The organism is Actinocatenispora rupis, from assembly GCF_016861975.1.
Taxonomy (GTDB): domain Bacteria; phylum Actinomycetota; class Actinomycetes; order Mycobacteriales; family Micromonosporaceae; genus Actinocatenispora; species Actinocatenispora rupis.
Genome location: NZ_BOMB01000010.1, coordinates 170094 through 225758, shown reverse-complemented (window position 1 = coordinate 225758; position 55665 = coordinate 170094). Strand labels below are relative to the sequence as shown.

The window sequence follows — 55665 nt, the reverse complement described above, 5'->3', positions numbered from 1 at the left end:
CAGGTCGGGTTGCCGCCGACGTACAGGAGGGGGTTGAAGAGGCTGTTCCAGCAGCTGAGGAAGTTGAACAGGCAGGCGGCGGCGATCGCCGGTTTCGCCATCCGGCCGACGATCGACACCATCACCCGGAACTCGCCGCACCCGTCGACGCGCGCCGCGTCCGCGTAGTCGTCCGGGATGGTCAGCAGGAACTGGCGCAGCAGGAACACCGAGAACGCGTTGCCGAAGAAGAACGGCGCCACCAGCGGCACGAGCGTCGCGACCAGGTGCAGCTTCGCCCACATCACGTACAGCGGGACGGCGAGGACCTGTTGCGGCACCATCATCATCGCCAGCACGACGATCAGCGCCGCGGTGCTGCCACGCCACCGGATCCGGGCCATCGCGTACGCGGCGGGGTAGCTGGACAGCAGCATCCCGACCGTCGCGAGCCCGGCGTACAGGAGGGTGTTGAGCAGGTACCGGAGGATCGGCGCCTGCGCGAACACGTCGGCGAAGTTGCGCCACCGTACGGGATGCGGCACGAGCGCGCCGGTCAGCGCCTGCTGGTCGGACATCAGCGCGGTCGCGACCACGAACACCAGCGGGATCAGGAACATGGCGCCGAGGGCGATCAGGACCGCGTGTTCGGCGACGGCGGCGAGCACCCGGCGGCGCATCCGCGGCCGGGTACGGGGTCGCGGCGGGGCGGTCAGCGTCACGGTGGTCACCGGCCCGTACCTCCGGTCTGGTGGACGAAACTGCGGCTGCGCAACAGGATCGCGGACGAGATGCCGAGCGCGACGACGAGCATCACGACGGCGAGAGCCGAGGCGTACCCCATGTTGAAGTAGCGGAATCCCTGCTGGTACAGCCAGAGCGGGAAGAACAGCGTGGAACCCTCGGGGTAGCCGAGCACCCCGTCGTCGAGCTTCGCGCCGCCGTTGCCGAGACTCGACACCACGTACGCCTGGTCGAAGTACTGGAGGCCGTCGATGACGGTGGTGACGACGGCGAACAGTACGACCGGGCTGATCACCGGCAGTGTCACGTGCCGCAGCTTCGACAGCGGGCCGGCACCGTCGAGGTCGGCCGCCTCGTACAGGTCGCGCGGGACCTGGAGGAGGGCGGCGAGGAAGATGACGATGAGGTTGCCGGAACCCCAGACCGCCAGCACCGTCAGCGACGGCTTGGCCCACCCGGGCGAGGTGTACCACGGCGGGCCGGTGACACCGAGGGCGGCGAGCACCTGGTTCACCGGGCCGGTGCCGGGATTGAACACGTACAGGAAGCCCATCGCGGCGGCGACCAGCGGCGTGAGGCTCGGCAGGTAGAACACCGTGCGCAGCAGGCCGACGCCGCGCCGGGCCCGGCTCAGCAGCAGCCCGATCCCGAACGAGAACAGCACCTGGCACGGCACCAGGATCAGCAGTACCCACAAGGTGTTCCGGACCGCCTGGCCGAGTTGCTGGTCCCCGCGCAGCATGTACGCGTAGTTCGCGAGGCCGATCCAGCGCGGCGCGGACAGCAGGTCGTAGTGCGTGAACGACAGGTAGCCGATGGAGACGAGCGGGTAGCCGAAGAACACGACCACCCCGATCGCCCACGGCGCCAGCAGCAGCGCGAGCAACCGGCGCCGTCGCCGGTCGGCCGCGCGGCGCGGGGCGGGTCGTGGCCGCGCCCCGGCCCGCGCCGGGTACGGTGCCACCGCGGTGTCCTGCACTGCGCACTCCCTTCCTCGCAAGGGTTTCGGACCTCCACCGTCTACTGTGGACTGACGGTCACGGCGGGTTGGCGTTGCGGGTCAGGTCGTCGATCTGCCGGGCCAGCCCGCGCAGCCCGGCGGCCAGGTCCGGCACCCGCCCGGCCTGCCAGCGTTCCGCGAACTGGTCCAGCGCGTCCTTGTCCGCCCGGCCGAGCGTCGTCGGCGTACCGCTGCCACTGTGCGGGTTGTTCATGATGTCGACGAACGTGCCGAAGTGCGGCCGCTTCGTGAACGCGGGATCGCTTGCCGCACTGGGCAACGACGGTACGTTGCCGAGCGCGCCGTAGAACTTCACCTGCGCGGCCCGCGTCTGCGTCAGGTACTTCACCAGCTCCCACGCCGCGCCCGGTTCCCTGGCGCCCTGCGGGATCCCGAACACACCGGTGTCCACGAAGCCCGCACCGTACGTGCCGGCGCGGTCGTCGGCGACCGGCAGCCCGGCGGTGTCGTAGGAGAGCTTGGGCGCCTGGTCGGCGATGAACGCGGTGCGCCACTCGCCGTCGAACTGCATCGCGACCTTGCCCGCCTGGAACGCGTTGGCCGCCGACATCTCCGCGCCGAGACCGGCCTGGAACCGTTGCAGCTTCTGGTATCCGATCGCGGCGACCAGCTGGCGTTGCGCCTCGAACATCCGCCGCCAGCCCGGGTTCGCCGCGAGCGCCGAACGGCCGTGCGCGTCGTACAGGCCGGCGCCGAAGCTGGGGCTCCAGTGGATCGCGGTGTTCTGCTGGAACGAGAACAGCGGGTCGAACCCGAGCGTACGGATCGAGCCGTCCGGGTTGTACGTGGTGAGCTTCTTCGCGTCCGCCACGAACTCCGACCAGGTACGCGGCGGCCGGTCCAGCCCCGCCTGCGCGAACCGGTCGGTGTTGTAGTACAGGCCGAAGGTGTCGACGCCGCCGGGCATCACGCACTGCGTACCGTGGAAGTCCAGCAACCGGCGGATGACCGGCGCGTACCGGGTGGTCACGTGGTCACGGCGGAGGTAGCCGGTGAGGTCCCGGAAGGCGCCGGTCGAGCAGTACGTGCCCATCGTGGTGGTGCTGCCGATCGCGGCGACGTCGGGCGGGTAGCCGCCGCGGATCGACGTCATGATGGTCGAATCGTCCACACCGTCCACAATGGACACGTGTACGTTCGGGTGCAGCCGCGTGAAGTCACGTACCACGGTGTGGAAGGCGGCTGCTTCCCTTCCGTTCCACCCGTTCCAGACGGTCAGGTCGGTCGACCGGTGCGCGTCGAACGGCACCGGCCGGTCGTCGCCGGGGCGGCTCGCGCACCCGGTGGCGGTAACGGCCAGCAGCGCGGCGAGCGCACCGGCCAGGATCCTGCGACGCATGGCGGCTCCCTGCTCAGGCGTGCCGGTCGTGGGTCAGCGAGGTGTACCGCGGCGACCCGGTGCGGAACCGGTCCGCCGAGAACAGCGCGATCCGTTCGCCCGCGGCGCGGTCGCCGTGCACGGCCGCCGCGAGCAGCCGGCCGGTCAGCCCGGACAGCAGGATCCCGTAGTACGAGTGGCCGGTGGCCCACCAGAGGCCGTCCGCTCCGCTCGGCCCGAGTACGGGGGCGTCGTCCGGCGCGACGGGGCGCTGGCCGACGCACCACGCGTCGACGGCCAGCCCGGCGACGGCCGGTACGGACGCGATCGCCCGCGACAGCACCTCGTGCATGCCCGCCGCGGTGTTCGCGTCCGAGGCCGGGTCGGCGCCGTCCTCGACCGTACCGGCGACCATGAGCCGGCCGTCGCCGCGCGGCACCAGGTTGATCCCGGCGCGCAGCACCGTGCGTACGGTGGGCGCGGTCGGGTCGTCGCGCAGCAGCACGGACTGCCCCTTGACGGCGCGCAGCGGAAACGTGACCTCCGCAGGGATCCCGCCGATCCGGGTACTCGCCGCGCCGGCCGCCAGTACGACCAGGTCCGCGCCGATCCGGGTACCGTCGGCGAGCCGTACGCCGACGATCCGGTCGCCGTCCCGGCACAGCCCGGCCACCGCGGCGCCGGAGCGTACGGTGCCGTGCGCGGCCGTGATCCCGGCGACCAGCGCGCGGCCGGTCGCGTCCGGGTCCACGCACCCGTCGCCCGGCACGTACAGGCCGCCGATCGCGTTGCGCAGCAACGGTTCCAGCCGGGTCGCCGCCGCGCCGTCCACGATCTCGGAGGCGATGCCCAGCTCGGCGTGCAGCGCGCGCACCGTCTCGACCCGGGCCAGCCCGGCCACGTCGTCGATGGCCACCAGCGACCCCGGCGTCCGGTACGCCGGGTCCACGCCGGTGTCGGCGCGCAGCTCGTCGGCGAACGCCGTCCAGTACCGCTGCGCGTCGGAACGCAGCGCGAGGAACGCGTCCCCGGCCGGCTCGACGTACCCGACGGGGGCGATCATCGCCGCGGCGGCGCGGGACGTGAAGCGCAGCGGCTCCCCCGCCTCCAGCACCGTCACCCGGGTTCCGCGGCGGGCCAGGTGCCACGCCGTCGACAGGCCGACGATGCCGCCGCCGACCACCACCACCTCGGTCATTCCGTCACCGCCCGCTCCGGACTGTCCACTGTGGATACCGGCGCGCCCCGGCCGAGTACGGTCTCGCGCGCCTGGCGCAGCGCCGCCTGCAGCGCGCCGTGCCGTACCGCCTCGGCACCGCCGGTACCGGAGGCGACCGTGGGGCGCTGCTTGAGGATCGTGCCGAGCCGGTCCGACACCAGGGCCGCCAGCTCGTCGCCGCCCGCGTAGCCGATACCGCCGGCCAGCACCACGAGTTCCGGGTCGAGGGCGGCGACGGACATCGCGAGGACGGCGGTGATCCGGTCCGCCAGTTCGCCGCGGAACGCGCCGGCCGCCGCACCGAACGCCGCGCGTACCACGGCGGCGGCGTCGTCGCCGGGGACGCCGGACTCCGCGCCGAGCGCGCGCACCGCGGACGCCGACACCAGCTCGCGTACCAGCCGGCCGCCGGGCATCGGCACCCGGTCGATCTCGCCCGCGCCGCCGCGCGACCCGCGGACCAGGTGCCCGTCGAGGATCAGCCCGGCCGCCACACCGCGGTCCATCCACAGCAGCAGTACGCTGCGGCGACCGGCGGCGCGGCCCCGGGTCAGCTCGTCCACCGCCACCAGGTTCACGTCGTTCTCGACCGTGGCCGGCACCCGCAGCCGGGACCGCACCCGGGCGCGTACGTCGAAGCCGGTGAACCCGGGCAGGTGCGGCGCGTACTCCAGCCGGCCGGTGTCCGGGTCGACCGAACCGGGCACCCCGACCACCGCGTGCCGTACGTCGCGCCAGCGCACCCCGCCGGCCCGCAGCGCCGCCCCCACCACCGTACGAAGGGTGGCGGTCGGGTCGTCGTCGGTGCCGCCGGGCCAGTCCGTCCGGTACGTGCCGACCACGGTGCCGGTGAGGTCGGCGACCGCGGCGTCCATCGCCGTCGCGGTCACGTCGACGCCGACCGCGTACCCGGTGGTCGCGACGAGGTGCCACAGCTGCGCCTGCGGTCCCGGCCCGCTGCTCGTACTGCGCCCGGCGCGCCGCACCAGGCCGTCGCGTTCGAGCCGGGCGAGCACGTCGGCGGCGGCCGGCTTCGACAGCCCGATCGCGCGTTCCAGCTCGACCCGGGACATCGGCCCGGCGTCGAGCAACGCGTATAGCGCGGCGCGCTCGTTCATGGCCCGCAGTACGCGGGGGCTGCCGTCCCTCATCGCGCTCCGATCCGTCTGGGAAGTTCCCAGATGGACGGTGAGCCTGCACCACCGGCGTCCGTTTCGTCAAGGCCCGACCGCATCCCGGGCCGGCGGCGCCGCGCTCGGCTAGCCTTCCGGTATGCCCATTCCCGAGGCCAGGACTGCCGCGGGCCGCGCCGGACTGGCCGCCCTGCTCGCCCGGCCGGCGACCGCCGCGCTCGCGTTCGACTTCGACGGCGTACTCTCGCCGATCGTCGCCGACCCCACCGCCGCCCAACCCCACCCCGACGTACTCCCGGCGCTCGCCGCGCTCGGCCGCCGCGTCGGCGCCGTCGCGATCATCACCGGGCGGCCCGTGTCGTTCCTGCTGTCCCGGGACGGCATCGACACGCTCACCGCGCTGCCCACCCTCACCGTCTTCGGCCAGTACGGGCGGGAGCGGTGGACCGCAGCCGGCGGGTACCTGCCCGCGCCGCCCGACCCGCGCATCGACGAGGCCCGCGAGGCCGTCGCCGCACTGCTCGCCCGGCCCGGCGCCGACCCCGGACTCTGGTTGGAGGACAAGGAAAGCGCCGTCGCGGTGCACACCCGGCGCGCCGCCGACCCGGACGCCGAACTCGCCGCGCTCACCGGCCCGCTCACCGACCTCGCGGCCCGGCTCGGCCTCCGCCTCGAACCCGGCAAACTCGTCCTCGAACTCCGCCCCGAGGGCACCGACAAGGGCGCCGTCCTCACCGCGTACGTCCGGGACAGCGGCGCCGGATCCGTCGCGTACACCGGGGACGACCTCGGCGACCTCAGCGCGTTCGCCGCCGTGGAGGCGCTCCGCGACGAGGGAGTACCGGGGATCACGGTGTGCAGCGGCTCCCCCGAGCAGCGCGCCGTCGCCGACCGAGCCGACCTCGTCGTGGACGGCCCCGCCGGCGTCGCCGACCTGCTGCGTACCCTCACCGCCGCCCTCTGACCGCGCCGCGCACCTCCCTTCCGCCGCACCGCTCGCGGCTCTGGTGCCGCGCGTCGCGACGCTGGCAACGAGGTCGTGACGCGGCGCGGATCCGTTGTGGAGACGGGTCTTCGGCCCCTCGCCGCACGATGCGGCGCCCACCACCGGGCGACGCGACGCGGCCGCCACCCGGCGCGGATCCATTGTGGAGAAGGGCATTCGGCCCCTCGCCGCAGGATCCGGCGCCCCACCACCGGGCCACGGCTACGCGGCCGCCATCCGGCGCGGATCCGTTGTGGGGACGGGCATTCGGCCCCTCGCTCACGATCCGGCGCCGTACCGCCGGGCGACGGTTACGCGGCCGCCATCTGGCGCGGATCCGTTGTGGGGACGGGCATTCGACCCCTCGGCGCCGGATCCGGCGGTCCACCGCCGCGGCGTGAACCCGGTCGGTACGGGGAGGGTCAGAGGGTGAACCAGTAGCGACGGGTGGGGCCGACCCCGGTGTCGCGGACCTCCTCGAAGACGCCGCCCTGGCGTTCGAGGGTGCGGGCGGAGGCGACGTTGTCGGCGGCGCACACCGCGAGCACCCGGGCCATGCCGAGTTCCCTTGCCACGTCGAGGATCCGGCCCAGCGCCCAGGTCGCCACCCCGCGACCACGCGCCGACGGCCGTACGCCGTAGCCGATGTGCCCGGCCCACCGCACGAAGTCGCTGGGCTCCCGGCGCAGCGCGATCCCGCCGAGCACCCGGCCGCCCTCCACCATCCACCGGTACGTGCAGTGCACGCGGCCGGGCGCCACCGGTACGGTCACGTCCTCCTGGGTGGTCAGCCGCGCCACCCACGCCGCGAACCCGGCCGGCGAGTCCACCTCGTCGGTGTCGACCAGCCCGAACCCGTCCTCGTGCAGGCCCGGCCCCCACTCGCGGTGCGCGTCCAGCCAGGCGGCGTGCAGTCGGACGGTGGGCGCGACGAGTTCCGGCATGCCGCAACGATATCCGGCTTTCTCACGGCGCGTCGACGGGTACGGCGTCGGTCGAAACGGCGCGCCGGTCGCCCCGCAGCATCGCGTACCCGAGGGCGACGGCGGCCAGTGTGGTCAGCGCGCCGGCGAGCGGCAGCCACCGCGGTCCCGGACCCGCGACGAGCCAGCCACCGAGTACTCCCGCGAACGCCGCGGCGAGCTGGTACCCGGAGGCGTTGACCGCGACGCCCAGCGTCGGCGCCGCGCGCGCCGCGGACAGGATGCGCGCCTGCGTACCGGGCACCACGGCGAACGCGAGCGCGCCCAGCAGTACCGTGAGGGCCGCGGCGACGGTGCGGTTGCCGCCGGCCAGGCCGAACGCGGCGAGCACCACCGCGAGCGCGGCGAACAGGCCGACCAGCGACGGCATCAGCGACCGGTCCGCCAGCCAGCCGCCGACCGAGTTTCCCACCACAGCGCCGATCCCGTACCCGACGAGCAGGACCGGTACGGCCGCCGGCGGGAAGCCGGCGAGGCCGGTGAGCAGCACCGCGACGTACGTGAAGACGCCGGCGACGCCGAGGTTGCCGAGCGCGGTGAGCGCCACGGCGAGCTGGAGCCCACGGTGGGCGAAGACGCGCAGCTCGCCGCGTACGGTGCCGGTCGCGGCGGCGGGCCGGGCCGGCACGTACCGGGCGACGAGCAGCAGGCCGGCGGCGGTGAACGCGGCGACCGCACCGAACGTGACGCGCCAGCCGAGATGCTGGCCCACGACCGTACCCAACGGGGTGCCGGCGACGATGCCGAGGTTCATGCCCAGCGCCACCTTCGCCACCGTGGACGCCTGCCGGCCGGCCGGCGCCATCCCCACCGCCGTCGCGACCGCGACCGCGAAGAACGTCGCCACCACCGAGCCGGCGACGAACCGCGACACCACGAGCGGCACGTACCCGGGGGCCAGCGCGGAGCCGACGTTGCCGGCAACGGCCACGGCGATCAGGCCGAGTGCCAACGGTTTCCGGCCGATCCGCGCGGTCGCCAGCGTCACGACCGGACCGCCCACGATCATGCCCACCGCGTACGCGGTGATGAGGCGTCCGGCGGCCGGCACGGAGACGCCCACGTCGCCGGCGATGTCGGGCAGGATCCCGGCGATCACGAACTCGCCGGTCGTCAGGCCGAAGACCACGACCATGAGCGACAGTACGGCTGGGCGCACCCCGACACCTCCATGTAGTTCTAACTAGAACAATATCAACTAGAACTATCACAGCGGCGAACGGCGCCACCGGACCGGGGTGCCGACGTGACCGGCCGTACGACATAGACTGGCGGCGTGGCAGATCCGGAGCCGGACGGTCAGCTCGACCGGGACGTGTGCACCCTGATCCACCGGTTCACCCAGCGGCTCGACGGGCACGTCCGCCGGGTCGCCGAGGAGCTGGAGATGACGCCGTCGCAGGTGATCGCGGTCCGCGAGCTGTCCGAGCCGATCACCGCGCGCGAGCTGGCGAACCGGATGTCCTGCGAGCCGTCGAACGTCACGTTCGTCCTCGATCGCCTGGAACGACAGGGCCTCGTCGAGCGCCGACCGCACCCCGACGACCGGCGGGCCAAGCAGATCGTGCTCACCCCGGCGGGCCGGCGCCGGCGCACCCGGGTACTCGACCGGCTCGCCGAGCAGTCCCCGCTCGACCCGCTCACCGCGGCGCAGCAGCGGACCCTGCGCCGGCTGCTGCACACGCTCGTCACCGACGGCTGACGTCAGCCGAGGGCGGCGACGAGTCGCGCGCAGCGCACCGGATCCTCGGTCAGCCCGACGCCCAGCCCCCACAACCAGTAGTCGACGGTACGGAACAGGACGCCGGCGCGGGCGCGGTCGCGGTCCAGCCCGGCGGCGTCGACCGCGGCGGCCAGGCACCGGCGGATCGTCGCGTCGTCCGGCATGTCGTCGAGCCGCGTCCACAGCACGCGACCCAGGTCGTACCCGATGTCGCCGCGCAGCAGTACGGGATCGACGGTGAGCCAGCGTTCCCGGTGCCCGGGCAGTACCTGCGCGCTGTGCAGGTCGCCGTCCACCGCCAGATCCCCCTCGGTACGCCACAGGCCAGGTGCGGCGTCGAGTGCCGCGTCGAGGATGCGCCGGTCGAACGGGGCGCCGAGCCCGCGCCACTGCGCGTCCAGCTCGCCCGCCCGGCGGCGCACCAGGTCAGCGGTGGACGGCACGTCCGCGGGCGCCGGTACGGCCAGCCGCCGCATCATGCCGCCGAGTACGGTGACGGCCTCGTGGACGTCGACGTCGGCGAGGGTGCGGTCGAGGGCGAGGCGTTCGAGCAGGACGGCACCGGCGGGCACGTCCGCGTCGACGAGGTGGACGGTGCCGCGCCCGGCCCAGAACCGCAGCGCGCGGACCAGCTCGGCGGTCTCCGGGCCGGGCGGCGTCAACCGCAGCACGTACTCCCCGGCGCCGCGGTCCACGGGCACCACGACGGCGTTCGAGCCGTGCCGTACGGTGCCGGCGACGCGCAGGTCCCACGCGTCGCACCGGTACCGGATGGCGTCGGGCAGGCCGCGCAGCCACTCGGTGCCGCCCGTCCACCAGCGCGGCATGTCCACATAGGACTGTGGGATCTGCACCGGGTGGCCGGCCGCCGGATCGTCCATCCGGCCCACGCTAGGCGGCCCGGACGCCCGCGGCGAGCGGGTTGCGCGCACCTCGGCCGCCGCGACGGTACCGCGCCGTGGCAGGGTACGGGGGTGCCCCCGCTCCGGAAGTCCCTGCCACGCCTGGCGATCCTGCTCTGCGTCCTCGCGGCGGGAGCGGTCGTCGCGCTGACCGTCGGCGTACCGTCGCCGGGGCTCGTACGCCGGGTCGCGGACGCGCATCCGGGGTGGAGCCTCGCGGTCGCGGTGCCCGCGGTCGCCGCCGCCACCCTGCTGCTCGTGCCGCGCAGCGCCGTCGCCGTCGGTACGGGTCTGCTGTTCGGTCCCTGGCTCGGCGGCGGCATCGCGTACGCGGGGGCGCTCGCCGGCGCGCTGCTCGCGTTCGGGCTCGGCCGGGTGCTGGGGCGCCCGCTCGTCGCCGGGCTGCGCCGCGGCCGGCTCGACGCCCTCGACCGGTGGCTCGCCCGCCGCGGCGTCCTCGCCGTCGCCTGGGTACGGCTCGTGCCGGTGCTGCCGTTCGGTGGGCTCAACTACGCGTTCGGCACCCTCGCGGTACGGCCGGTCGGGTTCCTGGCCGGCACCGCGCTGGGCATCCTGCCCTCCACCCTCGTGTACGCGTGGACCGGCTCCGCCGCCACCGACGTACGCTCGCCCGCCTTCCTCGTCCCCGCCGCCGTCTCCGTACTGCTCGGCGCCGGTGCCGCGCTCGTCGCCCGCCGGCACCGGCCGCTCGCCGCCTGATCCGCCGTCAGGCGGGTGGCGCGAGTTCCGCGACGAGGTCGTCGAGCCGGTCGGCGAGGTCCGGCGCCGTCTCCCGCACCTCCGCGTACGCCCGGCCGGCGGCCGCGGTGTCCCCGTCGACCAGCGCGACCGCGCACCGGGACGCGGCGTGCCCGGCGCCGGCCGCGGCGAAGGCGTACCGGCCGGCGTCGGGCTCGTCGACGACCAGCGCGGCGCCGAGCAGGAACCAGGCGCGGGGCATGAGTTCGGGGTGGCCGGTGGCGCCGAGCCGGTCGATCGCCGCCGCCGCGCCCTCCGTACCGGAGTGCAGCCAGAAGCTGAGGGCGAGCCGGGCCGCACCCTCCGCCGCGTACCGCGGGTGCCCCGTCTCCAGCGCCTTCTCGTACGCGCGCAACGCCGCCGGTACGTCCTCGCGCTGGCGGAAGTGCTCCGCGGCGGCGAGTTCGGCCGCGGCGGCCAGGTCGGGGTCGGCGGCGACCTGCCGGGCCCGCGCGGTGACCGCCGCCGCGCCACCCTGCCGGGCCACCTCGTCCAGCATCCTGCGGGCCTTCGCGCGGTCGTCGTCGGTGCCGACCTCCGCCGCCGTACGCCAGGCGCGCTGCGCGCCCTCGAAGTCCTGCCGCCGGCTCAGCAGTACGCCGAGGTTGATCGCGGCCCGCCCGCTGAACTCGGGCTGCCGCAACGCGACCGCCTCCTCGTACGCCCGGCGCGCGGTGTCGGCGTCGCCCGCGTCCTCGACGAGGGTGCCGAGGGTGAACAGGGCTGCCGCGGCGGCGCCCGGCTCGCCGCCCGCCGCGACCCGCCGCAGTTCGGCGAGGCCGGCGGCCGGGTCGCCCAGGTCCCGGGCGAGCAGGACGCCGAGGTTGACGCCGGCCATCGCCGCGACCGGCCCCGCCCCCGCGGCGGCGCTCCGCAGCATCGCGACGGCACGCTCCGCCTGACCCCGGTGTACGAGCAGGTCGGCGAGGTCGAGCGCGGCCATCGCCACCGCCGGCGGATGGCCGCTGGCGTACGCGCGCTCCAGCGGGGCGAGCGCGTCGTCCGGCCGCCCGAGCGCCTTCTCCACCGCCCCGAGCCGCGCGTACGCCTCGGCCGCGACGGGCGGCACCGGGCACGACGCCGCCTCGCCGAACGCCGTACGGGCGCCGTCGGGGTCGCCGGCTGTGTACCGGAGGAGGCCCTGGACGAGGGCGGCGCGGGCGCACACCTCCGCGGGCGCGGCGGGCTCGGCACGCACCGGGACGCCGGAACGGTCGGCGACGATGTCGAGGTTGCCGGCGGCGGGCCCGGACACCTGCGGATGCCGCGCGTCCGCCGCGTACCGGAACGCGGCCTGCGCGCCGTCCACGTCGTGGTCCGCCAGCAACACCCCGATCCGGTACGACGCGTGCGGCGCCAGGTCCGCGTCGCCGGCCGCGACCAGCCGCGCGAACCAGTGCAGCGCCGCGGCGTCCTCCCCCGCCCCGGCGTGCACCTCGGCGAGCGTCGCCATGGACGAGCCGGCCATCCGCGCGTCCGGTACCTCCGCGGCCAGCGCGAGCACGTCCCGCGCACGCGCGAGATCGCCCTGCTCCACCAGGATCTGCCCGAGCACGTACGCGGCGAGCGGCGCGTGCTCGCGGTGCCCGGACCGCACCGCGTACCAGAGGGCGGTGGCGGCCTCGTCGGACGCGCCGCGCTCGGCCAGCAGCCCGCCGATGCGGCACGCGGCGAGCGGCGCGAACTCGGCGTCCCCACCGTCCACCACCTGCTGGAACAGCGACAGCGCCGCGGCCGGGTCACCGTCCGCCAGCAGCCGGCACGCCTCCTCGTACGCCGGCTCGGGGTCGGTCGGCGGACCGTACAGCGCGAGAGTCCGCCGGGCCAGCGCGGCGGTCTCGGCGTCGCCGGCCGACGCCGCGAACCCGAACGCCCGTACCGCGCCGGCGGTGTCGTCCAGCCCGGCCAGCAGCGCGCCGAGCCCCAGCGCCGCGACCGGTGCGTGCACCGGATGCCGCGAGGCCACCGCGTACTCGTACGCCGAGCGGGCGCCGGCCGTGTCGCCGCGGTCGGCGAGCAGCGTGCCGAGCAGCCCGGCCGCCTCCGGCGCCACGACGGGATCGCCGCCGGCCACCGCCTCGGCGAGTACCTGGCAGGCACCGTCGACGTTTCCGGACCGGGCCAGCTCGCGGCCGGTTTCGAGCAGTTGCTGCGGCGTACCGTTCGGCATGGCGCGCGGTTTTCCGTTCGTCTCGGTGGTCGCTGGAATCGAATGTCTACCACGCCGCGGTCCGGCCGGAAACGGTGCGCCGTCGCGTTGGTAATCTCGCTCGGCACACGAGGTCGGAGAGGCGTGCGTCAATGGATTACGATTTCATGTTCGGTTCGCTGCTGATTGCCGAAGGCGACGCCGACGCGGCCCGACAACGATTCGAGCGGGCCACCGGCGCGGAATCGCAATTCGCCGCCCAGCTCCTCCGGAATGAATTCACCGCCGCCCGGGAACTGTTCCGCGCGGTACGCGACGGTGCGGCGTTCGCGGCCGCGTCCCGGCTCGCCGTGGACATCGCCCGGTGCCGGCAGCGCGCCGGCGACACCGACGCCGCCGCCGCGGTCCTCGCCCTCGCCGCCGACCTCGGCCACCCCGACTCCCGCGGTACGGCCGGGCTGCTGCTCGGCACGCTGCGCCGGGACACCGGCGACCTCGACGGCGCGCTCGCGGCGTGGGAGGCGGTACCCGCCGACGCCGGCGCACCGGCCGAACAGGCCGCGTTCCGGGCCGGTTGCCTGCGGCACGACCGCGGCGGCCCCAACCTCGACCTCGCCGAGCGTTGGTACCGCCGGGTCGCCGACGGTGCCGGCCCGCTCGCGTCGCACGCCCGGTACCAGCTGCGCCGGGTGCTCGCCGACCTCGGCCGGTACGAGGAGGCCGACGAGGTGCCGCTGGACGGTGACGTGGCGGCCGCCGCCTGGGCCGCGGCGGACGCGATCGCTGCCAGCGGTGCGGCCGGCTGCCTGGAGTTCGCGTACGCCGACGCGGCCCGCGGCAACGATCCCGCGGTCGCCGGCCCCGCCGCCCTGAGCCTCGGTACGGTGCTGGCCGGGCACGGCGCCGCGGTCGCCGCGTACCGGCGGGCGGTGGCGGTCGGCGACGCCCGGATCCGGTGCGCCGCCTGGAACAACATCGGCGAGCGGCACGCCGACCGCGGTGACCTGGCCGCCGCGCGCGAGGCGTACCAGCGGGCGATCGACGACGGGCCGGCCGACTGCGCCGCGCGCGCCGCGTACAACCTGGGGATCCGGTTACAGGACGCGGGACTGGCCGAGCAGGCGCAGCTGGCGTACGCGCTGGCGGAGACGTTCGGCGATCCGGAGGTGACGGCGCACGCGCGACGGCGGGCGGGCACGGAATCGCCGACGGAGCGCGGGTTCCGGCTCGCGACCGAGGGCGACCGGGCGGGCGCGGAGGCGAGCCTGACCGAGGCGTACGGGTCGGCGGCGGTCGCCGGGTTCGCGCTCGCCGCGCACGCGCGCCAGCTCGGCGCCGCGCACGTCCTGCTGGCCGGGCTGGACGACGACGGGTACCGGGGTGCGGCGCTGGTCGGCGGGGAGCTGGCGGTGGCGGCCAGCCGGGACGGCGCCCACCGGGTCGCCCGCGACCTGCTGGAACTGGTCGCCGACGTCGGCGGCGACCGCACCCCGCCCGCCGTCCGGATCGAGCTCGCCGGCGTACTGTGCGAGCTGGGCGAGAACGACGAGGCGCGCCGACAGTACGAGCGGGCCGCGGCGGGGGCGGATCCGGTGACCGTCGCGGTCGCCTCGCACAACCTGGGGCTGGCGCTGCGCGACGCGGGTGACCCGGACGGCGCGGCCGACGCGTTCCGCCGGGCGGTCGAGGCGGGCGAGGGCGAGGCGTCGGCGCGGGCCGGCCTCGCGCTCGCCGACCTGCTGGCCGACCGTGGCGACACCGACGGCGCGGACGCCGTGCTGACCCGGGTGGCGGCGACCGGTCCGGCGGAACTGCGCGACGACGCGGCGTTCGCGCTGATCCAGTTGCACGCCCGGTGCGGCGACCTCGACCGCGTCGCGGAACTCGCCGAGCGGGCCGCCGCGGGCCGGCAACGCGCGGCGGTCGCCGGCTTCGACACCCTCGGCCAGCAGGCCGCCGGCCAGGGCGACCTGGCCGCGGCGGCCGGCTGGTTCGAGCGGGCCGCGGCCGCCGGCGACCCGGAATGGTCGCCCATCTCGCTCGCCCACCTCGGCCTGGTCCGCGAGCAGCAGGGCGACCACGCCACCGCTCGCCGGCTGTACGAGCAGGCCGTGGCGTCGGGGGTGGACGAGACGGAGACGCGGGCGGCGAGCCGGCTCGGCCAGCTCCTGTACCAGCGCGGCGAGCTGGCCGACGCGGCGTACGCCTGGGCCCGGGTCGCGGACTCCGCCGTACCGGACGCGGACGGGGCGCGCGACAACGTCCTCGTCGCCGTCGAACGGCTCGCCGGGGCCGGTGACCACGCCGGTGCGGCGAGCGCGCTGCACCGCCTCGCCGGTACGCGGCACCGCACGACCGCCGTCTCGTACGCGCAGCGGCTCGCCGAGGAGACCGCCGCGGACCGCGCCGCGACCGTGCCGTACCTGCGGTGCGTGGTGGAGTACGGCGACGTGGTGGACGCGGCATGGGCGGGGCTGGACCTCGGCGACGCGCTCGCCGCGACCGGCGACACCACCGCCGCCACCGCGGCGTACGCGAGGGTCGGGGTGTCGCGGGTGCGCAAGCCGGCGGGCGTCGCCGACTACCGGCGGTGGGAGCTGGTGTCGGCGGTGGACCGGGACGCCGGGCGGGCGCTGCTCGCGGAGATGGCCTGGCACGCCGGGGCACCTGTTCGGCGTCCGCGCCGCCGTCCTGATCGGCGTCATGCAGCGTGACGAGGAGGGCGACCACGCGGCGGCGCTCGCCACCCTCGCGTCGGCCGCGGAGAGCGGCCTCCCGATGGCCCTGTACGTCTACGCGCAGACCCGGCACGCCGCCGACCCGGCCGACGAGGAGGCGTACGGGCTGCTGGAGACGGTGGCCGAGGCGCGCGGCGAGTTCGCCGTCGAGGCCGCCGGGGTGCTCGCCGACCGTGCCAAGGAACGCCGCGACCTGCCGGCCGCGCTGCGCTGGTTCGGCCAGCTCGCCGAGACGAAGCCGGACGCCGCGCCGCTCGCCGTCGCGCACCTCGGCGAGCTGTGCTACTGGCTCGGCCACCACGACCAGGCCGTCGACTTCTACACCCGCACCCTCGACGGCACCGACGATCCGGTACTCGTGGCCGAGGCGGCGTACCGGGTCGGCGAGATCCTCGCCGGCCGCGGGGACGCCGCCGGGGCCGTACCGCTGTTGCGGCGGGCGGCGGCCACCGGCGACGCGACGTACGCCCCGCAGGCCGCGCGTCTCCTCGGCACCCTCCCCGCCTGACCGCCGACCCCCGATCGCTTGCGTACCAGGCGTTTCAGGCGATGGTGTCGAGTTCGGCGACGGCGTCCGGCGGGAGGGTGAGGGCGGCGCCGGCGACGTTCTCGCGCAGGTGCGCGACCGAGGACGTACCGGGGATGAGCAGGATGTTGGGCGAACGCTGGAGCAGCCAGGCCAGCGCGACCGCCATCGGTGTCGCGCCGAGCCGCCCCGCCACCGCGTTCAGCGTCGCCGACTGGATCGGGTCGAAGCCACCGAGCGGGAAGTACGGAACGTACGCGATGCCTTGCGCGGCAAGGGAATCGACCAGCTCGTCGTCGACCCGGTGCGCCACGTTGTAGAAGTTCTGCACGCACACGACCGGTGCGATCCGCTGCGCCTCCGCGACCTGCTCCGCGGTCACCGTACTCAGGCCCAGGTGCCGGATGAGGCCCTGCTCGCGCAGCTCGGCGAGTACCTGGAAGGGTTCGGCGACGGAGCCGGGTTCCGGCCGATCGAGGCCGCCGACGCGCAGGTTGACCACGTCGAGCGCGTCGAGGCCGAGCCGGGCCAGGTTGTCGTGCACGGCCTGCCGCAGCTGATCGGGTGCGAGCGCGGGCGGCCAGCCGCCGTCCGCGTCGCGCAGCGCGCCGACCTTGGTGACGAGGTGCAGCCCCGCCGGGTACGGGTGCAGCGCCTCCCGGATGATCTCGTTCGTGACGTACGGCCCGTAGTAGTCGCTGGTGTCGATGTGCGTGATGCCCAGTCGTACGGCCTCGCGCAGTACCTCGACGGCGGCGGCCCGGTCGGCCGGCGGGCCGAACGCGTGCGGGCCGGCGAGCTGCATCGCGCCGTACCCGATGCGGCTGACGGTCAGGCCGTCGGCCAGCGTGAACGTGCCGCCCGGACTCGTCGTGGTTGTCGTGGTGGGCATGGTCCTCCTCGGTTCTCGTCTCGCTGCCACCACGATGCGCCCGCCGGCGGGCCACGGGCAGGCACCGCCGATCCTGGGACCGCCGGACCCACCCGCGCCCACCTACGCTGGTCGGCATGACCGACCCGGAGGTACCGCGGCGGTTCGCGGCGTGGTCACCGGTGACCGACGGCGAGTCCGGCGACCTGGTGTTCCGCAGCCCCGACCGCACCCGGTACGCGAAGTGTGCCAGTCCCGCCCGCGCCGACCTGCTCGCCGCCGAACGCGACCGGATCACCTGGCTGGCCGGCACCGGCGTACCGGGGGCGACGGTGCTCGACTGGGTGGCCGACGACGCCGGGGCGTACCTGGTGACGAGCGCGGTGCCGGGCGTGCCCGCCGACCGGGTGTCGCCGGCCGGGTTGCGGCGCGCCTGGCCGTCCGTGACCGCCGCGGTACGCCGGCTGCACGCGCTGCCGACCGCCGCCTGCCCGTACGATCGGGGACTCGGGTGGATGCTCGCGCGGGCCCGGGACGTGGTCGCGCGCGGCGCCGTGCACCCGGAGTTCCTGCCGGTGGAGCAGCGGACCACGCCGCCCGCCGAACTACTGGCGCGGTTGGCCGGCCAGGCGGACCGGCGGCGCGCGCAGGAGGCCGCCGACACCGTCGTCTGCCACGGCGACCTGTGCCTGCCGAACATCCTGCTCGACCCGGCGACCGGCGCCGTGATCGGGTTCGTCGACCTGGGCCGGCTGGGTCGCGCCGACCGCCACGCCGACCTCGCGCTGCTGTCCGTGACCGCCCGGTCCACCTGGCCGGACGAGGCGACCGCGACCGCCGCCGAGGCCGACTTCGCCCGCGGGTACGGGATGGTGCCGGACCCCGACCGCCAGCGGTTCTACCTCCACCTCGACCCGCTCACCTGGGACTGACCGCCCCCGGTACGGTGCCGGCATGCGGCTGACGGTGGTGGGGTGCGCCGGTTCGGCGCCGGGCCCCGACTCGGCGTGTTCCAGCTACCTCGTCGAGGCCGGCGGGTACCGGCTGCTGCTGGACCTCGGCCCCGGCGCGTCCGGCCCGCTCCAGCGGTACGTGCTGGCCGGCGACGTCGACGCGGTCGTCCTGTCGCACGCGCACTCCGACCACCATGCGGACCTGACCCAGCTCGGGCGGCTGCGCGCCGAGACGGCCGCGCCGCCGCTGCCGCTCACCGGGCCGTCCGACATGCCCGACGTCCTGCGTACCGACCCGGACTCGTTCACGCCGACGATCGCGACGCCCGGACCCCACCGGTACGGTCCGCTCGACGTCCGGCTGGCCCGGGTCGACCACGGCGAGTGCTGGGCGACCCGGATCGGCGACGCGCTCTGCTACACGGCCGACACCGGCCCGTGCCAGGCGATCGACGAGCTGGCCGACGGCTGCCGGGTGCTGCTCGCCGAGGCGTCCGGCAGCGACGCCGACGGGCCGATCCCCCGCCACCTCACCGCCGGCGACGCGGGCCGGCTCGCCGCCCGCGCCGGCGCCCGGCTGCTGGTCCTCACCCACCTGCGCGCCTGGCAGGACCATCCGGCGCTGCTCGCCGAGGCCGCCGCGCTCGCCGGCTGCCCCGTGGTCCTCGCCCACCCCGGGCTGCGCGTGGCGCTCTGAGCGGCCGCGCGCTACAGCCGGGGCAGGCAGCGGTCGAGGAGCCGGCGGTTGTAGAAGTTCAGCCCGTCCGGCCAGTCGCCCGGGGCGCAGAACCGCAGCTCCACGCCCTCCTCGCCGTCCGCGCGCGGCTCACCGGTCACGCCGTTCGCCAGGAACGTCACGCCCACCACGTACATCTGGTTGCCGTCGGGGTAGCGCAGGAAGAACTCGGGGCCCGAGTACGTGTCGAGCGGGGTGAAGGAGTCGGCGACGAGACCGGTCTCCTCGTACAGCTCGCGCGCGGCGGCCTGCTCCAGCGACTCCCCCGCCTCCAGGCCCCCGCCCGGGATGCCCCACGTGCCGTCGTCGCGGTGCTGCAACAGGATCCGGCCCGCCGCGTCACGTACGATCACCCCGGCCGCGACCGCGAGCAGCGTGTCCGTACCGACGTGCCGGCGCAGCCGCCGCCCCAGCCCCGGTACGGTCCGGTGCAGTGCGTACATCGCTTGCGGCGCACCGGATTCCGTGAACCGGTCCACCTGGACCATGCCGAGTGCCGCGAGCATGCGGCGGGACCGCTCGTCCGCTTCCCCGACGACGGCGACGATCCGGGGCACCGCGGCGGCCGGCGCCAGGCCGAATCCCCACCGCAGTACCGCATCCACCGCCTCCCGCCCGTACCCGTGGCCCCGGTGCCCGGGCGCCAGCGCGCACGTCACCGCGGGCTCACCGGTCCGCGGGTCCGGCGCCAGCCGTACGATGCCGGCCGGGGTGCCGTCGGCGAGCGTCACGGTGACGTGGCCGGGTGCGCCGACCAGCTCGGCCGCACGCGCCCGGGCCCGCCCGGTGTCCCGCGGCCCGCCCAGGTGCCGCAGCACGTCCGGGTCGGTCGCGAGCCGCACCAGCACCGGTACGTCGGCGTCGGTCACCGGCCGCAGCAGCAGCCGTCGCGTCGGGATCGGCTCCGGTACCGGAATGTCCATGCGCGCGATCATCCCACCGTCCATCCTGGACACACGCGGATCGCCGGCCCCACGACGGGACCGGCCACCCGAACGATGTGGACGCCGAGCCGGGCGGTCCTGGTTCGGCTCCGTTGAGCCGAACCAGGACCGGGAGAGCGGCGGTCAGCCGACCCAGGCGTCGACGTACGCGAGCGCGCCGGGCGGGTTCTCGATCTTGACGTCGTGCACCTTCGACCCGACCACGCTGAGCTGCTTGATGTAGTAGGTCGGGATGGACGGGGCGTACTTGGTCATGATCGTCTGGTCGAGCTTGCCCCAGTCGCCGATGCCCTGCTTGACCGGCTCCTTCTTGATCTTGTCGATCTGCGCGTTGACGTCGGCCGCGTTCAGGTACGACGAGTCCTGGTTGCCCGCCGGCGCGATCGTCCGGCCGTCGAACAGCGGCGGGATGACCGTGGAACCGCTCGGCCAGTCGGCACCCCAGTTCGTCGGGTACAGGTCCCAGCCGTTGTTCTTGCGGTCGATGTCGGTGAAGAAGCTGTTCTGGTCGGCCTGCCGCAGCACGATCTGGAAGCCGGCCCGCTGCAACGACGACTGGACGACGGTGGCGAGCTTCTGCCCGTCCTCGGTGTTGGGGTACGCGTACACCAGCTTGGGGTGCTTGCCGTTGAGCAACTTCTTTGCCTTGGCGACGCCGTCCGCCGTGCCCGCACCCGGGTACGCGTCGTACTTGTTGTAGCCGGCCTGGGTCGGCGACATCAGCGTGGTGGCGGGCGCGGCCTGCGCGGTGCCACCCAGCGCCCGGATGTACCCGGAGCGGTCGAAGGCGTCGTTGAGTGCCTTGCGCACGTTGACATCCGTGACCCGCTGGGTGTTGATGTCGATCCGCGCCGCGAACGACAGGTACCCGTTGAGGATCCGGTTCTTCGCCGACGAGTCGGTCAGCACCTTCTGCGTCATCTCGCTGGAGACGCCGGGCTGGTCGACCACCGCGTACTGGTCGGAACCGTTGTCGGACAGCACACGGTTGGTCTGGTCCGTCGGGCTGACACCGATCTTCATGTCGAACGTGTCGAAGAAGTCGTGCCGGATCGGGTCGGTCTTCGCGTCCCAGTACTTGTTGCGGGCGAGGATCAGCTCGTCACCGCGGTGGTACGTCTTGATCTGGTACGGCCCGGACGAGAACGGGTGCGTGTCGATCGCGTTCGGGTTCTTGTCCTGCGCCCTGGGCAGCGGCGAGGTCGTGCCCCAGGACGCCGCGTACGGGAACTCGGGCTGCGCCGACTTGAGGTGGAACGTGATCGTGTTGCCCTGCACCGTCACGCCGGGCGGCACCGCGGCGCCCCCGTTGTACGGCCCCTTGTACGACGCGTTGTAGTTCGTCGAGCCGGCCAGCCACTGCTGGATGTAGTGCGGCCCGTCGGCGAGGTTCGGCGAGAAGGACCGGGCCACCCCGTACGCCACGTCGGCGGCCGTGATCGGCGTCCCGTCCTGGTACTTCAACCCCGACTTCAGCGTGTACCTCCACGTCTTGCCGTCGTGGTTGACGTCGGTGCCGGCGTCCGTCGCGAGGTCGCCCACCAGCATCGACTTGTGCGTCGCGGGATCGACCTTGAACGCGGTGAGCTGCCGCGTGACCAGCTCGTCGAGCGCCTGGCCGTCGGAGATGTAGACCCGCTGCGGGTCGAGGTGCTCGATGTCGCGCTCGTGGTACGAGATGATCGTCCCGCCGCGCTTGGCGCCCGCGATCGTCGCCGCCGGCCCCTTGGAGTCGGCCGGATCGGTGCTGATCTCACCGGACGCGACCTGCGCGCTCGGACCGGACTGGTCGGTCTTTCCCGTGTTCTTGCTGCACGCCGCCGACATCCCGATCAGCGCGACGGCCACCGCACCCACGGCCACTGCCTTGCCTGCTCGCATTTCACCACCTCGTAGACGGTCCCCCGGACGAGCCCGGGCCATCCGCACCCGGCGCTCGGTTCCCCACCGTAGGTTGCGGTACATCAGCACTCGATAACGCGTACGTCACCATTGACCGTCCAAGCGCGGCACGACGGCAATATCTTGCCTTGCCCTAACCCTCGCGACCCCTACCGCTAATCCTCCGGCACCGATCCGTCCACTGTGGACAATGAGATCGGGTGCACCGGGGCGGCGTTTGCCGGACCGGCAACGAAACTTGTCCACCGGCCCGCAACCGCCGCACCCTCGTACCGACGACTGACGGAAGGACACCCGCATGAGCGGCCACCACCACCACGACCACGGCGGCGACCTCGACTGGAACAGCATGGGCGAGACCATCGAACGCCGCGGCGAGATCTACGCCCCGATGTACGAGCAGATCGTCGCCGCCGCGCGCGGTTTCGCGCCCCGGCCCGCCCGGATCGTCGACGCGGGCAGCGGCCCCGGCGTGGTCAGCCTGCGCCTCGCCGCGGCGTACCCGGAGGCGGAGGTGGTGGCGCTGGACAGCGCGCCGGCCCTGCTCGAACGGGCCGCACACCGGGCCGCCGAACGGGACGTACGGCTGCGTACGGTGCTGGGCACGCTGCCGGACGCCTTCGCCGAGCTGGCCGACGTCGACGTGATGTGGCTCGGCCAGTCGCTGCACCACGTGGGCGACCAGCGGGCCGCGCTCGCCGCCGCCGCGCGCACCCTGGCCCCCGGCGGGGTGCTCGTGCTGCTGGAGGGCGGACTGCCGGCCCGGTGGCTGCCGCGCGACATCGGCTTCGGCCGCCCCGGCCTCCAGTCCCGCATCACCGCGGCGAACGAGGAGTGGTTCGCGGCGATGCGCGCCTCCCTGCCCGGTTCGCGGCAGGAGACCGAGGACTGGCCGGCGCTGCTCGCCGCGGCCGGCCTCACCCCGACCGCGCGGACGTTCCTGCTCGACCTGCCGGCGCCCGTGACCCCCGCCGTACGGGAGCATCTGGCGACCACGATGCAGCGGGAACGCGACGGCGGCGCCGACCACCTGGCCGCCGACGACCTCGCCGCGCTCGACCGGCTCCTCGACCCGGACGACCCGGCCGGCCTGCACCGCCGTCCCGACCTGTTCCTGCTCGACGCCCAGACGGTCTACTTCGCCGTCCGCTCCTGACCGGCCGGGTGACTGAGTCCTGCGTACGGTTGCCACGGTCACCCGGCGGTATGCTCGCGGCATGTCCCCGTCCAAGGCGCGCCGGTCCCCGTCCCCGCAGGAGCGGCAACGCGACCCGGAGCGTACCCGTCGGGCGATCGTCGACGCGGCGGTCGCCGAGTTCGCCGCGCACGGGTACGCGGGGGCCCGGATCGCCGCCATCGCCACCCGGGCCGGCGTCAACCAGCAGCTCATCTCGTACTACTTCGACGGCAAGGAAGGGCTCTACCGCGCCATCTCCGACCGGTGGCGGGAGCGGCAGGCCGAGCTGGTCGACCCGGGCTCGCCGCTGCCCGAGCAGGTCCGGCGGTACGCGATGGAGGCGGTCGAGAACCCCGACGGGGTGCGGCTGCTGGCCTGGAGCGGGCTGGAGTACACGGGGCCGGGGTCGGACCCGGACCACGACGGCCGCTCCCGGTCGCTGTCCGGCGCGGTCGAGCCGATCCGCGCCGCGCAGGCCGCCGGCCGCCTGCCCGCCGACCTCGACCCGGCCTGCGTCCTGGTGATGCTGATGTCCGCCGCGATGGCCACCACCACGCTGCCGCACGTCGTGGCGGGCGTGTGCGACGCCGACCCACGGTCCCCCGAGTTCGTCCGGCACTACGCCGACCAGGTCGCCGCGCTGGCCCGGCACCTCGGCCTCGACGTCACCGCCGACTGACCGCCCGCCGATTCCGCCGTACGTCCCGGCGCCGCGCCCGTACGGTGGGGTGGACGAGAGGGGCGTCCGCGATGGCCACCTGGAGCAGCGACGAACTCGACCGGATCGGCGCCGCCGTCGAACTCGACCTCGAATCGCTCCGCCCCGACGGTACGCTGCGCGACCCGGTGACCATGTGGGTCGTCCGCGACCGCGACGAGCTGTACGTGCGCTCCGTCCGGGGCCCCGACGGCCCCTGGTACCGCGGGGCACGGTCCCGGCACGCCGGCCGCATCCACGCCGGCGGCGTTGACCGCGACGTCGACTTCTCCGACGCCGGCCCGGACCGTGACACCACGTCCCGGATCGACGCCGCGTACCGCAGGAAGTACGCCAGCTACCCGGCGGACATCGTCGCCAGCGTCCTCAGCCCGCAGGCCCGCGCCGCCACGATCCGGTTGGTACCGCGCTGATCCGGCTCAACGGACGGCGATCCGGGCCAGCCCCGCGTACGCGGCGCGCACGTCCCGGTCCGCCCGCAGCACCGTGCCGTCCGGGCGTACGACGGCGGCGCGGGCGTGCCCGGCACGCAGCCAGCGGTACAGGACGGTGCCGGGCTCGGCGACGACCCGCACCACGCCCCGCGGATCCGGCGGCGGCAGGAGCGCCACCGCACCGTCGGCTCCCGGGACGCCGGCGGGCGAGGCGTCGGGCGTTGCGGCGGCCGGGGAAACGACGGCGGGTGGCGGGTCGGGGAGGGTGACGAGGGCGAAGCGGCCGGCGGCGAGGTCGTCGAAGCGGCGGCCGTCGGGCAGCGGCGCGTTGGGGCAGAGCGTGCCGGCGAGCGTACGACCCAGCGGCGGCCGGACCACCAGCGGGGAGCCGCGCAGCGCGGGCGTACGGCTGGCGGCGGCGTGCTGGCGTACCGCGGGCAGCAGCCGCAGCCGCGGCGCCACGAACCGCCGCGCCAGGTCGCCCGCCCGGCCGCCGGCGGTCATCAGCGCGCCGGCGAGCTTCGCCTCCCGGATCAGCGCGCGCACGTGGCGCTCGCGTTCGGGCTGGTAGGTGTCGAGCAGCCGGGCGGGCAGGGTGCCGTGCAGGACGCCGGCGAGCTTCCAGGCCAGGTTCGCCGCGTCCCGGATCCCCGCGCCGAGACCCTGCCCGATGAACGGCGGCGTCAGGTGCGCCGCGTCGCCCGCCAGGAACACCCGCCCGGCCCGCCACCGGTCCGCCACCTGCGCCCGGAACGTGTACTCCGCGACGCGGACGAGCGTCAGCTCCGCCTGGGGCGTACTCCCGGTCCAGGGGGCGAGGAGCGGGCCGAGCCGTACCGGGGAGCGGAAGTCGTCGGCCGTCTCGTCGGGCGCCAGCCGGAACTCGAACCGGTACCGCCGCGCGCCGGTGCGCATGAACGTCGCGGCGCGCGCCGGATCGCAGACCTGGTCGACGCCGTCCCACTGGCCGAGGTCGGCACCGGTGTCCACGTCGACCACCAGCCAGCGTTGCGCGAACCCCAGATCCCTTGGTACGGAACCGATCGCGGTACGCGTGGCGCTGCGTGCACCGTCGCAGCCGAGCACGTACCCGGCGGTGACGGTGTGGTGGCGGCCGTCCTCGGCGACCGTCAGCACCACCCGGTCGGCGGCCGGCGCGAGCCCCACCACCTCGACCCCGTCGCGTACGACGGCGGCCGGGTGGCGGGCGAGGTGGGCCCGCAGTACCGCCTCCAGGGCCGGCTGGTCGAACATGTTCGCCTCGGGAAAGCCGTGCGGCCCGGCGCCGCGCGCGAACTCCGCCAGCACCCGCCGCCGCGGATCCAGCAGCCGCAACCCGCGACCCGGCCGCGAGATCGCGCCGAACGCCGCGCCCATGCCGATCCCGGCCAGCACCCGGTACACCTCGTCGTCCAGGTGCACCGCCCGCGGCCACGGGTACGGCGCCGGGAAACGCTCCAACACCTGGCAGGGCACGCCGTACCGGGCGAGCAGCGTCGCGGCCACCAGCCCGGTCGGCCCCGCACCCACGATCACCACGGGCAGCACCGTGCCGACGCTACCGTTCCGCCCGCCCGTCCGCTGCCACCCGGCGGCCGGTACGCGCCGCTCAGGCGGTGAGGCCGGGGAAGGCGGCGGGGCGCTCGCCCGCCGGCTCCACGTCCACCCAGGTACCGGCGCGGGCGGCGGTCAGGATCGTCTCCAGCACCGCGACCACGTGCAGCGCCAGCGCACCGCTCGCCCGGTGCGGCCGGCCGGCGTCGATCGCCTCGACCATCTCGGCGACGCCGAGGCCGCGCTCGTTCCCGGCGTACCGGTCGGGCACGGTCACGTCGGTCCACCCGTCGCGCCGGCCGAGCCGTACCGGGCCGCCGAAGGCGTTCGGGTCGCCGAGCGTGAGCGTGCCGGTCGCGCCGTACAGCTCGATCCGGTACGGGATCGCGGTGGCCGCCACGTCGAAGCTGAGCACGACGGTGGCGACGGCGCCGGAGGCGAACTCCAGCAGCGCGCCGACGTGCGTCGGTACGTGGACGGGGATGACGTGGCCGTCGGCGGCGACGCGCTCGCCGAACGTGGCGCGGGCCGTACCGGCGACGCGGGTGACGGGGCCGAGCAGGTCGACGAGCGCGGTCAGGTAGTAGGGGCCCATGTCGAACAGCGGGCCGGCGCCGGGCTGGTAGTAGAAGTCCGGGGCGGGGTGCCAGCTCTCGTGTCCCGGGCACAGCAGCGTCGCGGTCGCCCCCACCGGTACGCCGACGGCACCGTCGTCCAGCAGCGCGCGGCAGGTCTGCACGCCGGCGCCGAGGAACGTGTCCGGCGCCGAGCCGACCCGTACCCCGCGCTCGCGGGCGGCCTCCAGCAGCCGCGCCCCGTCGGCGGTTCCCGTCGCGAGCGGCTTCTCCGTGTACACGTGCTTGCCGGCCTCGACCGCCGCCAGGCTCACCGGTACGTGCGCGTCGGGCAGCGTCAGGTTCACCACCAGCTCGACGTCCGGCGCGGCGAGCAGGTCGGCCACCGGCACGGCACGCACCCCCGGGTACCGCTCGGCGGCGGCGCGTGCCCGCTCGGGTCGCAGGTCCGCGCACGCGACGACGTCCGTGCCGGGGAACCGGGCGAGGTTCGCCAGGTAGATCCCGCTGATCGTGCCGCAGCTGACGACACCGACGCGCATCCGCCCCACCACCGCAGTACCAGCGGGCGGCGCCGCACCGCCCGTACTCCCCCAGCCTGGCACGGCACCGCCGCGGCGGCCCGGACGTGCGGCCCGCGAACCCGGCCCGGACGTGCGGCGGGGACCGGCGCAACCCCACGCCGGCCCCCGCCCTTTCCTCGGGAGGTGCGAATCGGGTCAGGTGGTCGGGGTGGGCTGCGCGGCGGCGCGTTCGGCGGCGATCCGCTTGACCCGACCGCGTACGGCGAACCAGCCGCCCACCACGAGCAGCGCGATGCCGGGCAGGGAGAAGATGAGGATCTTCCCGGCGAGCCCGTTGAACAGGCTCAGCCCGAGTACCGCGACGAGGAACGCGATGGTGATGTAGTTCGTGTACGGCGCGCCGGGCAGCCGGTAGCTGGGCCGTTGCAGCTCGCCGCGCTTCGCCTTCCGCTGCATGGCGAGGTGCGCGATCATGATCATCGACCACATCGCGATGATGCCCACCGCGGAGAACTCCAGCGCGATCTCGAACGCGTCGTCCGGCACGACCAGGTTCAGCACGATGCCGATGAGGTAGATCGCCGCGGTGAGCAGGATCCCGCCGTACGGCACGCCCCGGCGGCTGATCCGCCCGACGAACTTCGGCGCCGAACCGGCGGCGGACAGCGACTTGAGGATGCGGCCGGTGGAGTACAGGCCGGAGTTCACGCTGGACAGCGCGGCGGTGAGGATGACGAGGTCCATGATGCCGCCGGCGCCGGGCACCCCGAGCTTCGACAGGAACGTCACGAACGGGCTCGTCCCGGGCGAGTACACGGTGTAGGGCAGCAGCATGACGAGCAGCAGTACCGAACCGATGTAGAAGATCGCGATCCGCCAGCCGATCGAGTTGATCGCCTTCGGCACGGCCTTGCGCGGGTCCTTCGCCTCGCCGGCGGTCACGCCGACCATCTCGATCCCGGCGTACGCGAAGACGACGCCCTGCAGGATCGTCAGCGCGGCGAGCACGCCCATCGGGAAGAAGCCGCCGTGGTTGAAGATCAGGCTCGGGCCGGTGGTGTGGCCGTCGACCTGGTGCCGGCTGATCAGCACGACGATGCCGACGATCAGGAACCCGACGATCGCCAGTACCTTGACCAGCGCGAACCAGAACTCCATCTCGCCGAACAGCTTCACCGACACCAGGTTCACGACCAGGACGACGGCGAGCGCGACGAGCGCCGGCAGCCACTGCGGCGTGTCCGGCCAGAAGTACTTGACGTAGATGGCGGCGGCGGTGACGTCGGCGATGCCGCTCGTCGACCAGTTCAGGAAGTACATCCAGCCGGCGAAGAAGGCGGCCTTCTCCCCCATGAACTCCCGGGAGTACGACACGAACGAGCCGGTCGACGGGCGGTGCACGACCAGCTCGCCCATCGCCCGGATGACGAAGAACGCGAAGATGCCGGCCACCAGGTACACGACGGCGAGCGCGGGTCCGGCGGTGTGCAGCCGCTGCGCGGCACCGAGGAACAGGCCGGTGCCGATGGCGCCGCCCACCGCGATCATCTGGATGTGCCGGCTCTTCAGCCCCTGCTGGTAGCCGGCCTCCTCGTGGGAGAACGCGTGGCCGGCCGGCGGGGCGGCCGGTGGTGCGGCCGTGTCGGGCAGCGAAGTCATCTGGTCGTCCTTCGTACGTGACATGTGACGGTGACCGTCGCCGCGGCAGTGGCGCGGGAGCCGGTCCGGTTGGAGGGACAGTAGGGCGGCCCGCCATGGGCCAGCTCACGTTCGGGGCGGATCTTGAGGAAGACTTGAGAGAAGGGCGCCCATCGGGCGTTGACGGTCCGAGTACCCTGCGACGGACCGAATCATCGAAGTCCGGGGTAAAGGGCGCCGAAATGGACATCCTTGTCGTCGAGGACGACGTACGTCTCGCGGACGCGCTGTGCGGTTCCCTGCGCCGGTCCGGGTACGAGGTGCTGCACGTCAGGTCCGGCGGGGCGGCGCTCGCGGCACCGCCGTGCGACCTCGTGCTGCTCGACCTCGGCCTGCCGGACGGCGACGGCCTGGACATCTGCGGCACCCTCAAGGAGCGCACCGGCGCGGCCGTCATCGCCGTCACCGCCCGCGGCACGGAACCGAACCGGGTCCGCGGCCTGCGTACCGGTGCGGACGACTACGTGGTGAAGCCGTTCGGGATGTCGGAGCTGCTGGCCCGGATCGAGGCGGTGATGCGCCGGCACCGGCCGCCCCGCGGCGGCGTGCTGCGCGTCGGCCGGCTCGCCGTCGACCTCGACGCCCGCGAGGCCGCCGTGGACGGCACGCTGCTCACGCTCAGCCGCAAGGAGTTCGACCTGGTGGCGGCGCTGGTCCGGCACCAGGGCGAGGTGGTGGGGCGCGAGCAGCTGCTCACCGACGTCTGGCGGTACCAGTGGGCGGGCGGCGCGCGCACGTTGGAGGTGCACGTCGCCGGGCTGCGCGCGAAGCTGTCCGGCGTGGTCCGGATCGACGCGAGCCGCGGCGTCGGGTACCGCCTGCTGCCGGCGGACGGGGCGGCCGAAACAGCCTCGTAAAGTCGTCCGAGCAGAATGACGGGGCCGCCCGGCGCGTCGGACACCGGGCCGGCGTGGTGGACGGAGGTGCTGGTGTCCCAACGGTTGCGCCTCACGTACCTGTCGCTGTTCGGGGTGGCGCTGCTCGTCCTGGTCGTCGCACTGTCCGTGGTGGTCGCCTCGGACCACTCGCGACGCATGTTCATCGACCGCCAGAACGACGCCGAACGGTACGCGGAGCTGGCCGCGCCGGCGCTCGCCACCGGCCAGACGTACGCGCTGCGCACCGACCTCGACGAGTACGACCGGCTGTACCGGGTGCACGCGGTGCTCGTGTCGCAGGACGGGGTCGGCGTGCTGTCGTCGAGCGGGCTGCCCGACGACGACACCGACCGGTACCGGGCGGCGATCGACGCGGCGCTGTCCGGTGAACGGTCCGCGCCGGCCGGCCCGGTGTGGCCGTGGCAGTCCGGTCCGATGGTCGTCGCCGAGCCGGTCGGCAGCGGCGGCGAGGTGATCGGGGTACTGCTGACGGTGTCGCCGACCGGTCCGCTGCGCCGGACGATCCTGCTCTGGTGGGGGCTGTTCGCCGCGGGTGGACTCCTCGTACTGGTGGCCGGCTCGGTCGCGGCGCGTGGGCTCGCCCGCTGGCTGGTACGGCCGCTGCGGGCGCTGTCGGCCGCCACCGAGGAGATCGCGCAGGGCCGGCTGCGCCGCCGGGTCGCGACCTCCACCGGGCCGCCGGAGCTGCGCGAGTTCGCAACGTCGTTCAACACCATGTCGGACCGGCTCGGCGACCTCGTCGACCGGCAACGCACCTTCGTCTCGTACGCCAGCCACCAGTTGCGTACGCCGCTGGCCACGGTGCGGCTGCGGGTCGAGACGCTGGCCGCGTTCGTCCGGCCGGAGGGCGGCGAGGAGCAGGTACTCGCGCTGGACGAGGTGGACCGGCTGTCCCGGATCTGCGACGCGCTGCTGGCGTTCGCGGTCGGCGACACGACGGCGCCCGAGATCGTCGACGCCGCGGCCGTACTGGACGACCGGTTGCGGTCGTGGCAGGGCGTCGCGTCCCGCGGCGGCGCCGGGCTCACCGTCACCGCGCCCGCCCCGCTGCCCGTCCTCGCCGCCCGCGACACCCTCGACCAGGTACTCGACGCGCTCATCGACAACGCGCTCAAGTTCGCCGGCGACGACGCCCACGTCGAGGTACGAGCGGAGCGGGTGGACGAGCGCTGGGTGGAGATCCACGTGGTCGACGACGGGCCGGGGATGTCCGACGAGCAGCGGGCGCACGCGGCGGAGCCGCGCTGGCGGGAACCCACCGACCGCAACATCGCCGGCTCGGGTCTCGGCCTGACCGTCGCCAGCGCGCTGCTCACCGCGTCCGGCGGCGGGCTGGACCTGCGGGCGGCGCACCCGCGCGGCGTCGACGCGGTGGTACGGATGCTCGCCGCGCCACCGGCCCCGCTCACTCCCGACCCGGACGGGAAACCGCACGGCGACGCCGATCCCGCCGGTACGCGGGCGGCGGACGTGGCGGGCGCGCGATGAGGCGGCGGACCGCGCTGCCGGGCGCGGGTTCGGCGCCGGACCGCGCCGCTGGGCGTGGCGGGCGCGCGGTGCGGCGGCGGACCGCTCTGATGGGGGCGGCGGGGCTGGCCGGGCTCGGTCTCGCCGGGTGCGGCCCACGGAAGCCACCGTTCGACCGGCTCGTCCTGGCCACCGGCGGCGTCGGCGGCGTGTACGCGAAGCTCGGTGCCGCCATCGCCGCCGCCGCGCGCGCCCAGTGGCACATCCCGACGACGGTGCTGCACACCGGCGCCGCGGTCGACAACCTCGACCTGGTGGCGGCCGGGAAGGCCGACGTCGGCTTCGCCACGGTCGACGCGGCGATGCTGGCCAGCGACGGGAGCCCGCCGTTCCACCGGCGGCTGCCGGTCGCCGCCGTCGCCGGCATGTACGACGACCTGATGCAGCTGGTGGTCCGCGCCGACGGCCCGATCCGTACGCTGGCGGGGGTGCGGGGGCGGCGGGTGTCGGTGGGCTCGCCGGGCTCGGGTACCGAGCTGATCGTGAACCGGCTGCTGCGGATCGCCGACGTGCCGGCCGACGCGCTGCAGCTGCACCGGTGGGGTGCGGAGGAGTCCGCGCGGGCGTTGCGCAGCGGGCGGCTGGACGGGTTCTTCTTCTCCGGCGGGGTGCCGACGCCGGCGGTCGCCGCGCTGGCCGGGCACGACCCGGGCGTCCGGATCGTGCCGCTCGACTCCTCCGTACCGCAGCTCCAGGCCCGCTACGGCGAGGTGTACGAGCGGCGCACGCTGGCGCACGGGGTCTACCGGCTGCCGCCGGTGCAGACGTTCGGCATCCACAACCTGCTGTTCACGGCGGCGGACCGGTCGGCGGCGTCGGTGGCGGCGCTGACCCGGCTGCTGTTCGACCACCGGGCGGATCTGGTCGCGGCGCACGACGAGGCCCGCCAGCTCACCACCCGGTCGGCGATCGAGACGTACCCGCTGGCGCTGCACCCGGGCGCCGAGGCGTACTACCGCTCGACGAAGCCGTACACCTGAGTCTCCACAGTGGACGGTCGAGGTTCCGGCCGTTCGGCGGTGCCGGCGCTGGCGCGGGTACGGGATCCTGTTGGCGTGACCGGAGAACGCGGAACACGGACCGCCGGCCCCTGGCTGCTCGGTGGCACGGTGACGGTGCTGCTCGTCGCCCTGTCCGGGCGGTACGGCTACCACCGCGACGAGCTCTACTTCCTGCTCTGCGCACGGCATCTGGCGTGGGGCTTCGTCGACCAGGGGCCGCTGACGCCGGCGCTGGCGTGGCTGGCGCAGGCGGTCGCGCCGGACAACCTCGTCGTACTCCGGCTGCCATCGGCGCTGCTGGCCGGGGCGAGCGTGGTGCTGGTGGGGGCGATCGCGCGGGAGTTCGGCGCCGGTCCGGCGGCGCGCACGGTCGCCGCCGCGGTCGCCGCGATCTCCGGCATCGTCCTCGTGCCGGGCCACATCCTCAGTACGACCACGGCGGACGTGACGCTGTGGCTGGCCGCCGTCTGGTTCGTGGTACGCGTGCTGCGTACCGGCGACACCCGGTGGACGCTCGGTGCCGGGCTCGCGCTCGGCGTCGGGATGCTGAACAAGCCGCTGCCCGCGCTGCTCGGCCTGGCGCTGGTGGCCGGCGTCGCGATCGCCGGGCCGCGCCGGCTGCTGCGCGACCGGTGGGTGCTGGCGGCGGCCGGGATCGCGGTGCTGTTCGCGCTGCCGTACGCGGGATGGCAGGCGCTGCACGGGTTCCCGCAGCTCGGCGTGGCCGGCCGGATCGCCTCCGGCGACGGCTCGTACTCGGGTCGGCTGTCGGCGTTGCTGCTCCAGCTCGTCATCATCAGTCCGGTCGCGGTACCGGTGTGGGTCGCCGGGCTGGTGGTCCTGCTGCGCGACCCGGCGTGGCGACGGTTCCGGTCGCTGGCGTGGGCGTGGCTGGTGGCGTTCGCGCTCGTCCTCGTCGCCGGCGGCAAGGGGTACTACGACGCGCCGCTGCTGCTCGTCCTCGCCGCGGCGGGCGCGGTACCGGTGACCGCGTGGATGAAGCGGCGCTGGTTGGTGGTGGGCGCGGCGGTCGCGGCGGTCGCCTCCGCCGTACTGCTGCTGCCGACGCTGCCCGGCGACCGGCTGCCCGGGTTCGTGACGGCGGCGAACTACGACGCGGGCGAGACGGTCGGCTGGCCGGCGTTCACCGACTCACTGGCCGCGGCATACCGGCGGATGCCGGTGGACGAGCGGGCCCGCGCGGTGATCCTCACCGGCAACTACGGCGAGGCCGGCGCCGTCGCCCGGTACGGTCCGGCGCGCGGCCTGCCCCGGGCGTACTCGGGGCACAACTCGATGGCCGACTTCGGTGCCCCGCCGACCGGTGCCGACGTCGCCCTCGTCGTCGGGTACGGCTCGCCCGCGCTGCTGCGCCGCTGGTTCACCGACGTACGGCCGGCGGGGCGGATCGACGAGCACGTGACGACCGACAACGACGAGAACGGCGGGCCGCTGTGGGTGTGCCGCGGGCTGCGGCGCGGCTGGCCGGCGATCTGGCGCACCGAGGTCGCGCACACCGGGTGAGGCGTCACCGTTTCCTAAGATCCGCCGGCCGTCGACGCCGGTAGCGTCCGGTCCGGAGACCGGCGGACGACGGAGGCGGGGATGGGCGGGCACGGCACGGCACCGGGCGGTACGCGGTGATCCTGGTGACCGGCGGGGCCGGGTTCATCGGGTCGCACGTGGTCGACGCGCTGCGTGCGGCCGGGGAACGGGTACGGGTGCTGGACGTGCTGCACCCGGCCGCGCACCGGTCCGTACCGTCCTATGTGGACGGTGAGTGGGTGCGCGGGGACGTGCGCGACGCCGACACCGTCCGGACCGTACTGTCCGATGTGGACGCCGTGGTGCACCAGGCGGCCATGGTCGGGCTCGGCGTCGACACCGACGACACCCCGGAGTACGTGGGCTGCAACGACCTCGGCACCGCCGTGCTGCTCGCCGGGATGGCCCGCGCGGGCGTGCGCCGACTCGTCCTCGCGTCCTCCATGGTCGTGTACGGCGAGGGCCGCTACACCTGCCCCGGTCACGGCACCGTACACCCCGGCCCGCGCCGCGCCGACGACCTCGACGCCGGCCGGTACGAGCCGCGCTGCCCGGACTGCGGATCGTGGCTCGCGTCCGGGCTCGTCGCCGAGGACGCCCCGACAGACCCGCGAAACACGTATGCCGCAACGAAACTGGCGCAGGAACACCTTGCCGCCGCCTGGGCCCGGACCACCGGCGGCGCCGTCACCGCCCTGCGCTACCACAACGTGTACGGGCCGCGGATGCCGCGCGACACCCCGTACGCCGGCGTCGCCGCGCTGTTCCGCTCCGCCCTCGAACGCGGCGAACCCCCACGCGTGTACGAGGACGGCGGGCAGCGGCGCGACTTCGTGCACGTACGTGACGTGGCCGCGGCGAACCTCGCCGCCCTCGCCGCGCCGCGCGACGGCTTCCACGCGTACAACGTGGCGTCCGGGCAGCCGCACACGGTGGGCGAGATGGCGGCGGCGCTGGCCGAGGCGTTCGGCGGACCGGCGCCGGAGGTGACCGGACAGTACCGGCTCGGCGACGTGCGGCACGTGGTCGCCGCGCCCGACCGCGCCGCCGCCGACCTCGGATTCCGTGCCACGACCGGGTTCGCGGAGGGTGTCGCCGAGTTCGCCACCGCCGCGCTGCGCGCCTGACCCGCCGCCGCCCGCGTCGTAGGTCGTCGCCGCGTCGCGCACTCGGTCGTCGTCACCGCGTAGCGCGTCGTCCCCGGGCTCACCGCGTCGCGCATTGCAGGTCGTTACCGCGTCGCGCGTTGCGCGTGGTCGCCGCGTCGCGCGTCGGCGCCGGGCGGGTCAGGCGGGGCGCTCGTACTGCTGGGACTGGGCGCTCTCCTGCTTGAGGTGGCGCACCGTGCGGGGCGCGATCGGGACGGGAATGCCGATCAGCGCCGTCACGACCGCAAGACACAGCAGCAGCGCCGTCACCACCCGTCGCGCCGTGTTCGACCGCATCCCACCGCTCCTCCCGCACCGGCGCCCACCGTACCTCGTCGGGTGGCTCGGCGGGATCGGGCGGACGGCCGGCGACGCGCGGAGGTGGCCGGCGCGCACCCGAAGCGTCGGTCCGGGTCAGGCGGGGAGCTGGACCTCGAACCGGCAGCCGGGGCCCTCGTTGGCCACGGTGACGCGACCGGCGTGCGCCTCGACCAGGCCCCGGACGATCGCCAGGCCCAGGCCACCACCGCCGGCGGGCCGCGGCGTACGGGCGGCCTCGCCGCGGAACGCCACGTCGAACACGCGCGGCAGGTCCCGCTCGGGGATGCCGCCGCAGGCGTCGGCGACCGCGAACCAGCCCCCCGCCGGGTCCGTACCGCCGGTGAGGCTGATGGTGCCGTCCGGTGGGGTGTGCCGGATCGCGTTGCGCAGCAGGTTCGCGAGTACCCGGGAGAGTTCGGGCTCGCTGCCGCGTACAACGGGCCAGCCGGTGGCGGCGGCGACGAGCCGGACCCGCTTCGCGGCGGCCAACGGTGCGGCGGAGGAGATCGCGTCGGACACCAGGTCGCCGAGGGACACCGCCGACAGCGTCAGCCGCAGCGCGCCGGCGTTGATCCGGGACAGTTCGAACAGGTCGTCGACGAGCCCGGCCATCCGGTCGGTCTCCACCCGGATCCGGTGGTGGTAGTCGGCGACCGTGGCCGCGTCCGACACCACGTCGTCCTCCAGCGCCTCGGCCATCGCGCGCAGCCCGGCGAGCGGGCTGCGCAGGTCGTGGCTGACCCAGGCGACGAGTTCGCGGCGGCTCGCCTCGACGCGGCGCTCCCGTTCGCGCGCCTCGGCCGCCCACACGCTGTCCGCGGCGAGCCGGCGCCCCAGCCACGACGCGACCGCGAGGCTCACCGCGCCGGCCACCGCCACCACGGTCAGCAGTACGGCCAGGTCGTGCGGCGAGATGAACATGGCGAGCGCCGTACCGACGACGCCGGCGACGACGGCGAGCACCGCGACCGCGACGAGGACGGCGATGTGCGCGGTGACCGACCGGCGGCCGGACCGTCGCAGTACGGCGGCGCCGGGCAGCGCGACCGCCAGCGAGCAGCCGAGCGCGATCAGGACGACGAGGACCCGGTCGGTCATGACGCCTCCCCCGGTACGGTCACGGCACGGCCGGTTCGTACCGGTAGCCGACGCCCCAGACGGTGACGATCCGGTTCGGGGCGGACGAGTCGGGCTCGACCTTCTCCCGCAGCCGCCGTACGTGCACCGTCACGGTCGAGTGGTCGCCGAACGTCCACCCCCACACCTCCTCCAGCAGCTCCGCCCGCCGGTACGCCCGGCCCGGGTGCCGCATCAGGAACGCCAGCAGGTCGAACTCGCGGACGGTCAGCGCGAGGACGGCGCCGCCCAGCGTGGCGGTCCGCGCCGCGACGTCCACCACCAGGTCGCCGTCCACCAGCCGGGTCGGCCCCTCGTCCGGCCGGTACGACCGGCGCAGCACCGAACGCACCCGCAGCGCCAGTTCGCGCGGACTGAACGGTTTCGTCACGTAGTCGTCCGCGCCGGTGGACAGGCCGAGTACCCGGTCGGACTCCTCGCCGAGCGCGGTCAGCATGATCACCGCCACGTCCGCGCCGGCACGCATCCGCCGGCACACCTCGATGCCGTCCATGCCGGGCAGCATCAGGTCCAGCACCACCAGATCCGGCCGGTACTCGGCGAACTCGACCAGCGCCGCCGGCCCGTCCGCCGCGAGCCGGACGTCCATGCCGTCCCGCTGGAGGTACCGCCGGACCACGTCCGACACCGTCGGATCGTCGTCGACCACCAGTACCCGGGCCGTCCGTGCCGCCACCACGCTCACCACCAGGTCCGTACCGTCACGGCGATCAGCACCGCCCACCCCAGTTGTACCGCGAGCATCGAACGGGCCCGGCGGGCGGGCAGCAACGCCGCGCACGGCAGCAGCCAGACGGCGAACGGCAGCCAGATCCGCTCCACCTCGCCCTTCGACAGGTCCGACACCAGCGCGGCAAGGACCGCGACCCCGACCGCGGCCGGCAGTACCGCCATCCGCCGGTCCGCCAGCCGACCGAGCCCGAGGAGTACGGCGGGGCCGAGGGCGACCGCCAGCGCGGCCACGTCCGCGAACGCGAAGTACCAGGTGGGTCGGTCCTGCCAGACGGTCGGTGGATGCGCGTCGCGGGTGCCGGTGCGGGTGCGTTCCGCGGCGAGCGAAAGCCCGTGCCACCAGTCGAATCCCGCCGCGTACGCCAGCGCCAGCAGCGCGAGTACGACGGCGGCACCGATCAGCAGGGGCCGGATCCGGCGCTGGACGAGTACGACGGCGAGGGCCGGCACGACGAGCAGCGCAAGGCCGTACGAGAGGAACAGGCAGCAGCCGAGGGCGAGGCCGCCGAGCGCGGCGAGCAGGTCGGCGGACGGTCCGCGCCGGGCCGCCGCGTACGCGAGGGCGCACAGCCCGGCGGCGCCGATCCCGGCGAACAGCGCGTCCGCGCTCGTGGCCACCCACAGCGCCGCCGGCGCCAGCGGCACGAACAGCGCGGCACGGCGGGCGGTCGCCGTACCGCCGAACAGCCGGGTCACCGCGAGCACGCTCGGCACCGCGAGCGCGCCACCGGCGATGCACACCGCCGCGGCGGGGCCGAGACCGCCGAGCCCGATCCGTTGCAGTACAACGAAAAGGCCGAGCGCGCCGGGTGGGTGACCGCCGACGTGCACCGTCCACACCGGACCGTTCGCCGGATCCACCACGTGCCGCGCGAACGTCGACAGGTACGTCCCGAGGTCGGTCACCCGCGGCACGTCGTGCGGGTACTGCTGGAACGGGGCGAGCGGCCCGGTGAGCCCGGCCGGACCGTCGGCCAGCGACAGCGCGACCGCCCACGCCGCGGACACCACGGTCGCCGCCGCCAGCAGCCGACCCCAGCGCAGCCGCGCCACCACCCGCGGCCACAGCACCAGCAGCGCCACCGCGACCACCACCGGGACCGGCAGCCACCAGGACCACGCCGACCGCCACGACCCAGCAATCGGGTACGTGCCGCCGATGTGCAGCAGGTCGTGCGTCCGGTTCACCCACGCGCCCGCGATCCGGCTCGCCGCCACGAGCACCACGCCCGCGGCGAGTACGGCACCGGGCGCGGTGATCCGCCGCCGCCGTACCGCCGTCTCGTCCCGCACGGCGGGCAGGGTGCCGGTCATGCCGCCGACCCTAGCCGCCGCAACGCCGCCGGCACCGCCGGTCCGCCGGGACGTTCGCGGTTCGTAAGAGATGCGCCGCTTCGCGGTACGTCGGGGATGCGGCCGGCCGTTTCGCCGGGCGCGCCGTGGCGGACGTTCGTGGATCGTGATGTTCGCCGTCCGGCAGAGATGCGAGCGACGTTCGCGACCGGCGCGGCGGGTGGTCGCTGGAGCGTCAGCGGTGCGGTGTTCGTGGTTCGTAAGGTTTGCGGGACGTTCACGGCCGCGAGGGATGCGAGCGACGTTCGCGATCGGTGGTCGCTGGAGCGTCCGCGGCGCGGCGTTCGCGGTTCGTAAGAGTCGTGGATGGGTTGGTACGGCTAGGTTCCGGCCATGACCGACGTGATCCTGCCCTGTCTCGACGAGGCCGCCGCACTGCCCTGGGTACTGTCCCGGATCCCTCCCGGGTACCGGGCGATCGTCGCCGACAACGGCTCGACGGACGGCTCCGCCGACGTGGCCCGCGCGTACGGTGCGACGGTGGTGGACGTGCCGCAGCGCGGGTTCGGCGCCGCCGCGCACGCCGGGCTGCGCGCCGCGTCCGCCGACATCGTCTGTTTCGCCGACGCCGACGGCTCGCTCGACCCCGCCGAACTCGACCGCGTCGCCGACCCCGTCCGCACCGGTGCGGCCGACCTCGTACTCGGGCGGCGGCGCCGCACCGTACGCGGGGCGTGGCCGGTGCATGCCCGCTGCGCCAACGCGTTCCTGGCCGCGGTCCTGCGCCGGCGGTCCGGGGTGCCGCTGCACGACCTGGGTCCGATGCGCGCCGCCCGGCGTACGGCGCTGCTCGGGCTCGACCTGACCGACCGCCGCTTCGGGTACCCGCTGGAAATGGTGCTGCGGGCGGCATCCGCGGGGTGGCGGGTGCACGAGGTCGACGTCCGGTACGGCCCGCGCGCGGCCGGCACCCGGTCGAAGGTCACCGGCACCGTGCGCGGGACCGCCCGTGCCGTACGGGACATGGGTCGCGTGCTGCGGACGGAGACCGTCCAATGAGGACACAGCTGCTGGTGGTCGCGAAGGCGCCGGTGCCGGGGCGGGTGAAGACGCGGCTGTGCCCGCCGGCCACGCCGGAGCAGGCGGCCCGGATCGCCGCCGCCGCGCTGGCCGACACGCTCGACGCCGTCGCCGCCACCCCGGCCGCGCGCCGCGTCCTGGTACTCGACGGCGCCGGAGTCCCCGTCCCGCCCGGCGTCACCGTACTGCCGCAGCGCGGCACCGGGCTCGCCGACCGGCTGGCCCACGCGTACGCGGACAGCGCCCGGCCGGGTACGGCCAGCCTGCTGATCGGGATGGACACGCCGCAGGTGGACCCGGGCCTGCTCACCGCCGCGATCGACCGACTGTCCACAGTGGATGCCGTACTCGGTGCCGCGGAGGACGGCGGGTGGTGGGCGCTCGGGCTCCGCGACCCCGCGTACGGCGCGGCGCTGCGCGGCGTACCGATGTCCACCGACCGGACCGGCGCGCGTACCGCGGACGCGTTGCGGCGCACCGGACTCCGGGTGTCCGACCTGCCGGTGCTGCGCGACGTCGACACCGCCGCCGACGCCCGTACGGTGGCCGCCGCGCTCGGATCCCGCGCGGGCAGCAGGTTCGCCGCCGCCGTCACGGCCGAACTCGGCGTGCCCGCGGAGGTCGTCGCATGACGTCCACGATCACCGCGGAGGCGGCTCGACCGGCCGGTGACCCGTCCCCGCCCGACACCCCCACCGACCTGTACGCCGCGGCTCTCGCCGTCACCGCCGCCGGCGGGCGCGCCGAGCTGGCGGTCGGTGCCGGCCACCGATGGTCCACTGTGGACATCGAGGCCTGGACGGCCGGGCCCGGCGCCGCGGACCGTACGCTGCTGGAGCGGTGCGCCGGCGCCACCCTGGACGTCGGCTGCGGCCCCGGCCGGCTCACCGCCGCCGTCGCCGCCACCGGTACCCCCGCGCTCGGTATCGACACCTGCGCCACCGCGGTCCGCCTCGCCCGCGCGCGCGGCGCCGACGCCCTGCACCGCTCCGTGTACGCCCGGCTGCCCGGCACCGGCCGCTGGCGACACGTACTGTTGGCCGACGGCAACATCGGCATCGGCGGCGACCCGTACCGCTTGCTCGACCGGTGCCGCCGGCTCGTCGCACCGACCGGCACGATCCTCGTCGAGGTCGGCGCGCCCGGCACCGCCACCGCCCGCCGCACGCTGCGGCTCCGGCACGGCGGGCGGCACAGCCACCCCTTCCCCTGGGCGTACGTGTCGGTCACGGACCTGCCGCGGATCGCCGACGCCACCGCCCTCCGCGTACTCGACCGGTGGTCGGCGGCGGGCCGCTGGTTCGCCACGGTGGCACCGCGATGACCCGCCGCCGCGCACCGTGCCGGCCGCGGGCCGACCGTCACCGGCTGCGTGCCGCGGCGAGGTCGACCGGCGCCGCGGTCCGGCGGGCGGTGGCCGGACGGCGGCGGGCCGCGGAGCTGGCCGCGCGACGGGTTCCGGCACCCGTGGTACGAGGCGGGCGCGCCGCACTGTCCATCGTGGACGATGCCGCGGCGTCGCCGGTGCGTACCGAGCGGGTGGCGGCGACGCTGGGGATCGCGCTGGGCGTCGGGTTCGGGATCTGTTTCGGCACCGGGATCCTGAGCCACCTGGTGCAGCACCCGCCCGGTTGGTTCGGGTGGCCGTCGCGGCCGGTGCAGCTCTACCGGGTCACCCAGGGGCTGCACGTGGCGACCGGGATCGCGCTGGTTCCGTTGCTGCTGGCCAAACTGTGGACGGTGTACCCGAAGCTGTTCGAGCGCCCGCCGGTCCGCGACCTCGGGCACCTGCTGAGCCGGCTCAGCGTCACCGTACTCGTGGCCTCGGCGCTCACCGAGGTCGTGTCCGGCGGGCTGAACATCGCCCGCTGGTACGCGCCGATGCCGTTCTTCTTCACGGTGGCGCACCACTGGACGGCGTGGGTCGCGGCCGGCGCCCTGCTGGTCCACAGTGGACTCAAGGCGCCGGTGGTGGCCCGCGCGCTGCGCCGGCCAGTACCGTCGGGTGGGCGGCGCGCGTTCCTCGCCACGGTCGGCGCCGCGATCGGCGTCGTCACGCTGACCACCGTCGGCCAGACCGTACGGCCGCTGTCCCGGCTCGACGTGCTCGCCCCGCGCCGGCCCGGCATCGGCCCGCAGGGCCTGCCCGTCAACAAGTCCGCGACCGAGGCGGGCGTCTCGCGCGCGGGCGCGGAGTACCGGCTGCGGGTGGTGGGGCCGCGGAGCCGCGAGCTGTCCCTCGCCGATCTCACCGCACTCCCCCACCACAGCGCGGTACTCCCGATCGCGTGCGTCGAGGGCTGGAGCGCCAGCGCCCGGTGGACCGGCGTCCGCGTCCGGGACCTGATGGCGCTGGTCGGTGCCCCGCCCGGATCGCGGCTGCGGGTCGAGTCGGTGCAGCGCGGCGGACTCTACCGCGCGTCGACCCTGCCCGCCGCGGCCTGCCGGGATCCGTTGTCCCTGCTGGCAATGCGGCTCGACGGCGCCGAACTCGACCTCGACCACGGGTACCCGTGCCGGCTCATCGCACCCAACCTCCCCGGCGTCATGCAGACGAAGTGGGTCACCCGCCTGGAGGTCCTGCCATGACCGCGGTACGCGTCGGTCTCGTCGCCGCCGGTCTCGCCGCCCTCGGCTACGGCGCGGTACGCCTCGTCGCCGACGTCGATCCCTTGTGGTACCTGGTCTTCGCGGTCGCCGTACTGCTCGGGCACGACCTGGTCGTCGCACCCGCCGTCCTGGTCACCGGCCGGCTGCTGCGCGGACTCGGCCGGATCTGGACCGGCGCGCTGGTCGTCACCGCCGTCCTCGTCCTGTACGCGCTGCCGTACCTGCTGGGGTTCGGACGGCGGGCGACCAACCCGTCGGCGCTGCCGCTGGACTATCCCGTCGGACTCGCCGGCACGGTCGCGGCCGTCTGGGCCGTCGCCGCCCTCCTCGCCCTCACCCGGCATCTGCCACCCCGTCACCGTTCCCGCACCACCGCCCCATCACCACCGTCCCCGCCGCACACCCCCGACGCATCACCGTCCACTCCGCACACACGACCGTCCACTCCGGACGCCCTCGACGAATCACCCTCCACCTCAGGCACCACCGACCCGCCGCCGTCCACTCCGGACACCGCGGACCTGCCACCGTCCACTTCGGACACTGCGGATCCGCAGCGGCCGGCTTCGAGCACGGATGAGCCGCCGCGGTCTGCCCGTTGACACCGCACCGCTGACCGCGGGAGTCGCCGACGCGGCCCCAGAACCACCAGCGTCACCCGCCGACAAGCCGGTACGGGTGCGGCGTGGCCCCGGTCGTGCTACCGTCTGGACGTTCGCCCAAGTCGAATGACCTGTACGATCGACCCGGAGGATGGGGATGGCACCGACCACCGCGGACCGTGGCCGCGAAGTACGGCAACGGCTGTTGGACACGGCGGCGGCGCTGATCGCCGAGCGCGGCTGGACGGCGGTGAGTACCCGGGTGCTGGCCGAGCGGGCGGGCGTGGCGGCGGGGGTCGTGCACTACCACTTCGGCTCCGTACCGGCGTTGTTGCGGGAGGCGGCGCTGGCGGCGGTGCGCGGCGTGCTCGACCGGTTCGGGCCCGCCCTCGCGGCCGCCGGCACGGCCGACGAGCTGGTCGCGCTGCTGGTGTCCGGGCTGGAACCGTACGACGGAACGGATCCGACCTCGTTGCTGTTCGCCGAGACGTACCTGGCGGCGACCCGCGACGAGGCGCTGCGCGCCGACCTGGGCGAGCTCGTCACCAGCTTCCGGCGGCTGCTGGCCGACCGGTTGGCGGCGCTGCGCGTGGCGGCGCCCGAGGCGACGGCGGCGCTGCTGGCCGCCACCGTCGACGGCGTGATGCTGCACCGGCCGCTCGTCCCCGGCCCGACCCCGGACGAGGCGGCGACGGTACTGAGCAGGCTGGTCACCGGCGACGCGCGCCGGCGTACCGGGAAGGGGAGGTCATGAGGGTCGTCGTGGGCGGGGCCGGGATCGCCGGTCTGGCGCTGGCGCGGTGCCTGGACCGGCACGGCATCGGCGTCACGGTGCTGGAACGGGCGCCCGGCCCGCGCACCCAGGGATACATGATCGACTTCTTCGGCCCCGGGTACGACGCGGCCGAGGCGATGGGCGTGCTGCCGCGGATCCGGGAGCTGGGGCACCGGGTCACCGAGCTGACGTACCGGGACGAGGTGGGGCGGCGGCGCGGCGGGCTGCGGTTCGACCGGTTCGCGTCGGCGGTCGGCGGGCGGCTGGTCAGCGTCATGCGGCCCGACCTGGAGACCGCGTTGCGCGAGGGCCTGTCGAGCCGGATCGACCTGCGGTACGGCACCGGCCCCGCCGCGGTCGCCGAGCGGCCGGACGGGATCACCGTGACGCTCACCGACGGCGACACGCTCGACGCCGACCTGCTCGTCGGCGCGGACGGCATCCACTCGACCGTACGGCGGCTGGTGTTCGGGCCGGAGGAGCGGTTCGTGCGCCACCTCGGCTACCACACCTCGGCGTACGTGTTCGCCGACGCCGCGGCGCGCGCCGAGATCGCCGACCGCTTCTGCCTCACCGACACGGTCGACCGGCAGATGGGCTTCTACGGGCTGGACGGCGACCGCGTCGCCGTCTTCGGCGTGCACCGCAGCGCGGATCGGGCGCTGCCGGCCGACCCGCGCGCCGCCGTCCGCCGGGAGTACGCGGGGCTGGGGTGGCTGGTGCCGCGCGCGCTGGCCGCCTGCCCGCCGCCCGACCAGGTGTACTACGACCAGGTCGCGCAGATCGAGGTGCCGGCCTGGCACCGCGGACGGGTCGCGCTGCTCGGCGACGCGGCGTACGCGGTGTCGCTGCTCGCCGGGCAGGGCGCGTCGCTCGGCATCACCGGGGCGTACGTGCTGGCGCGGCACCTCGCGGGCGCCGGCACGGTGGACGCCGCGCTGCGCGGGTACGAGCGGGACCTGCGGCCGCTGGCGACGGACCGGCAGCGGACGGCACGGCGCGGCGCCCGCTGGTTCGTCCCGTCGACGACCCGGCAGGTACGGATCCGGCGCGCGGTGCTGCGGCTGGCGCGTCTCCCGCTCGTCGACCGGTACGTGGCGGCCACGCTCGCCGGCAAGTCCACCGCCCTGATCACGAACCTGCGTACGGCGGACGCGGAGCCGACGCGCGCCGCCTGACCGGCCCGTCCCCGGTACCGCCGCGTCGCCGCCGGCCCAACCGCAGCGCCGCACCGGCCACGAACCCGGCCACCCCGGCGGCGACCAGTACGGCGAGGCGGGCCAGGTCGGCGCGGCCGTGCCAGCCCAGCTCCCCCATCCGGTCGACGAGGAAACCGTTCACCACCAGCGCGGCGAACGCCACCGCGGCCGCGACCGCCGGCACGTCCACGCCGACCGCGGCGAACACCGCGACACCCAGCGCCACCACCGTGAGCCGCGCGTCGGTACGGTCGGCTGGCAGCAGCCCAGCCACGAGCGCCGCGGCGACGACGATCGCCGCACCCAACGCGAGGTTGATCCCGACCGGTGTCGCCCTGCGTCGTCCCGTCCACCGTACGACCCGGAAACCGTGCGATCCGCTGGCCATCGCCCACCCGTCCTCGCTCTGCACCGACACGTCCAGTACAGGCGCGGGACGGGCGGGGCGGCAGGGTCGTTGACGCGATCCAGACGGCCCGGCCCCGGATCCTGACACAATCCCAACACCGGCGGGACTGTCGGCAGGAGTACCGATGCCGGACGGGGCGACGGCGCCCAGGTTGTCCTGCCGTGAACCGGTCATCGTCGACACCACGGACACGCCCCGCCACGGCTCGTACGCGCGGCCGGGGCCCGGCCGCGCGACGCCGACCTCGCGCTCTCCGGCGCCACCCTCCTCGACCTCGACCGCATCGGAAACGGCTCGACACAGCCGAAGCAGGCTCGGCGCGTCCCGCGAACCAGTCCGGACCGTCGAACGCCTCCGCGAAGCACAACCGGCGGCGCCGACCGGACACGACCCACGAGGCGGCAGCGGCGCGGCACGCCAGGACCGCTCACCGCAGTACCGGGATCGGCGCAACGGAGCCGAACCAGGTCGGCGCGGAACCGGACGCACCGCGTTCGGCCGTGGCGGCCCGCAGACTCGCCGCCAGCGGTGACAGACCGCGGGACCGGCCCGCCCGAAGGGGACGGACCGGGAAGCCGGCGCGGGCGGTGGACGGGTCAGTGGGGGGTGGGGATGGGGGTGGCGGCGTACAGGCGGACGGGGAGGTCGTGGCTGGTCGCGTCGCGTTCGAAGGGGAGGCCGATCTTCTCGGCAACGCGCTGGGACGGCACGTTGTCGGGTCGGACGATGGCGACGAGGCGGGGCGCGGCGAGGACGTCGCGGGCGAAGTCGCGGCAGGCGGCGGCCGCTTCGGTGGCGAAGCCGCGGCCCTGGTACGCGGTGCGCACGTGGTAGCCGATCTCCAGTTCGGTCACGCCGTCGACGTCCTGCGGCGTGAGGCCGCAGTCACCGACGAACTCGCCGGTCGCGCGGAGGGTGAGGATCCACAGCCCGTGCCCTTCCTGCTGGTACAGGCGCTGGTTCCAGGCGATCCAGCCGGCGGCCTCGTCGCGGGTCCTGGGCCGGGGGTAGTGGCGCATCACGTCGGGGTCGCCGAGCAGCGCGGCCATGTCGTCGAGGTCGTCGGTGGTCATGGGCCGGAACGCGAGGCGCTCGGTGGGCGGCGGGACCTGGGGCACGGCTCCTCCTCGACGTGGGTGCCCCGGCAGCGTAACCGCGGTGCGGGCCGCCGCCCATCGGGTTCAGGGGCGGGTCCAGGGGCGGAGCTTCTCGGGGTTGCGGACGGCCCAGATGTGCGTGATGCGGTCGTCGGTGACGTCGAACGCGTACACGGCGACGGTGGTGTCGGCGAGCCGTGCGATGAGGCCGGGCCGTCCGTTGACGGTCCGTTCCAGCAGGGTGACGTCGACGGGCCGCGCGGCGGAGATCTCCATCATGTACTGCGCGATCCGGTCGCCGCCCTCGACGGGGTGCAGCGTCGTGGTGACGAGGCCGCCGCCGTCGGCGGTGAACGTGGCGGCGGGGTCGAGGAGTCCGACGAGGGTGCGGATGTCCCGGGCCTCCCACGCCTGTTTGAAGCTGCGCACGAGGTCGGCCTGGCTCTCGGCGGGCGCCGCGTGCACCCCGGGGGTACGGACCCGGCGGCGCGCGGCGGACGCGAGTTCGCGGCAGGCCGCCGGGGTACGGCCGGTGATGTCGGCGATCTCGGCGAACGCGTACCCGAAGACGTCGTGGAGGATGAGCGCGACGCGCTGGGCGGGGGTCATCGATTCGAGCGCGACGAGGAACGCCATGCCGACGGACTCGTCGAGCGTGACCCGGTCGGCCGGATCCGCCGGTACGGCGGCCGCCGGTCGCCCCCAGTCGCCGTCGGGCAGCGGTTCGGGTATCCACTCCCCGACGTACCGTTCGCGGCGGGCGCGGGCAGAGCCGAGCAGGTCGAGGCAGATCCGGCTGGTGACGGTCGACAGCCAGGCGCCGGGCGAGGCGACGGCGTCCTGCCGTTCCGCCGACATGGCGTACCAGCGGGCGTACGCCTCCTGCACGGCGTCCTCGGCCTCCGCCAGCGACCCGAGCAGCCGGTACGCGAGGCTGATCAGTTGCCGCCGCTCGCCGAGCAGTGTGGCGGACCGGTCGTCGGGGTGGTCGGTCATGGTGCGGCGCTCCTCGCGGTCGGCTCTGCCCTCACCCGGTACGACGACGCGGCGCCCCGGATCGTCAGGCCGGGGCCCTGACATGCCGGGCCGGTACATCGTCGTAGGAGGGGAAGGCTGCTCGACACAACCGGGAAGAGGGACGAACGATGGCGACACCCAACGAGGCGGACGAAGCCGCGATCAGGGCACAGATCGACCGGATCGTGGCCGGTATCGGGGCGAAGGACATCGAGGCGCTGCAACGGATCTACACGCCGGACGTGGTGTCGTTCGACGTCGAGCCGCCGCTCCAGCACGTCGGTATCGAGGCGAAGATGGCGAACTGGAGGCGTGCGTTCGCGTTCTTCACCGAGGTGGCGTACGAGGTGCGGGACCTGGCGGTGGTGGTCGGCGGTGACGTGGCGTTCGGGCACGCGTTCGGCCGGCTGTCCGGCACCCTGCCCGACGGTACGGCGACGAAGGGCATGTGGGTGCGCGGCACGTTCTGCTTCCGGAAGATCGACGGCAGCTGGCTGATCGCGCACGACCAGGCGTCGGTGCCGTTCGACATCACGACCGGCCGCGGCGTGACCGACCTCGTACCGTGAGGTCGCGGTGCCGGGTCGGCGCGGCCGGCCCGGCGCCGCGGTCAGAACGAGTACCGGAGGATGCGGGCGCCCTGCCGGGCGATTCCGGTGCTGTGGCCCATCAGCCGGGTGGCCGCGCGCAGCGGCTGCGGAAAGCCGGCCACCTCCGGCGCCCGGACCAGCAGGTCCTCCCCCGCGAGCGTCAGGCCGGCGCGCCACGTCTCCGGCTCGTGCGGGTCGTCGAAGCCCTGCGCCGCCGTGATCCCGATGGCCCGGATCGTCGGATGGTACTTCATCGCCCACGCCGCGAAGCGGGTGTACCCGTTGAGCGCGAGTACGCCGGTGGCGAAGTGCCCGGTCAGCTCCCGTACCAGGCGGGGGAACGCGTCGCCGGGCAGGAACGGCACCAGGCCCTCGGCGACCACCAGCGCGGGTCGGTCGCGCGGCAGCCCGGCCAGCCAGCCCGGTACGGTGACGTCCGCGCCGAGCCGCCGCGACCGCTCCGGCAGGAACCGCGGCCGCAGCGCGACCACGTCGGCGAAGTCCACGTCGTACCAGTCGACGCCGGCGGGCGGGTCGCACCGGTACACCCGGGTGTCGAGGCCGCAGCCGAGGTCGAGGACGACCGCGTCCGGGTGCTCGGCGACGAACGCGCGGACCACGTCGTCCAACCGCCGGGCCCGCAACGCGGTGCTGCACACCAGGCTCGGCCGCACCTTGAGCCGGGCGAAGTCGTAGTCGATCGCGGCGGCGACCTCCGCCGACCGGGTGTCGCCGAGGATCGGGCGGTCGCGCCCGCTGTCCAGCGCCCGCGCGTACAGGGTGAGGAGCAGCGTCTCGCGCAGGGGGTCCAGGTCGAGCCGTACGCGGGGCATGGGTCCTCAGCTCTCCGGCGGGTGGGCGGCGGCGACGTCGCGCAGCCAGGTCAGGGCCCGCTGCGCGCTGCGGATACGGTCGGCGTTCGCGGCCGTACCGCCGGCGAGCGCCACGCCCGCCTCGGCGATGGCGCCGAACGCGCCGAGGCTGTCCAGCTTGCGCTGCACCACCTTCTGCCAGGCGTCGTCCTCGATGCGGTAGTACGTGGTGCGGTCCCCGGGTACGCGGACGCGCCGGACGAGCCCGATCGCGGTCAGGAACCGCATGTTCGAGGTGAGGGAGGCGCGGCTGGCGTGGATCTGCTCGGCGATCCCGCCGGCCGACCGCTCCGGCGGGTCGCAGATCATGAGCAGGCCGAGGATGCGCCCGGTGATTGGCGGGAGCCCCCACTCCTCGACGCAGAAGGTGGCCACCCGCTCCACCCAGCTCAGTACGTCGTCGTTGGCATCGGACATGTTGCTAGTCTTGACTGAAACAACTAGTACGTCAAGCCCAATGCGCGGATCCCTTGCGCCCCAACGAGGTCAGGCCGGGCGGCGGCGTTCGGCCGGGTCGGTGAGGGCCGGCCGGCGGTAGTCCACGTCGGCCGGGTTGAGCGTCACCCCGGGCGGGACGATCGCGTCGATCCGGTCCAGTACCGTGTCGTCGAGGCGCAGGTCCGCGGCGGCGAGCTGGTCGGTGAGGTGGGCGATCGTACGCGGGCCGAGGAGTACCGAGGAGACGGCACGGTGGCTCGCCGCGAACGCGAGCGCCAGGTGCGTCAGCGGCACGCCGACCTCGTCCGCGAGCGCGAGCAGCCGCTCGACCGCGTCCAGCTTGGCCCGGTTGCCGGGCAGGTCCAGGTCGAACTTGTGCGCCACCACCCGCCGGAACTCCGTCATCTCGATCCGCTCGCCGCGGCGGAACCGGCCCGTCAACCAGCCGCTGTTGAGCGGGCTCCACGTCAGCACCCCCATCCCGTACTTCAGCGCGGTGGGCAGCACGTCGGCCTCGATGCCGCGCACGAACACGGAGTACGGCGGCTGCTCGGTGTGGAAGCGGACGTGGTTGCGCCGGTCGGCCACCCACTGCGCCTCGACGAGCTGCTCGGCGGGGAAGTCGGAGGTGCCGATCGCCATGATCTTGCCGGCACGTACCAGGTCGGAGAGCACGGACAGGGTCTCGTCGATGTCGGTGGCCGGGTCCGGCCGGTGCACCTGGTAGAGGTCGATCCGGTCGGTACCGAGCCGGCGCAGGCTGTCGTCGACCGCCCGGGTCAGCCACCGCCGCGAGTTGCCGCGCCGGTTCGGGTCCGGATCGCCCATGCGTACCGGGAAGTGGCCCTTGGTCGCGAGCACGACCTCGTCCCGGCGGCCGCGGATCGCCTTCCCGACGATCTCCTCGGCCTCGCCCCCCGAGTACTGGTCGGCGGTGTCGACGAGGTTCACGCCGGCGTCGAGCGCGGTGTGGACGAGCCGGATGGCGTCGTCGTGGTCGGTGTTGCCCCACGCGCCGAGGCGCAGCGTGCCGAGGGCGAACGTGCTGACGGAGATGCCGGTGCGGCCGAGCGTCCGGTACTGCATTCACTGCTCCTCTGTGCGGTCCGGGCGAGATGACGGCAGGGTGGAACGACGGCACGGCGGTGCGCCGGGCCGCTGGTGAGGCGGGGGTGGGGTCAGTCGCCGTCGGGCAGCGGTGCCCCGCAGTCGCGGCCCTGCGCGATGAGTTCCCGGTACCGTTCGACCTTGCCGTCGAGGGCGGCGAGGTCGTCGCCGAGCGCCGCGATCCGGGCGACGAGGCGGTCCCGGTGCGCGGACAGCAGCGCGAGCCGCTCGGGGTGAGTGGCCGCGCCGTCCGCGGCGAGCCGGCCGAACCGGCGCATGTCACGCGTCGGCATCCCGGTACGCCGCAACAGGACGAGGGTGCGCAGCCACCCCACGTGCCGCGGGCTGTACCGGCGGCGCCGGCTGCCGTCCCGCTCGACCCGCGGCACCAGGCCCTCGCGCTCGTACCAGCGGAGCGTGTCCTGGCTCAACCCCACCGATGCGGCCACCTCGCGGATGCCCAGGTACTCCTCGTCGCGCGTCCCCGTCATGCCACGACGCTACGTCCTGGAGCGCACTCCAACGCAAGTCGCCGGCCGGTACCTGTGGGCACGGCCACCACCGGTTACCTCCGGGCGCGGCCCGCCGTCAGGTGGGCATGACGTACACGCAGCAGACCACGGTGCTCGTCACCGGCGGCAACAAGGGACTCGGCCGGGAGACCGCGCGGCGGCTCGGCGGGCTCGGCTGGACGGTCTTCCTCGGCTCCCGGGACGAGATCCGCGGCCGGGACGCCGTACGGGCGCTCGCCGACGACGGCGTCACGGCCGTCCTCGTACCGCTCGACGTGACCTCCGACGACTCCGTCGCCGACGCCGTACGGATCGTGCGCCAGCACACCGACCGGCTCGACGTCCTCGTCAACAACGCGGGCGCACCGGGCGGGGCCGTACCGCCAGCCGACGCCACCGCCGCCGACCTGCACGCCGTCTACGACACCAACGTGTACGGGCCGGTCCGCGTGACCGGCGCGTTCCTGCCGTTGCTGCGCGCCGCGGACAACCCGCGCGTGGTGATGGTCTCCAGCGGCGGCGGCTCGTTCGCGGTGGTCACCGACCCGGACCAGCCGGTCGCGTCGATGCACGAGCTCGCGTACAGCTCGTCGAAGGCGGCGCTCAACATGCTCACCGTCCGGTACGCGCGGGCGCTGCCGGACGTGAAGGTGAACGCCGCCACGCCCGGCGAGGTCGCGAACCACACGTTCGCGGCGACCGACATGAACGGCCACCGCGGCACGCTCACCGTCACCGAGGGCACCGACTCGATCGTACGGCTCGCCACGCTCGGCCCCGACGGCCCGACCGGTACGTTCGTCGACCGGCTCGGCCCCGTCGGCTGGTGACGCGGGATCCCTTGCCCCGCAACGGCTGCGGCCCGCGACCGGGCGGGCCGCAGCCACGGTCAGGACGCGCCGGCGCCGACCCGTACCGGGGGCGCCGGGGCGGGTGCGCGGCGGCCCCAGGCGCGCCGGCCGACCAGCGCGAGCGCCGCCGGCAGCAGGACACCGCGCACCACGGTGGCGTCCAGCAGCACCGCCACGGCCATCCCCACCCCGAGCATCTTGTACTCGATCGCGGTCAGGACCACGAACACCGCGAACACGGCCGTCATCAGCAGCGCGGCGGAGGACACCACGCCGGCGCTGCGGCCGACGCCGTCGACGATCGCGGCCCGCGGCGGTACTCCCGCGGTCACCCGTTCCCGGATCCGGCTCAGCACGAACACGTGGTAGTCCATGCTCAGCCCGAACAGCAGCACGAAGTCGAACAGCGGCAGCCAGCTCACCACCCCGCCGTACGCGGTGAAGCCGAGCGGGCCGGACAGGTGCCCGTCCTGGAACACCCAGGTCAGGACGCCCAGCGCGGCGCCGACGGACAGCAGGTTCAGCACGATCGACACGACCGGGATCACCAGCGACCGGAACGCCCACGCCAGCAACACGAACGCGAGCACCAGCACGAACCCGACCACGTACGGGACGCGGCCGGCGAGCGTGCGCGCGAAGTCGTACGCGAAGGCGGTGCGGCCCTGCACGGCCCAGCCGACGCCGCCGACCCGGCCGAGGGTCGCGGGCAGCGCGGTGCCGCGGAGTTCGGCGAGGGCCCGGTTCGAGGTGGGGTCGGTGCCGGAGCCGGCCAGCGGTACCCGGACCACGAGTGCCCGGCCGACCCGTACGACGGTTACCGGGTCGGCGAGAAGCCCGTGGCTGTGCGGGATCCGGGCGCGCAGCGCGCCGACGGCCCGGCGTACCTCGGGGGTGTCGGCGGTGCCGCCGTCCCGCGCCCAGACCACCACGCGGGCGGGCGCGGCCGCACCCGGAAACGCCCGCTGCATCCGCAGGGCCGCGTCCACCTGCGGTACGGAGCGGGGCAGGCTGTCGGTGACCGCCGCGTCCTGCAGGTGCAGCCCGAACGCGGGTAACGCCAGTACTGCCAGCGCGACGGCGGCGAGGCCACCGGCCACCGCCGGCCGGCGTACGACCGCGCGGGCGATCGCCGACCACACCCGCGACCCGTCGGAACGCTTGCGCAGCACCGGGATCCGTACCGCGTCGACGTGCCGGCCGAGCAGCGCGAGCAGTGCCGGCAGCACCGTGCAGGATCCGAGTACGGCCAGGCCGACGGCCACCGCGGTCCCCACGGTCAGGCCCCGGAACTGGTCGATACCGGCGAGCAGCAGGCCGCACAGGCACAGCAGGACGGTGAGGCCGGCGACGATGACGACCCGGCCGGACGTCGCGGCGGCGGTCCGTACGGCGGTGGCGGTGTCGCGCCCGGCGGCGCGTTCCTCCCGCGCCCGGCGCAGGTAGAACAGCGAGTAGTCGACGCCGACGGCGACGCCGATCAGCAGCACCATCGACGACGCCGCGCTGTTGATCGGAATCCACTGGTCCACCACGGTCAACAGCGAGAACGTGGCCGCGACCGTGGTCAGCGTGAGGAGTACCGGGATGCCGGCGGCGACGAGCGAGCCGAACACGATCAGCAGGACCACCACGGTCAGCGGCAACGAGATCGTCTCCGCCCGGCCGAAGTCCGCCGTGATCGAGTCGTCGACGGCGGCCGACAGGCTCCGGTCGCCGGCCTGCGCCAGCCGTACGCCCGGGTGCCGCGCGCCGACCTCCCGCACCACCCGTACGGTGGCGTCGAAGTGGTCGCCCGCGCGCTCCTCCGGGCCGGCGAGCTGGAACGTGACCAGCCCCGCCGTCCCGTCGGCGGAGACCCGCGCGCGGTCGGCCAGCCCGGTGACCGCACCCGAGCGGCGGAGCGTGCCGATCAGGTCGTCGGCCGCCGCGCGGGCCACCCCGTCGTACCGGTGGCCGGACGTGACGAGCACGCTCTCCTGGGCCGGCGAGTACCCGTGCTGGGCGTCCAGTACGCGCTGGGCGCGGCCGGACTCGCCGGGATCGTGGGCGGGCGCGCCGTCGCCGGTGACCGCCGCCCCGGCCAGGACGGCGAGGACGACGAGGGCGAACCAGCCGCCGATCGCCCACCACCGGTGGCGTACCGACCAGGCGGCGACGCGTTCGATGCGGGCTGTGGGCAGGGTCGTACGCGGCATGGACTAACGTCCCTTCGTGAAGGAGTGCGCGTGCCGAACACAGGTGTCGCTTCTTCGCCGGGCCGTCGAGTTGCCGCTCGACGGCCCGATCCTGTGAAGTCCCGGATTCCTTGCGGCGTCCCGGATTCCTTGCGGCGTCCCGGATTCCTTGCGGTGTCCCGGATTCCTTGCGGTGTCCCGGATTCCGTCCGGTGGAGCCGGATCCGGCGGTTCAGTCGACCTCGGTGAGGATGCGCTCGACCGAGGCCCGGGTCTCGCCGAGCTGACCGGTCACCTCGGCGAGCTGGCGCGAGACCGCGTCCAGCCGGTCCTCGGTGGCCCGCTGCGACGCGACGGCCCGCTCGGCGAGCGTCCGGTACGCGTCCTCGCGGGCCAGCACCGCCTTCGCCCGCCACGTCGCCCCGAACTGCCAGATCGTGACCGTGGCGACCGAGCTCAGCAGCAGGAAGATGCCGAACGCTCCGACGACCTCCGCCCAGGCGTGTGCGCTCATCGTCCCGTCTCCCCTTCCTTGCCGTCCCGGTCGCTCAGGGTGCGGGCCGCCGCCGCGACGGTGCGCGGCGTCAACTCGACCGCGAAGTCCGTGACCTCGTAGTACTTCATCGCCTTGCCGTCGTCGGACAGTTCGAGGTGTCCGGACACCAGACCGGCCGATTCGAGCTTCTTCAGGTGGAGTTGCAGCAGGGCGCGGCTGATGCCGAGCTCGCGCGCCAGCTCGCTGACGTACCGCCGGCGCTCGGTGAGGGCGGCGACGACCCGCAGCCGGTGCGGGTTGGCGAGCGTGGCCAGCGTCCGCAGCAGGTCGTCGCCGGTCAGCGGCGAGCTGCTCATAGCTGAACCCTGCACATGCCAAGAAAAACTAGCAGGTGACCGTCCGGTACGCCAGCGCACCCCCCGCGCGTCCCGGATCGCCGCCGGAGACGGCGAACGGGCCGGCGGCAGACGCCGCCGGCCCGTTCGTACGGGTGGTTCTCAGTGCGCGGGCCGGTACGCCCCGATCGCCTCGATGATGCGCGGCCGCAGCTCCGCGACGCTGACCACCGCGTCGACCGACCCGACCTCCACCGCGCGCTGGATGCTGTGCACCCGGTCGAACTCCGCGGCCACCTCGCCGAGCTTCTCCGCGCGTACCGAAGCGCGCAGCTCGTCCAGCTCGGCGGTCAGCGCGGCACGGTCCGTACCGCCCGCGGCGGCGGCGCGCGCCTCCATGTCCCGCACCCGCGGATCGGCCGCCGTACGCGCGTTCACGTCACCGGCGAAGACGGCCGCCGCGGCCGGCGCACCGCCCAGTACGGAGGCGAACGAGCCCTCCAGCGCCAGTACGGTCATGCCCGGGTTGAGCGCCTTCGAGAACACCACGAACGCGCCGCCGTGGTACCGCGAGATCACGCAGAACACGATCGGGCCGCGGAAGTTCACGATCGCCCGGCCGATCTCCGCGCCGTACTCCAGCTGGAGCTTGCGCATCGACTCCGGCGACCCGTCGAACCCGGACAGGTTCGCCAGCACCACCAGCGGACGGTTGCCGCTCGCCGCGTTGATCGCCCGCGCCGCCTTCTTCGACGACCGCGGGAACAGCGTGCCCGCCGTGTACGTGTCCGGACCGTCGGTGGGCGGGAAACCGCGCCGCGGCACCGGCCGCGACTCGATCCCGAGCAGGCACACCGGCATGCCGCCCAGGTGCGCGTCCTGCACCACCGCGGTCTCCGCGTCGGCCATGCCCGCCCAGCGCTCCAGTACCTCGTGGTCCTGGTCGGCGAGCGCGCGCATCACCGTACGGATGTCGAACGGCTTCTTCCGGTCCGGGTTCGCCGCCGCCGAGAAGATCTCCCCGACCGTGCCGAACTCGCTGCCCGGCACCTCGTGCGGGAAGCTGCTGATGTCCCGGTCCACCGGGTCGGTGGTCGGCGCCCGCCGCGGTGCCGTCTCCCCCGGCGCCACGTACGTGTGGTCGTAGTGCGCCATCAGCACGTCGCGGGCCGCCGGCAGGTCGGGCGCCCAGTACTGCGCCTGGCCGTTCGGGCCCATGACCCGGTCGTACCCGCCGATGCCGAAGTTGTCCTCGGCCGACACGCCGCCGGAGAAGTCGAGCGCCTGCTTGCCGGTCAGCACCATCGCCGAATCCGGTGTCATCACCAGGATTCCCTTGGTGTGCATGAGCATCGTGGCCTCGGCGTTCCAGTACGGCTGGGCGCCGACGGTGATGCCCGCGACCACGATGTTGATCTCACCGCCGGCCTGGGTGAACTCGACGATCCGCTTCAACGCCGCGGCCACCCAGTCCATGTTCTCGGTACCGGAGGTCATCGAGACGCGGGCGCCGGCGGACAGCGCGTACCACTCCACCGGTACCCGCATGCGGTCGGCCAGGTCCAGCGCGGCGATCACCCGGCGGCACTCCTGCTCGGACAGCGCGCCGAGCGACTTCGTCGGGTCGCCC

Annotated in this window: 54 protein-coding genes (2 of these 54 running past the window's edge); 24 read left to right on the top strand and 30 right to left on the bottom strand. The window is 74.7% G+C overall.

All coding sequences use genetic code 11. The annotated features are described in order from the left end of the window. The 5 genes in view from Aru02nite_RS09210 to Aru02nite_RS09190 are tightly spaced (at most 58 nt apart) and all read right to left on the bottom strand, a layout consistent with a single transcriptional unit that may run on beyond the window. Positions 1–710: the 5' portion of a carbohydrate ABC transporter permease gene (locus tag Aru02nite_RS09210; RefSeq protein WP_239076558.1), read on the bottom strand. It extends 166 nt beyond the left edge of the window; 710 of the gene's 876 nt are visible here — the first part of the coding sequence; it begins with the start codon at positions 708–710; its stop codon lies beyond the left edge, outside the window. After that, entirely contained in the window at positions 707–1702 is a 996-nt protein-coding gene (locus tag Aru02nite_RS09205) for a carbohydrate ABC transporter permease (protein WP_239076556.1), read from the bottom strand. Before Aru02nite_RS09205 ends, Aru02nite_RS09210 begins: the two co-directional genes overlap by 4 nt. A gap of 58 nt (positions 1703–1760) precedes the next feature. Further along, the gene (locus Aru02nite_RS09200) at positions 1761–3083 is read right to left on the bottom strand and encodes an ABC transporter substrate-binding protein (RefSeq protein WP_203656628.1); all 1323 of its coding nucleotides are present in this window, start codon (positions 3081–3083) and stop codon (positions 1761–1763) included. A 13-nt stretch (positions 3084–3096) separates the two neighbouring features. Then, complete coding sequence (locus Aru02nite_RS09195; RefSeq protein WP_203656626.1) at positions 3097–4260, bottom strand: NAD(P)/FAD-dependent oxidoreductase; 1164 nt, start codon at positions 4258–4260, stop codon at positions 3097–3099. Continuing rightward, a complete protein-coding gene (locus Aru02nite_RS09190) occupies positions 4257–5432 on the bottom strand; it encodes an ROK family transcriptional regulator (protein WP_203656624.1) in 1176 nt (391 codons plus the stop codon). The genes Aru02nite_RS09195 and Aru02nite_RS09190 overlap by 4 nt, the downstream gene beginning before the upstream one ends. 121 nt (positions 5433–5553) lie before the next feature. On the opposite strand from Aru02nite_RS09190, the gene otsB reads away from it, so the two are divergent. Beyond that, complete coding sequence (gene otsB, locus Aru02nite_RS09185; RefSeq protein ID WP_203656622.1) at positions 5554–6378, top strand: trehalose-phosphatase; 825 nt, start codon at positions 5554–5556, stop codon at positions 6376–6378. Positions 6379–6821: 443 nt separating this feature from the next. On the opposite strand, the gene Aru02nite_RS09180 is transcribed toward otsB, so the two are convergent. Together Aru02nite_RS09180 and Aru02nite_RS09175 are read right to left on the bottom strand one after the other, a co-directional pair. Next, a complete protein-coding gene (locus Aru02nite_RS09180) occupies positions 6822–7343 on the bottom strand; it encodes a GNAT family N-acetyltransferase (RefSeq protein WP_203656618.1) in 522 nt (173 codons plus the stop codon). Positions 7344–7365: 22 nt separating this feature from the next. Then, positions 7366–8541: an MFS transporter gene (locus Aru02nite_RS09175; RefSeq protein WP_203656616.1), complete on the bottom strand. Its 1176-nt coding sequence runs from the start codon at positions 8539–8541 to the stop codon at positions 7366–7368. A gap of 117 nt (positions 8542–8658) precedes the next feature. On the opposite strand from Aru02nite_RS09175, the gene Aru02nite_RS09170 reads away from it, so the two are divergent. Next, positions 8659–9084, top strand: coding sequence for a MarR family winged helix-turn-helix transcriptional regulator (locus tag Aru02nite_RS09170; protein ID WP_239076554.1), 426 nt, complete (start codon positions 8659–8661; stop codon positions 9082–9084). Between the two features lie 2 nt (positions 9085–9086). On the opposite strand, the gene Aru02nite_RS09165 is transcribed toward Aru02nite_RS09170, so the two are convergent. Continuing rightward, entirely contained in the window at positions 9087–9986 is a 900-nt protein-coding gene (locus Aru02nite_RS09165; RefSeq protein ID WP_203656614.1) for an aminoglycoside phosphotransferase family protein, read from the bottom strand. A gap of 93 nt (positions 9987–10079) precedes the next feature. Here Aru02nite_RS09165 and Aru02nite_RS09160 point away from each other — a divergent pair, with 93 nt between their 5' ends. Next, a complete protein-coding gene (locus tag Aru02nite_RS09160) occupies positions 10080–10727 on the top strand; it encodes a TVP38/TMEM64 family protein (RefSeq protein WP_203656612.1) in 648 nt (215 codons plus the stop codon). 7 nt (positions 10728–10734) lie between these two features. Here Aru02nite_RS09160 and Aru02nite_RS09155 read toward each other — a convergent pair whose 3' ends face one another. Beyond that, positions 10735–12936 carry a tetratricopeptide repeat protein gene (locus tag Aru02nite_RS09155; protein WP_203656610.1) on the bottom strand — a complete coding sequence of 734 codons (2202 nt, stop codon included), beginning with the start codon at positions 12934–12936 and terminating at the stop codon, positions 10735–10737. A 146-nt stretch (positions 12937–13082) separates the two neighbouring features. On the opposite strand from Aru02nite_RS09155, the gene Aru02nite_RS09150 reads away from it, so the two are divergent. Both Aru02nite_RS09150 and Aru02nite_RS09145 read left to right on the top strand, forming a co-directional pair. After that, positions 13083–15629 carry a tetratricopeptide repeat protein gene (locus Aru02nite_RS09150; RefSeq protein WP_203656608.1) on the top strand — a complete coding sequence of 849 codons (2547 nt, stop codon included), beginning with the start codon at positions 13083–13085 and terminating at the stop codon, positions 15627–15629. Continuing rightward, positions 15619–16161 carry a tetratricopeptide repeat protein gene (locus Aru02nite_RS09145; RefSeq protein ID WP_203656606.1) on the top strand — a complete coding sequence of 181 codons (543 nt, stop codon included), beginning with the start codon at positions 15619–15621 and terminating at the stop codon, positions 16159–16161. The genes Aru02nite_RS09150 and Aru02nite_RS09145 overlap by 11 nt, the downstream gene beginning before the upstream one ends. A 34-nt stretch (positions 16162–16195) precedes the next feature. Here Aru02nite_RS09145 and Aru02nite_RS09140 read toward each other — a convergent pair whose 3' ends face one another. Next, entirely contained in the window at positions 16196–17071 is an 876-nt protein-coding gene (locus Aru02nite_RS09140) for an oxidoreductase (protein ID WP_203656604.1), read from the bottom strand. Positions 17072–17187: 116 nt separating this feature from the next. On the opposite strand from Aru02nite_RS09140, the gene Aru02nite_RS09135 reads away from it, so the two are divergent. Both Aru02nite_RS09135 and Aru02nite_RS09130 read left to right on the top strand, forming a co-directional pair. Continuing rightward, entirely contained in the window at positions 17188–17982 is a 795-nt protein-coding gene (locus Aru02nite_RS09135; protein ID WP_203656602.1) for an APH(3'') family aminoglycoside O-phosphotransferase, read from the top strand. 22 nt (positions 17983–18004) lie between these two features. Then, a complete protein-coding gene (locus tag Aru02nite_RS09130) occupies positions 18005–18700 on the top strand; it encodes an MBL fold metallo-hydrolase (protein ID WP_203656600.1) in 696 nt (231 codons plus the stop codon). Positions 18701–18711: 11 nt separating this feature from the next. Here the strand turns inward: Aru02nite_RS09130 and Aru02nite_RS09125 are convergent, their stop codons facing one another. After that, positions 18712–19662 (bottom strand): GNAT family N-acetyltransferase, encoded by a 951-nt coding sequence (locus tag Aru02nite_RS09125; protein ID WP_203656598.1) that lies wholly within the window; start codon positions 19660–19662, stop codon positions 18712–18714. Between the two features lie 144 nt (positions 19663–19806). Continuing rightward, a complete protein-coding gene (locus Aru02nite_RS09120) occupies positions 19807–21564 on the bottom strand; it encodes an ABC transporter substrate-binding protein (protein ID WP_203656596.1) in 1758 nt (585 codons plus the stop codon). 319 nt (positions 21565–21883) lie between these two features. Here Aru02nite_RS09120 and Aru02nite_RS09115 point away from each other — a divergent pair, with 319 nt between their 5' ends. From Aru02nite_RS09115 to Aru02nite_RS09105, 3 genes are all read left to right on the top strand, one after another. Continuing rightward, entirely contained in the window at positions 21884–22741 is an 858-nt protein-coding gene (locus tag Aru02nite_RS09115; RefSeq protein ID WP_203656594.1) for a class I SAM-dependent methyltransferase, read from the top strand. A 61-nt stretch (positions 22742–22802) separates the two neighbouring features. Then, positions 22803–23441, top strand: a complete 639-nt coding sequence (locus tag Aru02nite_RS09110) for a TetR/AcrR family transcriptional regulator (protein ID WP_203656592.1) — start codon at positions 22803–22805, stop codon at positions 23439–23441. Between the two features lie 71 nt (positions 23442–23512). Beyond that, the gene (locus Aru02nite_RS09105) at positions 23513–23893 is read left to right on the top strand and encodes a DUF2255 family protein (RefSeq protein ID WP_203656590.1); all 381 of its coding nucleotides are present in this window, start codon (positions 23513–23515) and stop codon (positions 23891–23893) included. Between the two features lie 6 nt (positions 23894–23899). Here the strand turns inward: Aru02nite_RS09105 and mhpA are convergent, their stop codons facing one another. The 3 genes from mhpA to Aru02nite_RS09090 form a co-directional block, all read right to left on the bottom strand. Beyond that, the gene (gene mhpA / locus Aru02nite_RS09100; RefSeq protein ID WP_203656588.1) at positions 23900–25462 is read right to left on the bottom strand and encodes a bifunctional 3-(3-hydroxy-phenyl)propionate/3-hydroxycinnamic acid hydroxylase MhpA; all 1563 of its coding nucleotides are present in this window, start codon (positions 25460–25462) and stop codon (positions 23900–23902) included. Between the two features lie 61 nt (positions 25463–25523). Continuing rightward, on the bottom strand, positions 25524–26585 hold the full coding sequence (locus Aru02nite_RS09095; RefSeq protein ID WP_203656586.1) for a Gfo/Idh/MocA family protein: 1062 nt from the start codon (positions 26583–26585) through the stop codon (positions 25524–25526). Positions 26586–26762: 177 nt separating this feature from the next. Continuing rightward, complete coding sequence (locus Aru02nite_RS09090) at positions 26763–28226, bottom strand: amino acid permease (RefSeq protein ID WP_203656584.1); 1464 nt, start codon at positions 28224–28226, stop codon at positions 26763–26765. A 221-nt stretch (positions 28227–28447) separates the two neighbouring features. On the opposite strand from Aru02nite_RS09090, the gene Aru02nite_RS09085 reads away from it, so the two are divergent. The 5 genes from Aru02nite_RS09085 to Aru02nite_RS09065 all read left to right on the top strand — a co-directional run bounded on the left by Aru02nite_RS09085 (position 28448) and on the right by Aru02nite_RS09065 (position 34364). Beyond that, the gene (locus Aru02nite_RS09085) at positions 28448–29122 is read left to right on the top strand and encodes a response regulator transcription factor (RefSeq protein ID WP_203656582.1); all 675 of its coding nucleotides are present in this window, start codon (positions 28448–28450) and stop codon (positions 29120–29122) included. Positions 29123–29137: 15 nt separating this feature from the next. Then, a complete protein-coding gene (locus Aru02nite_RS09080; RefSeq protein WP_203656581.1) occupies positions 29138–30652 on the top strand; it encodes a sensor histidine kinase in 1515 nt (504 codons plus the stop codon). Further along, on the top strand, positions 30649–31671 hold the full coding sequence (locus Aru02nite_RS09075) for a TAXI family TRAP transporter solute-binding subunit (protein ID WP_203656580.1): 1023 nt from the start codon (positions 30649–30651) through the stop codon (positions 31669–31671). Before Aru02nite_RS09080 ends, Aru02nite_RS09075 begins: the two co-directional genes overlap by 4 nt. A 75-nt stretch (positions 31672–31746) precedes the next feature. After that, positions 31747–33216 (top strand): ArnT family glycosyltransferase, encoded by a 1470-nt coding sequence (locus Aru02nite_RS09070; protein ID WP_239076552.1) that lies wholly within the window; start codon positions 31747–31749, stop codon positions 33214–33216. A gap of 125 nt (positions 33217–33341) precedes the next feature. Continuing rightward, positions 33342–34364 carry an NAD-dependent epimerase/dehydratase family protein gene (locus Aru02nite_RS09065; protein WP_203656579.1) on the top strand — a complete coding sequence of 341 codons (1023 nt, stop codon included), beginning with the start codon at positions 33342–33344 and terminating at the stop codon, positions 34362–34364. A 159-nt stretch (positions 34365–34523) separates the two neighbouring features. On the opposite strand, the gene Aru02nite_RS09060 is transcribed toward Aru02nite_RS09065, so the two are convergent. From Aru02nite_RS09060 to Aru02nite_RS09045, 4 genes are all read right to left on the bottom strand, one after another. Then, the gene (locus Aru02nite_RS09060) at positions 34524–34682 is read right to left on the bottom strand and encodes a hypothetical protein (RefSeq protein WP_203656578.1); all 159 of its coding nucleotides are present in this window, start codon (positions 34680–34682) and stop codon (positions 34524–34526) included. Positions 34683–34799: 117 nt separating this feature from the next. Continuing rightward, positions 34800–35804: a sensor histidine kinase gene (locus tag Aru02nite_RS09055; protein ID WP_203656577.1), complete on the bottom strand. Its 1005-nt coding sequence runs from the start codon at positions 35802–35804 to the stop codon at positions 34800–34802. 19 nt (positions 35805–35823) lie between these two features. Continuing rightward, positions 35824–36519 carry a response regulator gene (locus tag Aru02nite_RS09050; protein ID WP_239076550.1) on the bottom strand — a complete coding sequence of 232 codons (696 nt, stop codon included), beginning with the start codon at positions 36517–36519 and terminating at the stop codon, positions 35824–35826. A gap of 5 nt (positions 36520–36524) precedes the next feature. After that, a complete protein-coding gene (locus Aru02nite_RS09045) occupies positions 36525–37889 on the bottom strand; it encodes a hypothetical protein (protein ID WP_203656576.1) in 1365 nt (454 codons plus the stop codon). A gap of 372 nt (positions 37890–38261) precedes the next feature. On the opposite strand from Aru02nite_RS09045, the gene Aru02nite_RS09040 reads away from it, so the two are divergent. The 7 genes from Aru02nite_RS09040 (at position 38262) to Aru02nite_RS09010 (ending at position 44113) form a co-directional block, all read left to right on the top strand. Next, positions 38262–38927, top strand: coding sequence for a glycosyltransferase family 2 protein (locus Aru02nite_RS09040; protein WP_203656575.1), 666 nt, complete (start codon positions 38262–38264; stop codon positions 38925–38927). Further along, positions 38924–39580 carry a TIGR04282 family arsenosugar biosynthesis glycosyltransferase gene (locus Aru02nite_RS09035; protein WP_203656572.1) on the top strand — a complete coding sequence of 219 codons (657 nt, stop codon included), beginning with the start codon at positions 38924–38926 and terminating at the stop codon, positions 39578–39580. The genes Aru02nite_RS09040 and Aru02nite_RS09035 overlap by 4 nt, the downstream gene beginning before the upstream one ends. Further along, positions 39577–40272, top strand: a complete 696-nt coding sequence (locus Aru02nite_RS09030) for a class I SAM-dependent methyltransferase (RefSeq protein ID WP_203656571.1) — start codon at positions 39577–39579, stop codon at positions 40270–40272. Before Aru02nite_RS09035 ends, Aru02nite_RS09030 begins: the two co-directional genes overlap by 4 nt. 176 nt (positions 40273–40448) lie before the next feature. Beyond that, on the top strand, positions 40449–41537 hold the full coding sequence (locus Aru02nite_RS09025; protein ID WP_239076548.1) for a molybdopterin-dependent oxidoreductase: 1089 nt from the start codon (positions 40449–40451) through the stop codon (positions 41535–41537). Beyond that, on the top strand, positions 41534–42160 hold the full coding sequence (locus Aru02nite_RS09020; RefSeq protein ID WP_203656567.1) for a hypothetical protein: 627 nt from the start codon (positions 41534–41536) through the stop codon (positions 42158–42160). Before Aru02nite_RS09025 ends, Aru02nite_RS09020 begins: the two co-directional genes overlap by 4 nt. 157 nt (positions 42161–42317) lie before the next feature. Then, positions 42318–42914, top strand: a complete 597-nt coding sequence (locus tag Aru02nite_RS09015) for a TetR/AcrR family transcriptional regulator (RefSeq protein ID WP_203656565.1) — start codon at positions 42318–42320, stop codon at positions 42912–42914. After that, complete coding sequence (locus Aru02nite_RS09010; protein WP_203656563.1) at positions 42911–44113, top strand: FAD-dependent monooxygenase; 1203 nt, start codon at positions 42911–42913, stop codon at positions 44111–44113. Before Aru02nite_RS09015 ends, Aru02nite_RS09010 begins: the two co-directional genes overlap by 4 nt. Here the strand turns inward: Aru02nite_RS09010 and Aru02nite_RS09005 are convergent. The 3 genes from Aru02nite_RS09005 to sigJ form a co-directional block, all read right to left on the bottom strand. Continuing rightward, positions 44067–44546: a hypothetical protein gene (locus tag Aru02nite_RS09005; protein ID WP_203656561.1), complete on the bottom strand. Its 480-nt coding sequence runs from the start codon at positions 44544–44546 to the stop codon at positions 44067–44069. The genes Aru02nite_RS09010 and Aru02nite_RS09005 overlap by 47 nt on opposite strands. Before the next feature lie 593 nt (positions 44547–45139). Next, positions 45140–45661 (bottom strand): GNAT family N-acetyltransferase, encoded by a 522-nt coding sequence (locus Aru02nite_RS09000; protein WP_203656559.1) that lies wholly within the window; start codon positions 45659–45661, stop codon positions 45140–45142. Positions 45662–45724: 63 nt separating this feature from the next. Further along, positions 45725–46720, bottom strand: coding sequence for an RNA polymerase sigma factor SigJ (gene sigJ / locus Aru02nite_RS08995; protein ID WP_239076546.1), 996 nt, complete (start codon positions 46718–46720; stop codon positions 45725–45727). A 65-nt stretch (positions 46721–46785) separates the two neighbouring features. Here sigJ and Aru02nite_RS08990 point away from each other — a divergent pair, with 65 nt between their 5' ends. Next, positions 46786–47226, top strand: coding sequence for a YybH family protein (locus Aru02nite_RS08990; protein ID WP_203656557.1), 441 nt, complete (start codon positions 46786–46788; stop codon positions 47224–47226). A gap of 41 nt (positions 47227–47267) precedes the next feature. Here Aru02nite_RS08990 and Aru02nite_RS08985 read toward each other — a convergent pair whose 3' ends face one another. From Aru02nite_RS08985 to Aru02nite_RS08970, 4 genes are all read right to left on the bottom strand, one after another. Then, a complete protein-coding gene (locus Aru02nite_RS08985) occupies positions 47268–48080 on the bottom strand; it encodes a class I SAM-dependent methyltransferase (protein ID WP_203656555.1) in 813 nt (270 codons plus the stop codon). 6 nt (positions 48081–48086) lie between these two features. Beyond that, on the bottom strand, positions 48087–48536 hold the full coding sequence (locus Aru02nite_RS08980) for a GbsR/MarR family transcriptional regulator (protein WP_203656553.1): 450 nt from the start codon (positions 48534–48536) through the stop codon (positions 48087–48089). A gap of 69 nt (positions 48537–48605) precedes the next feature. Next, the gene (locus Aru02nite_RS08975; RefSeq protein ID WP_203656551.1) at positions 48606–49643 is read right to left on the bottom strand and encodes an aldo/keto reductase; all 1038 of its coding nucleotides are present in this window, start codon (positions 49641–49643) and stop codon (positions 48606–48608) included. Between the two features lie 92 nt (positions 49644–49735). Then, complete coding sequence (locus tag Aru02nite_RS08970) at positions 49736–50155, bottom strand: MerR family transcriptional regulator (RefSeq protein WP_203656546.1); 420 nt, start codon at positions 50153–50155, stop codon at positions 49736–49738. Positions 50156–50262: 107 nt separating this feature from the next. Between Aru02nite_RS08970 and Aru02nite_RS08965 the strand changes: the two genes are divergently transcribed. Next, a complete protein-coding gene (locus Aru02nite_RS08965) occupies positions 50263–51006 on the top strand; it encodes an SDR family NAD(P)-dependent oxidoreductase (RefSeq protein WP_203656545.1) in 744 nt (247 codons plus the stop codon). 59 nt (positions 51007–51065) lie between these two features. Here the strand turns inward: Aru02nite_RS08965 and Aru02nite_RS08960 are convergent, their stop codons facing one another. From Aru02nite_RS08960 to Aru02nite_RS08945, 4 genes are all read right to left on the bottom strand, one after another. After that, entirely contained in the window at positions 51066–53225 is a 2160-nt protein-coding gene (locus Aru02nite_RS08960; protein ID WP_203656542.1) for an MMPL family transporter, read from the bottom strand. 211 nt (positions 53226–53436) lie between these two features. Continuing rightward, on the bottom strand, positions 53437–53718 hold the full coding sequence (locus Aru02nite_RS08955) for a hypothetical protein (RefSeq protein WP_203656540.1): 282 nt from the start codon (positions 53716–53718) through the stop codon (positions 53437–53439). After that, a complete protein-coding gene (locus Aru02nite_RS08950; protein WP_203656538.1) occupies positions 53715–54056 on the bottom strand; it encodes an ArsR/SmtB family transcription factor in 342 nt (113 codons plus the stop codon). Before Aru02nite_RS08950 ends, Aru02nite_RS08955 begins: the two co-directional genes overlap by 4 nt. A 141-nt stretch (positions 54057–54197) precedes the next feature. Further along, on the bottom strand, positions 54198–55665 hold the 3' end of the coding sequence (locus Aru02nite_RS08945) for an ATP-binding protein (protein ID WP_203656536.1). Its footprint extends 4001 nt past the window's final position; the window shows 1468 of its 5469 coding nt (coding positions 4002–5469); the start codon falls outside the window, past its right edge; its stop codon occupies positions 54198–54200.

Excerpts from the sequence above, each read along its gene's own strand:
- Aru02nite_RS09200 (WP_203656628.1), bottom strand. The coding sequence starts at position 3,083 with ATGCGTCGCAGGATCCTGGCCGGTGCGCTCGCCGCGCTGCTGGCCGTT.
- Aru02nite_RS09195 (WP_203656626.1), bottom strand. The coding sequence starts at position 4,260 with ATGACCGAGGTGGTGGTGGTCGGCGGCGGCATCGTCGGCCTGTCGACG.
- Aru02nite_RS09190 (WP_203656624.1), bottom strand. The coding sequence starts at position 5,432 with ATGAGGGACGGCAGCCCCCGCGTACTGCGGGCCATGAACGAGCGCGCC.
- otsB (WP_203656622.1), top strand. The coding sequence starts at position 5,554 with ATGCCCATTCCCGAGGCCAGGACTGCCGCGGGCCGCGCCGGACTGGCC.
- Aru02nite_RS09180 (WP_203656618.1), bottom strand. The coding sequence starts at position 7,343 with ATGCCGGAACTCGTCGCGCCCACCGTCCGACTGCACGCCGCCTGGCTG.
- Aru02nite_RS09165 (WP_203656614.1), bottom strand. The coding sequence starts at position 9,986 with ATGGACGATCCGGCGGCCGGCCACCCGGTGCAGATCCCACAGTCCTAT.
- Aru02nite_RS09155 (WP_203656610.1), bottom strand. The coding sequence starts at position 12,936 with ATGCCGAACGGTACGCCGCAGCAACTGCTCGAAACCGGCCGCGAGCTG.
- Aru02nite_RS09150 (WP_203656608.1), top strand. The coding sequence starts at position 13,083 with ATGTTCGGTTCGCTGCTGATTGCCGAAGGCGACGCCGACGCGGCCCGA.
- Aru02nite_RS09145 (WP_203656606.1), top strand. The coding sequence starts at position 15,619 with ATGCAGCGTGACGAGGAGGGCGACCACGCGGCGGCGCTCGCCACCCTC.
- Aru02nite_RS09140 (WP_203656604.1), bottom strand. The coding sequence starts at position 17,071 with ATGCCCACCACGACAACCACGACGAGTCCGGGCGGCACGTTCACGCTG.
- Aru02nite_RS09135 (WP_203656602.1), top strand. The coding sequence starts at position 17,188 with ATGACCGACCCGGAGGTACCGCGGCGGTTCGCGGCGTGGTCACCGGTG.
- Aru02nite_RS09130 (WP_203656600.1), top strand. The coding sequence starts at position 18,005 with ATGCGGCTGACGGTGGTGGGGTGCGCCGGTTCGGCGCCGGGCCCCGAC.
- Aru02nite_RS09125 (WP_203656598.1), bottom strand. The coding sequence starts at position 19,662 with ATGGACATTCCGGTACCGGAGCCGATCCCGACGCGACGGCTGCTGCTG.
- Aru02nite_RS09120 (WP_203656596.1), bottom strand. The coding sequence starts at position 21,564 with ATGCGAGCAGGCAAGGCAGTGGCCGTGGGTGCGGTGGCCGTCGCGCTG.
- Aru02nite_RS09115 (WP_203656594.1), top strand. The coding sequence starts at position 21,884 with ATGAGCGGCCACCACCACCACGACCACGGCGGCGACCTCGACTGGAAC.
- Aru02nite_RS09110 (WP_203656592.1), top strand. The coding sequence starts at position 22,803 with ATGTCCCCGTCCAAGGCGCGCCGGTCCCCGTCCCCGCAGGAGCGGCAA.
- Aru02nite_RS09105 (WP_203656590.1), top strand. The coding sequence starts at position 23,513 with ATGGCCACCTGGAGCAGCGACGAACTCGACCGGATCGGCGCCGCCGTC.
- Aru02nite_RS09095 (WP_203656586.1), bottom strand. The coding sequence starts at position 26,585 with ATGCGCGTCGGTGTCGTCAGCTGCGGCACGATCAGCGGGATCTACCTG.
- Aru02nite_RS09090 (WP_203656584.1), bottom strand. The coding sequence starts at position 28,226 with ATGACTTCGCTGCCCGACACGGCCGCACCACCGGCCGCCCCGCCGGCC.
- Aru02nite_RS09085 (WP_203656582.1), top strand. The coding sequence starts at position 28,448 with ATGGACATCCTTGTCGTCGAGGACGACGTACGTCTCGCGGACGCGCTG.
- Aru02nite_RS09080 (WP_203656581.1), top strand. The coding sequence starts at position 29,138 with ATGACGGGGCCGCCCGGCGCGTCGGACACCGGGCCGGCGTGGTGGACG.
- Aru02nite_RS09075 (WP_203656580.1), top strand. The coding sequence starts at position 30,649 with ATGAGGCGGCGGACCGCGCTGCCGGGCGCGGGTTCGGCGCCGGACCGC.
- Aru02nite_RS09060 (WP_203656578.1), bottom strand. The coding sequence starts at position 34,682 with ATGCGGTCGAACACGGCGCGACGGGTGGTGACGGCGCTGCTGCTGTGT.
- Aru02nite_RS09055 (WP_203656577.1), bottom strand. The coding sequence starts at position 35,804 with ATGACCGACCGGGTCCTCGTCGTCCTGATCGCGCTCGGCTGCTCGCTG.
- Aru02nite_RS09045 (WP_203656576.1), bottom strand. The coding sequence starts at position 37,889 with ATGACCGGCACCCTGCCCGCCGTGCGGGACGAGACGGCGGTACGGCGG.
- Aru02nite_RS09040 (WP_203656575.1), top strand. The coding sequence starts at position 38,262 with ATGACCGACGTGATCCTGCCCTGTCTCGACGAGGCCGCCGCACTGCCC.
- Aru02nite_RS09035 (WP_203656572.1), top strand. The coding sequence starts at position 38,924 with ATGAGGACACAGCTGCTGGTGGTCGCGAAGGCGCCGGTGCCGGGGCGG.
- Aru02nite_RS09030 (WP_203656571.1), top strand. The coding sequence starts at position 39,577 with ATGACGTCCACGATCACCGCGGAGGCGGCTCGACCGGCCGGTGACCCG.
- Aru02nite_RS09020 (WP_203656567.1), top strand. The coding sequence starts at position 41,534 with ATGACCGCGGTACGCGTCGGTCTCGTCGCCGCCGGTCTCGCCGCCCTC.
- Aru02nite_RS09015 (WP_203656565.1), top strand. The coding sequence starts at position 42,318 with ATGGCACCGACCACCGCGGACCGTGGCCGCGAAGTACGGCAACGGCTG.
- Aru02nite_RS09010 (WP_203656563.1), top strand. The coding sequence starts at position 42,911 with ATGAGGGTCGTCGTGGGCGGGGCCGGGATCGCCGGTCTGGCGCTGGCG.
- sigJ (WP_239076546.1), bottom strand. The coding sequence starts at position 46,720 with ATGTCAGGGCCCCGGCCTGACGATCCGGGGCGCCGCGTCGTCGTACCG.
- Aru02nite_RS08990 (WP_203656557.1), top strand. The coding sequence starts at position 46,786 with ATGGCGACACCCAACGAGGCGGACGAAGCCGCGATCAGGGCACAGATC.
- Aru02nite_RS08985 (WP_203656555.1), bottom strand. The coding sequence starts at position 48,080 with ATGCCCCGCGTACGGCTCGACCTGGACCCCCTGCGCGAGACGCTGCTC.
- Aru02nite_RS08980 (WP_203656553.1), bottom strand. The coding sequence starts at position 48,536 with ATGTCCGATGCCAACGACGACGTACTGAGCTGGGTGGAGCGGGTGGCC.
- Aru02nite_RS08975 (WP_203656551.1), bottom strand. The coding sequence starts at position 49,643 with ATGCAGTACCGGACGCTCGGCCGCACCGGCATCTCCGTCAGCACGTTC.
- Aru02nite_RS08970 (WP_203656546.1), bottom strand. The coding sequence starts at position 50,155 with ATGACGGGGACGCGCGACGAGGAGTACCTGGGCATCCGCGAGGTGGCC.
- Aru02nite_RS08965 (WP_203656545.1), top strand. The coding sequence starts at position 50,263 with ATGACGTACACGCAGCAGACCACGGTGCTCGTCACCGGCGGCAACAAG.
- Aru02nite_RS08960 (WP_203656542.1), bottom strand. The coding sequence starts at position 53,225 with ATGCCGCGTACGACCCTGCCCACAGCCCGCATCGAACGCGTCGCCGCC.
- Aru02nite_RS08955 (WP_203656540.1), bottom strand. The coding sequence starts at position 53,718 with ATGAGCGCACACGCCTGGGCGGAGGTCGTCGGAGCGTTCGGCATCTTC.
- Aru02nite_RS08950 (WP_203656538.1), bottom strand. The coding sequence starts at position 54,056 with ATGAGCAGCTCGCCGCTGACCGGCGACGACCTGCTGCGGACGCTGGCC.